This is a genomic window from Duganella hordei, assembly GCF_040369125.1.
GTDB lineage: Bacteria > Pseudomonadota > Gammaproteobacteria > Burkholderiales > Burkholderiaceae_D > Rugamonas > Rugamonas hordei.
Genome location: NZ_BPWI01000020.1, coordinates 1 through 54,347, shown reverse-complemented (window position 1 = coordinate 54,347; position 54,347 = coordinate 1). Strand labels below are relative to the sequence as shown.

The window sequence follows — 54,347 nt, the reverse complement described above, 5'->3', positions numbered from 1 at the left end:
CATTCGTGCGCGCATTCCGGGCAAACCAGCTGGGCTCCGTCTTCGTAGGTGAATTCGGAATTACATTTCGGGCATGGTGGCAAGGCGCTCATCGTTTTGATCCAGGTATTAAAAAGAAGGCGAAAGTATACTCTATACGAGCTTGCGCGCCACCCGGAAGCCGACGATGTCGTTGGCCAGCACTGCGGAAAAGCCGTTGCGCACCGCGGAGCGCAGGTAACGCGGGTTGTACAGCCACGAGCCGCCGCGCAGGATGCGCCGCACCGGATCGCCGCCCTCTTCCCATGCGCTGCCGTCCGCAGGCGCACCGGCGTAGTTATCGTGCACCACGTCCTGCGTCCATTCCCACACGTTGCCGTGCATGTCGAACAAGCCCCATGGATTGGGCTGGAAGATGCCGGCCTTGTTGGTGCCTTGCAGATAAGTGCCGCGACGGCTGCCGTTGTAGGTGTAGTTGCCGTCGTAGTTGGCCTGCTCGGTGGAGATGGTGTCGCCGAAGCTGAATGCCGTCTTGGTGCCGGCGCGGCAGGCGTATTCCCATTCCGATTCGGACGGCAGGCGATACAGCTGGCCGGTCATTTCCGACAACCAGCGCAGGTACTGCTGCGCGTCCATCCAGCTGACGCCGACCACGGGATGCTCGTCGTTCTGCGCAAAGCCCGGAGCGCGCCAGTCGGTATCGGACTGCGATTCCCAGCCGGTCGCGCGCACGAACTGGCGCCACTGTCCGACCGTGACCGGGAAACGGCCCATGGCAAATGGATGTTCGATGCCCACCCAGTGCTGCGGCATTTCGCGGTCCAGCCAGTTTTTCTGCGCGCCGGCCTTGATCGCCAGCGCCTGTTCGTGTTCGTGGGAGCCCATCTGGAAACGGCCGGTCGGGATCAGCACCAGGTCGGGACCGACACCGGTGCCGTCGACGAAGCGGTCGCGCAGTATGCCTTTCGGATCGGCCACCGGGCTGCCCGGCGTCGGCATCAGCGCCGCCAGTTCGGCCGCGTTGCGCTCCGCCTGCTGCTTGCGATGGCGCTCCTGCTCGGCGCGATACGCCGCTTCGGCCTTCAGCTGCGCGGCCTTGCGCTGCTGCTCTTCCTGTTCGTCGCGGGCTTTCTTGGCATCGGCATCGCGCCGCGCCTGCAGTTGCTCGCGCAAGGCCTGCTTGCGCGCCAGCGCGGCGGCTTCGGCTTCGGCGCGCTGCTTGGCTTCCATCGCGCGGCGCTGCTGATCGAGCCTGGCCTTTTCCGCCGCCGCTTCCGCCTGGCGGCGCGCCGCCAGTTCGGCGGCCATCGCCTGCCGCTTCAGTTCCGCGACGCGCGCCTGCTCGGCCTGGGCGGCCTTGGCGGCGGCCTGCGACGCCTGTTCCTTCAGCTGCTGCTCCTGCTGCGCCTTTTTCTGCTGCTCACGTTCCTGCGCCTGCCTTGTCTGCGCGGCCAGTTCCTCCTCACTTGGTCCGGCGGCCCGATGCAACTCGGCCAGCAGTTCGTTCACCGAGACGGGACGGCGCTCCTGCGCGTAGGCGAAGCCGTTTTGCAGCACCTTCCATTGGGCCGGATTCAAACCCTGCGGAGGCGATGGATGGAAGTCGGCCGGACGCATGTCGTCGAACGGCATGCGCCCTTCAAGCAGCTGATAGATCATCACCGCGACAGCGTAGACGTCGAGCTTGGGCGACGGCTGGCGCTGATGCGTGCCCGCCTCCGGCGCCCGGTAACCGACGGTGCCCGCATTCGGCGTCTGCAAACCGAGACTGCTGCCGGCGCTGCGCGCGCGCGAAGCGATGCCGAAATCGAGCAGCTTGATTTCGCCGCGCTGGGTCAGGAACACGTTGCCGGGCTTGAGGTCTCGGTGAACCAGCTTGTGCTTGTCCCACGCATATTGCAGCGCATCGCCCACCGGCGACAGCAAGCGGTAGACCGCCTCCAGCGGCAGCGGGCCTTGCGCGGCCAGGTAGGCGTCGAGGTCCTGGCCTTCCAGATATTCCATGATGATGAAATAGCTGGACGTGGCCGGGTCCTGCGCCCATTCATAAACGCGGACGATGTTTTCATGCGCCAGCTTGCGCGCCTGCGTCGCTTCCTCGATCAGCAGCTTGGCGTGGGTGGCGCTTTGGGTCAGTTGCGGCGGCAGGATCTTCAGCGCCACCATTTCGCTGTGGCCCAGTTCCGCGTGCGTGGCGAGGTCGGTCGCCTGCCACACCTGGCCCATGCCGCCCATGCCGATCAGGCGCTCCAGCCGGTAGCGGCGGTTCTGCGGGCCGATCTCCTGGCCGGACATCAATCCCAGTTCGGTGCCCTGCCGCACCTGCAACGGCGAGGCCGTGACGCTGCCTCCCGGCGGCGCGTACTCCGCATCCAGGATGGCGTTCTTGCGGCGGTCGAACTCCTGCAGGCTAAGCAGACCGTCATCATGTAAGGCCCGCAATTCGCGGATCTTGTCTCTTGCTGTTTGCATCATTAAACGAAGTGTAACCGTTCCTGCCAAAAGCTGTTTAACCTAAAGGTACGCCGCATTCGGCGCAGAATTTGTCGTACGGATGGCCGGGCCGCGTCGGATGGCCGTTGGCGCAGTAGCGGACCGGCACCGGTGCGGGCGGCGGTACGGAGCCTGCCTGGGCCACGCCCACGCCCAACTGGCTCTGCGTGGTCAGCGCACTGGCGCTGGCCGCGTTCTGCAGATTGAGCAGATCGAGCTGGTGGCGGCGGTCCTTGTCCATTTCCACGTCGCGATGGCCGCGCTCCTCCAGCACCCGCTCGTGCGCAAGGCGTGCCGCTTCGGCCGGCGTCACGCCATGTTCGGCAGCCACCACCTGCGCCAGCGCCTGGATCTGCTCCGGCGTCATACCGCCCTGGATCTGCAACTTCATGATCTGCGTCAGCGCTTCGGCATTCGGTGCGGCGGCGGTGGCTACTTTGGCGCTGTCGCTCAAGCGGCCGATGGTTTCAATGCGCGTGATTTCATGCGACTGCTGCGCCAGCAGCACGTCGTACTCGCCTCTCCAGCGGGCGGCCTTCTCCTCGCGCTCGTGCTCCAGTTTTTTCAGCTCATGCTGCCAGGCGGCCTCCTGCTCTTTTTGCTTGAGGATCTGGCGCTGTTCCTCGACTTCGAGCTGGTCCAGCATGGCCTGTTTGTTCTGCGCCTGGTTCTGGCGCGCGTGGATGCCATCCGCTTCGATGGTGCGCAACAGCTTTTCGTACTGGGCGACTGCATCCGCCTGGGCGCCGGAGCGCTTCAAGTCCTCGATCTTCTGGCTGATCTCGGCCACTTGCACGGCGTTGGCCGCGTCCTTGACGGCATCGCCGCGCAGCAGTTCGCGCTGGCGCGCCAGTTGCAGCTGGTCTTCCCATTCCTGCACCCGTTCCGCCTCGCGGCGGCGGGCGGCGCTGGCCAAGGTCAGCCCCTGGATGCGCGTGTTGTGCGCCTCGGCCTCGATCTGCAGCTCGCGCTCTTTCTCGGCCTTTTCGCGCTCGCGCAAGGCCAGCAGCTCGTTGCGGCGGTGCGATTCATCTTCGATCAGCAGCGCCTGCGCGATCTGGTTTTCAATCGCCTGCTGGCGCAACTGGTGCGACAACCGCTGTTGGGCCAACTGGCGCTGCTCGGCGGCGGTCTGCTGCAGCACTTCCAGTTCGGTGCGCATCTTGATCTGGGCCAGGTGGCGCACATGCTCCCAGTCGGCTTGCTCGCCCGCGCGGTGGGACTTGTTCTTCGCCAGTTCATGTTCCAGATCGGCCAGCACGGTGCCAGCGCCCTTGTCCAGCGCGACCTTGCGGGTCTTCGACTCCATCACACGGCTGTAGAGGTCCACCTCGCGCGCGCGCAGCGCCTGTATGCGCTCGGATTCCTTCAACGTCAGCTCGGCCTTGTTGACGCTGGCGTCCTGGCGCAGTTCGGCGCGACGCAGCTCGGAACGCATCTTCTGCTCTTCGCGCCAGATGGCCTGCCATTCCTCTTCGTCGTAGATCTGATCCAGCTGCTTGACGTGTTCCAGCTGCACGTGACGCTCGTCCGCCACCAGCCACAGGGTGCCGATGCGTTCGCGATTGTGGTCGAACTTATCGTGGCGCAGCGCCGCGGTTTCCACGCGGTCGACGGCCAGGCCGTAGCTGGCCAGGCGCAGTTTAAGCGCGGCCTGCAGGCGTTCGTCCAGTTGCAAGCGCAGGTCCGCGTTGTGCGCCATGTCGCGCATCGAACGGCCGCCGACGAATTCGGCCGCCAGCTGGCGCACCGACGGTTCCAGCAGATCGTGCAGATGCAGCGTGCTGACCGTACCCGGCACGGTCATGAAATGCTGGGCGAACGCGGGGACGTTCTCTATGCGGATGGACACCGTGAAGCGCGCCGACACCTTCAGGTGCTCGGACGTATGCAGGTCGCTGAACGAGAACTCCACCGGCAGCGCCGCGCTGCGGGTGATCAGGATCTCGGCGCTCTGGCTGCGCAGCAGATGGTTAAGGCGGGTGAAGAAGCCTTCGATTTCATATTCGCCCTGAGGCACTTCGGTGGCCTTGTCGGCTTGCAGGATGTAAGCGCGCGCGGTGGCGGGCACCCGCAGCGTCTTGGTGAAGATGCCGGACAAGGCGCTGACGCCGAAGTAGACGGCCAGTTCGTCGTCGCCCGGGATCCAGCGGTTGTCGCGCAGGACGGGTTCGTTGCGCGGGGCGCCCAAGGTCAAACCGCAGTGCTTGCAGTAGCCCGACTGGTCGTCGTTTTTGTGCTCGCACCGCGGGCATTTAACGCCGCCAAAACCAAACATTTGGAACATGTCAGACTCCTTCTTCGATTCATCTTCCGGGCTGCCCTCGCTTGTGCCGATTTTAGCAGGGCGGGCCCGATTTCATTCTTGCGCACGATTCAACCCATCATCAGATCATGCCGATACGGTCTATGCAGGCGAGGCTCGCGCCTTTCTGCCGCAACGCGGCGCTGAACCCGGCTGGCAGTTGGTCCTGCCAGTCCCTGGGCAGCAGCACCCGGTCGCCTGCATTCACTTGCTTCAATATCAAGTCCAGCTTGGGTTCGCGCCCCTCGACCGTCTCGACGCGGCCCGCATGCCAGGCATTCGAGCAGCCGGTGGCGATGATGCGGCCGCGCGGCACGAACTCGCGCCCTCTGGCAAGGCGGTCCGCCATCACCAGCGCCAACTGGTACGAGCCGCCCTGGAAGCGCGGCTGGCCGAAGCGCACCACGCTGCGCCAGCGGCCCAGTCCCTTGCCGTCGAAGTGGCGGGCGGCCGCCAGCGTCTGGCGCACTTCCAGCTGGGCGCTCGGGTCCAGGCCGGGCGCGGCGATGGTGTCTTCTTCAGCAGCAACGGCGGCATCGGCGTCGATCGGGAACACGCTGACCTCCACCCATGCCAGGCTGTCGTTGACGCCGCCGCTGTGCAGGGGGAACCAGGCGCGCACGGTGGACACGCTGGCCGACGGGTCTGCATGGCCGCTCAGCGCGCCAAGATGGGATATCTGCACGCTGCGGCTGGCGCTGTCGCCGGGCGCCGTGCCGCCCGCGATAAGGCTGTCTTCGGCCGCCAGGTGCGCCGAGGCGCGGGCAACGGCCAGCACCGGATCGCCCTGCACGCGGCCGGTCTGCCAGTGGTCGGACCAGCCATGCGCGTGGATTCTTGCTGCCGGATCGGGCTCGAACAGGCCGCGCACCATGCGGTCTGCCAGTACGGCCGCCAGTTCCCAATCACGATCGGTGGCGGCCGGGGCGATGTCCATGCTGAGCACGACCTGGTCGCGGCTGTCGAGACGTGCCTCCGTATGGCGCGCCAGGCGGACGACTTCCTGCATCCGTTGTGCGGCGGCGGACGCGCCGGGCGCCGTGCATTTGACGTCGGCGCGGTTGGCACGCGGGCGGCGGCTGGCGGTAATCGTCAGGACGCGGTCGTCGGCCAGCACGCAGCGGCACTCGGCGTTGGTGGGCACCACGCTGGCGGAGAATGTGTTCATAGCGATGGTTCCTTGCGCCCGATGCCAGTGCCAGGTTCGGGAGCCTGCGTGGCGCGGCGCAGCGCGAGGCCGGTTTCCAGGTTGGCGCAAATGCGGTCCGCTTCGTCCAGCAATGCCGGCCATTGCGCGTGGCTGGCCAGCTGAAGGCGGGCCAGCAGGGACCAGGCTTCGTCCATCGCCGCCACTGCGATCATGGTTTGGTTGGTGCGCCGGACTTGTATCTCAGGCTCCAGCGGCTGGTCGGGGGCGGCCCAGGCCAGGACCGGCATCGTGTTCACGTTCAGGACTGCCATACCGAGGCGCAGCAGCAGGGATTGGTGCTGCTGGAAGACCGGCAAACCGCCTGGCAGGGTCAGAAGCCGCAGTTCGCTGCTCAGGATGGGCAGTTCGATGAACAGGCGGCGCAGGCCACGGGCATCCTGCTGCGGGGCCTGCGGCGTGGTGCCCGCAGGGCCGGCAGGGGCAGCGACCGGCAGGTCTGGCAGCGAGTGATCGGTGGTGGGCGCTGCGAAGTCGGTCGGCGCGGCTGGGATTGTGGCGGCGGCCGACATTGCGGTAGCCGCGCCGGCGGCAACTGCTTGCGCGGCCGTGTGGGCGACGGCTTCGGCGGCCTTGTGGGCGATGGCTTCGGCGGCGGCGCGGGCTTTCAGTACGTCGGCGAAGTCGATTTGCTCGCCCAGGTCAACCGGCACGCAATCGTCCACCGTGATGCCGTAGCGCGTGTACATCAGTCGATTCAGTCCGGCGCGAAACGCGTGCCATTCCTCCACCGATGTGCATGGCGGCAGATCGAGTGCGCCCTGTGCCAGCTCGGTTTGCAACGCCGTCTGTGCAGCGGCGGCGAAATCGTCCAGCAGCAGGCGCCCCGCCGCTTCGCTGTACAAATACAGGTCGAAGCGCTGTTGGGTCACGCGCGGATTGGCCGAATCGACCACGAAGCGCAGGCGCAAGCCCCATTCCGGCGCGGCGGCGAACGGGATCAAGTCCACCGTGTACGGTCCCGGATGAAAACAGAACACCGTCTCGCCCTGCTCGCACGACACCTTGCCGGCGCCTGCGCGGCGCGCATGACCGCCGGCGTTGAAGATCACCACCGTACTCTGGGCCGGCGCAACGTCGCCCTGATCGAGCCGCAGCGCGATCAGGTTGACTCCCAGGCCATCGGTATCGATGGCCGGTTTGCGGCGCCGGGAAAATAAGCCCATGGTCTACGGCGCTACCGGTTCGACGGCGAATCCCGCACCGTACAGCTGGAAGTGCTGCGCCGGCGCGATGGCGAAAGGCCAGCTGCGTTCGCACTCGCCGTCGGCATCCAGCCGTCCTTGCAGCACGATGGCGCCGCCGCCGTCTATCACCCGCAGCAAACCCTGCTCGCGCAGCAGGCGCGCCGCGAACGGCGCTTCCGGCGACAGGCTCAATATCACCTGCCAGCCTGCCCCCTGCGGCAGGAAGTGCAGCGTCCAGCAGTTATCGTCGGTCACCAGCGATTCCAGCGCCACCGCGCTGGAGGCCGCGCGCAGCATGCCGCTGCTGCCGCTCCATACCGGATCGTTGGCGGCCTGCGGCTGCGACTGAGACTGTGCCCCTGCGGCGCGACGCTCCAGCGACAGTTGACGGAACCGGCGCAGCGTCAACGGCGACGCCGCCAGCGCCTGCCGCTCGTTCGGTGTCAGCACCCGGCTGCCGTCCAGCGCCGCCAGCAGCGTGGCGTCGGCCAGCATCAGGCGGTCGCCCGGGGCGGCGCGCGCCAGCAGCATACGCTCCCGCAGCCGTGCGTCTTGCTCATCTTGTGCTGATTTCAATTCGTTCTCCTTCATTTCGCCGCCAACGCCGTGTTGGTGTTGGCCGCGTACAGCTTGTCGATCGCTTCATTGCGGCGCTTGCGCAGCGTCGGCATCGAAATCTGGTCCAAGGCCGCCAGCTGCTGCAATGTGGGCAGCTCGCCGGTGGCCGGGTCCAGCCAGGCGTCCGGGTAGGTGTCGTCGGCCGCGCCCAGCAGTTTCTGGTACACGGCCAGCCGGATCGGCAGCGTTTCGTCGCGCAGGATGCGCAATGTCCAGCTGCCGGCCTCCTGCGCGGCCCGCGCCAATTCCAGATAGCGGGGGGGCAAGGAAAGCGTGCCGGCAACCGACTGCTCCGCCACCAGCTGTTCCGCGCTTGCCGGCGGCGCATCCGCCAGCGCGCCGTCGTCGAGGCTCTCAGCATCGGCGTCGACGTCGAATTCGTCGGTGGCGGGTGCATCGAGCAGACGGTCCTCGTCCTGCAAGCCGCCCTGCACTTCCTGCTGTTCGGACTCGCCGATCACGCGCCAGTAGTCTTCCAGCCACAAGGCAGCTTCGCCGGCCTCGCCCTGCCAGTCGTCGGCACGGTCCATATTGGCCGACAATTCCTCATAATCGCCGATTTCGGTCAACATCGCCGCGATCTTGTCCGGACTGTTTTTCAGACTGGCGAAGCGCTTGGATTTGGTATGCAGCGGGCCCGGCGAGCCGCCGAACCGCTCCAACGTCTCGCTCCAGCGAATGATCCACTCGGCCTTGCAGCCGCCGATGGCCTTCATCTGCCGCACCTCGATCGGGTTGCCGTCCAGCGGACGCCCCAGTATCGCGCCGACCTGCGCCGCGTGCTGCCGCCAGTCAGCGAACAAGCCGGCGATCTCGCGGTAGGCCGTGTCCAGCATCCGGTAGGTGTAGATTTTATTGGGCGAGCAGTCGCGGCCCGTAGCGACGATGTAGTTGTCGGCGTCGACCTTGTCGCGCAGGCTGGCGTACATGTCGTTGATCTTCTTGCGCATCACACCCTCGGCGGCGGCATCGTGCCAGAAGGTGCCGCTGCGCGCATGCTCGCTAGCCACGGCCGCCATGAACGCCAGCCAGAACGCCGGCTGCGCCTGCAATTCAAACATCAGGCTGAGCGACAGCTCGTAGACGCTGTCGCCGTAGCTATTGCCTTCCGCCTCGGCGCGCGCCGAACGGGCGCCCGCGCGCAAGGCTGCGGCTACCGCATCGGTGTAGGCATCGAGCAGCGGAGCATGCTGCCCGGGGTCGGACACGTGGTGCATCTCAAGCTGCCGGAATGCCTGTAACGAGCAATATCCCAGCAGCTTGCGCACTTGTTCCCAGCCGTGCTCCTGATACCGGGTTCCTGGCAAGCGCATACAGTCCTGTCAATAATAGAAAAACGAAAATAAGCGCGCTATGGCGGACGCCTCAAAATCATGCCACAAACGGAGCGATTTCATTGTCCCGTTTACAAGGCTATTTCCCCTTCTGTTCGCGGTTCTGCGCCGCCAGCGTCGACAACACCGCCGCCAGCACCGGCGCCGCATGCTCGCCGCCGGTCGCTTCCGAGTGGCTGACGAAGGCCGCCATCGCCAGCCTGTGCGTCTGGCCGGGCAGGCTGCCGGGTTCCAGCCAGCCGGTGAACCAGACGGTGGCCGTGTCCTCGCCGCTCGGTGCGGTGCCGGTCTTGCCGTACAGGCCGGGCCGCACGCCGGCAAGCGCGGCGCCGCCGAACGCGCCGGCGCCGGTACCGACATCGACCACGCCCTTCATGCCGGCCTTGATGCGGTCCAGCCGGATGCCGATCGGCTTCATCTCCGGCACCGTGCTGGCAGAGCGGCCCAGCGTCAGCAGCATGCGCGGCTGCACCACCTTGCCCTGCCCGACCGCGGCGGCGGCCAGCGCCATCTGCAGCGGCGTGGTCTGCATGCGCAGGCCGATCGACATTTGCCGCAGCTCATGGCGGGTGTGGATGGGATCGAGATGGGATGGCGTGGCTTGCAGCGCATCCCAGCTGCGCCAGGTGAAATCGGCCGGCAGCAGCCCCCCGTCGAGACGCAGCGCCTGCTCGAAGCCGAGACGGTGCGCGGCGGCGACGATGGGGCGTACCGAATCGAGGGCGTCGGCGTCGAGCGCCTGCAGGTCGGGTGCGCCGCCGTCGGCGCGGCCGAACAGGCTATGGTCGCTCAACTCGCCGGACCAGGCAAACCAGGTGTTGATGCTGTAGGTAAGGGCCTGCGCCAGGCCGAGGCGGCCATCCTGCGCGCGCCGGTCCACGCTCTGCTCGTGGTAGTTGGTGATGTGGGCCAGACGCGGATTGAGCGGATAGCTGGCGGCGTCCGTCTGGAAACCGAAGCCGCGCTGCTGCGCCAGGCGGTTGATGGCGGGCAGCGGCATGCCGCCCAACAGCGCATCGATTTGCGGATCGCTTTTCGCCGCCATTTCCAGTCCCAGCGCGCTGACCACCTTGAACGTGGAGCCGGGGCTTTGATGCGCGCCGCCGTCATGCTGCAGCGCCGGCAGGCGCAGCGGGCTGCGTGCGGGACTGGTGCGGTCGAAGTCGCGCACCTCGCTCCAGTTGGCGGTGTTGACTTCGCCCGCACCGGCGCCGGCGGCGGCCAGGATGTCGCCGGTCTCCGTGTCGAGGATGACCAGGCCGGCGTGGCGGCCTTCCGGCGCGGCATGGCCGCCACTGCAGTCCTTGCCGTTCCAGCGGCCGCGCCGCATGCCGATGCAGTCCAGTACCTGCTGGCTGAGCGCCTGCAACGGCAAGTCCAGCGTCAGGCGGGCGCCGACCGCGCTGGCGGATGCCTGCGAGGTTGTCGCGACCGAGACAGGCAGGCGCGCCAGCATGCCCGAGATGCTGTTGACATGATCGCTGCCGATGCCGAGCAGCGGCGCCAGCCCGGCATCGATCGCCGACAGTGTGGGTGCGCCGTCGGTCCACAACAGGTTGCCGTTGCGGTCCTCCAGCTGGACCGGCGATACGGCGGCCGGGCGTGGCAGGCCGGATGCGGCATCGCCGTTGGCCGGAGCCAGCGCCTGCCAGGCCAGCCGGCCGTTGACCACGCGCAGGTGGCGGTATTTCTGGTCTTCTGGCGTGGTGAAGTCCAGCGGCTGGACGTCGAGCTGCACGTTGCGGGCACCGGCTTGCAGTGTCAGTGCGATTTGCTGGACGTCGGCCGGCGTGGCGCAGGCGCGGCCGGTACAGGCCGGCGCCAATTGGGCGCTCGCGCCCTTGATGCCGCCGGTCAGGCGACCAGCCAGCATCAGCTGCAGCACTTCGCCGCCCGCAGCGGCACGCGGCAGCGCGAGACTCAGATGGACCAGCGGACGCGCGCCCTGCACTTCGCCGGCTTGCGGCCAGCGCGCAACGCGTGTCCACGGCTGCCAGCCTTGCGGCAGCGCGGCGAACAGGCGCGAGGCGGCGACCGGCATCTGGCTGGTGGTGGCGACCATGGCCGGCGCGCTGCCGGCGCTGCTGCCGCCCGTGCTGGCGCTCCAGTCCAGCGCCAGGCCCGCCGGGGCTTTCACGCGCCAGGCCAGCAGACGGCGTTCGCTGTTGTAGATATCGATTTGCTGGCGGACGTAGGCGCCGTCGGCTTGATAGTACAGGCGCTTGAAGAGTTTTTGCGTGGCGGCGCCGGGTTTGACCTGCTTCCAGTCGTCCAATTCGCCGACGCGGTCGGCGCTGCCGGCTGCCTGCCATTGCGGCAGATCGCGCGGCGCCACTTCGATGGCGCCGACAGCGGTCAGGCGCAGCAAGCCCTGGTCCTGCAGGTCGCCGAACAGCGACTGGTCTTCCAGCGCGGCTGGCGCGGCGGCAGGCACCTGGTAGGCGCCGGGGGCCAGGTAGGCACTCACCGCCCGGCCGCGCGCAGGAAAGGCGATCACCAGCGCGGGCAAGGGTTGCGAGTCGGCGGTGGCTGGCGCCTGGCGATACATCTGCACCAGCAACTCGCCGGCTTGCGGGCACATGACGTTGGCGCGGCGCTCGATGCGCAGCGCGGACGCGGTGCCCCATACCAGCCATCCCTGCTGGCGCAACGCCACCTGGCCGCTGGCGCCCTGCTCGACCTGACCGAAGCCCGCGTCGCTGATCCAGCGCACAGCCTGCGTGCCGTGCCAGCTCAGTTGCAGCGGCTCGCTGAGCGGATCGCTGAAGTCGGCGCGGGCGGTTCCTTCGATCTGCACTTCGGGCATGGCATCCGCGCCGGTGCCGCGATCGGCCACCAGCAGCACGTTGCGCAGCGATATCTGCACATTCGATTCCTGGTTGCGCTTGACCCAGCGCTGCACGTCGTCGAAGCGGTAGCCCAGCCGCAGCGGCAGCAACCGGGTGTCGGTCGGGCTGCGCATCTGGCTGCACAGGTCGACGCGCACCGGCGGCGCAGCCTGCATGCCGGCCGCCACCAGCAAGGCGCCGCCGGCGTGCGTGCTGGTGCTGACGCCGGGTTGCGACGGCACCGAGAACGCAATGCCCGGCAGGACGGACTGATAGGCGTTGGCCGCGCGCACGCTGTTGGCCGCTTGCGGCGTGTTGGCCGTTGCGGCGGCCAGGTGGCGGGCATGACCGGCGATCAGCGCGCCCCCGCCCGCCACCAGGCCGACGCCGGCGATGGCGATCCAGACGGCGCGATGACCGCTGCGCTCCGCGGCGCCTGCCGGGCCTCGCGACACGAGGCGCAACGCGGGGCGGCTGCGAGGATCGCTGGCGCCCCGGGCGCCGGCACGCAAATTGGCCTGGCGGCGGCGTGCGCGGCGGCGCTCGGCCCAGGCTTGCAGGATGGTTGTGATGAATCGCGGCATACGCCCCTCGCGCTGGTGGTCGGTGTCTGCCCATGCATAGCGGAGGGCCATGGAAAGCCGCGCTGTCCGGCCATTCCGTGGTCGAAAAACCATCCCTTTATCGCGCCAATTTGCATTTCGCGCCGCCAAAAGCGCGGCTCGTCGCAATCCCGTGGCGGCTAGACGGGCCTTTGCATAAAGTGAGCACATCGAAACACCACTCACCACCGAAAGGAAGCAAAATGAACGTCCTGAAAAACTTCGAAGCCCTGTTTGTCGTGACCCTGGGCCTGGCCTGCGCCGCCACCTACTCGCTGGACGACGCGGAAACGACGCAAGCGCCCGCGCAAGCCAGCTACACCGCGCCTGCCGCCGCACGCAACATGCAAGTAGTGGTCATCAGCGCCAAGCGCTTGACCGCCGAACAGAAAAAACAATCGTTGATCGAAGAAAGCAAAACCGCGCTGGCGGCAGACTCCACCGCAGCGAGCAAAATTTGAACGCCCGTAAGCACTTCGCCTGTACGCACAGCAGCCCTGCCGCGTAACAGGCGAAGCCGCTCATCTTCCGCCCCCCCGCACTCCCCCTCCTCGCCACCGGCTGTCCAGCCGCGCTACAATCCCAACTTGTCCGACTTTGTGCGCCAGCGCACACTGCATCCGCATGTTTGTGTCATATGTAAAAAGTTGCATCAGTCAGCGCAACGCCTTACGCCGCTTGCTATAGTTTATTCAAGCGTTGCAGGAAGACGCACACAAGGAGATAAATCATGATCAAGCGCTCGCACACTCTTTACGCCGCCGCCATGCTCGCCCTGAGCGCGGCAGCATTCGCTCCGGCCATCGCGTCAGCACAAGTCGGCGTCAGCGTGGTGATCGGAAATGCCCCGCCGCCTCCACGTTTTGAAAGCGTGCCGCCGCCACGGCGCGGCTATGTCTGGGCGCCGGGTTACTGGGACTGGCGCGACCACCGCCATGTATGGATAGGCGGCACCTGGGTCGTCGAACGTCCCGGCTACGTCTACACGGAACCGCGCTGGGTGCAGCGTGAGGGCCGCTGGTGGCATGAGGAAGCGCGCTGGGAGCGCGGCCCGAACGGCGACCGCGATCACGACGGCATTCCCAACAAATACGACCGCCACGACAACCGTGGCTACGGACGCGGTGACCGCGACCACGACGGTGTGCCGAACCGCTACGACCGTGACCGCGACGGCGACGGGGTGCCCAACAGATACGACCGCCGCCCCGACAATCCGCGCCGCGATTGAGCGGCCGCTCGATGAACGACGGCGATATCGGATTTGAAGTACTGGCCACGGCCGCCTACAAGGGCGAGCGCGTGGCCGCTCGCCGTTTGGCGGGCCGTTCGCAATTGCCGGAATCGGATGCGCTGCTGCAGGTGCTGACGCAGGCGGCCGGCGCGCAGGGACTGCCGCATTTGCTGGCCGAGCGTTCGGCCTTGCGTCAGCGCGACGAGCAGCGGCGCGTGGCGAGAATCGAAGAGAAGGCGCAACAACTAGCGTTGCGCAAGCAGCGCATGCAACCCGCCGCCGAATCCTGGCGGGGCTGGTTCGACGGCTCCGCGCATCCGAATCCGGGACAGATCGGCATCGGCGCACTGCTGTGCGGACCGGCCGGCGAACGCATCGAGATCAGCCGCCGCTCGGGCCATGGCAACAGCGGCGAAGCGGAATACATGGCGTTGACGGCTTTGCTGGAAGCGGCCGCGCAGGCAGGCGCGCAAGGATTGGTCGTCTATGGCGACAGCCAGGTGGTGGTCAACGACGTCAACCTGGGCACGCAGGCGATTGCCGCTGGTCGCGGCGCCAAGGGACTGGAAGCCCATCGCGCGCGGGTGGTGGAACTGATGGAGTCGATGGGCACCGTCAGCCTGCGCTGGGTGCCGCGCCACCGCAACGGTGACGCGGACCGCCTGTCGCAGCAGGCGATAGATCGGTCGGTGTGCGCCGACCGCTTAGGCGCGGCGAGCGATTTTTAGCGCCGGACGGGATGGCGCGACGCGCGCCGGGGCGTGAGTCCGGAACGGCATCGCCGCATTGCCGACCTTGAATACGCTGACCGCCTGCGCCAGCGCCGCGGCCTGCTGCTGCATCGACTCCGCGGCGGCGGCGGCCTGCTCGACCAATGCCGCGTTCTGCTGGGTCACAGCATCCATGGCGCCGATGGCTTGATACACCTCGTTGATGCCCGCGCTCTGCTCGTTGCTGGCGGCGGTGATCTCGGTAATCATGTCGCTGACGCGATGCACGCTGCTGACGATTTCGCCCATCGTCGTACCGGCGTCGGCCACCAGCTTGCTGCCCTGGTTGACCTTCTCCACCGAATCGCCGATCAGTTCCTTGATCTCTTTCGCCGCCGATGCCGAGCGCTGCGCCAGGTTGCGCACTTCCGATGCCACGACCGCGAAACCGCGCCCCTGTTCGCCGGCGCGTGCCGCTTCCACCGCCGCGTTCAGCGCCAGGATATTGGTCTGGAACGCGATACCGTCGATGACAGCGATGATGTCGACGATCTTGCGCGACGACTGGTTGATCGAATCCATGGTGTCGACCACCTGCGCCACCACTTCGCCACCCTTGACCGCGACCTGCGCTGCGGACGACGCCAGCTGGTTGGCCTGGCGCGCGTTGTCGGCGTTGTGCTTCACGGTCGACGTCAGTTCCTCCATCGACGACGCGGTTTCCTCCAGCGCGCCGGCCTGCTGCTCGGTGCGGCGCGACAGGTCCTGGTTGCCGGCGGCGATTTCGCTCGACGACGTGGTGATATGGTCGGTGCCGCTGCGCACCTCGTTGACGATGCCCAGCAGGCTGGCGTTCATGTCCTTCAACGCCGACAGCAGCTGGCCGGTTTCGTCGCGCGCGCTGTCGTCGATATGGCCGGTCAGGTCGCCGCCGGCGACGCGGCGCGCGGCCGTTACCGCCTGCCGCAGCGGACCGGTGATCCCGGTGGTCAGCAGCCACGAACTGACGGCGCCGAACGCCAGCACCAGCGCGGCCAGCACATACAGCAGCTTGCGGCTGCTGGCGGCGATGTCGTCGATATGGGCAGCGGTGGCGTCGATCTTTGCGCGCTGCATCTTGAGCAGGTCCATCATCAGCGCCTGGTAGCTGGCGGCGCCCGGACGGAACACGGTCTCGAAGATCTTGTCGGCCTGTTCCAGATCGCCGGCCGCCTTCAGCTTGGCCACCTGGTCGCGCGACGACAGGTACACCTTGCGCTGCTCGCCGATGCGCACGAACAGCGCCTTCTCGTCGGCGTCGACGATCAGTTCCTCGACTTTTTTCTGCAGCTCGGAAGAGATGGCGGAGGAAGCCTTGGATTCGTCGGCGAAAAATGCGCCCAGCGCAGGATCGCTGCTGCGGGCGATGGCCGTGGTGCGGCGGATGCCGCTATCGACCTTGCCATACCAGTCGGAGATCATGCGCTCCTTGGCCAGCGGCACCTGCATCATGTCGCGCGTGGCCGCGGCCACGCCCTGCAGCCGCCACACGCTGATACCGGTGATCAGCATGGCGAAGGCCAGGATAATGGTAAAGCCCAACGTCAGGCGCTTGCCGATACTGATATTCTCCAGCATCGTCATCGGTCAGGCCGCCAGCGCGGTGTTTTCGATCAGGCCCATGTCGGCGCTGGACATCAGCTTGTCGATATCGACCAGGATCAGCATGCGTTCGTCCAGGGTGCCCAGGCCGACGATATGGTCGGTGTTCAGCGCCGAACCGATTTCCGGCGCAGGCTTGATTTGCTCGGGCATCAGCGTGGTGACGTCGGAGACGCGGTCAACCACCATGCCGACCACGCGGTGGCCGATATTGAGGATGATGACCACGGTGAACTGGTCGTACGACGGCGTGCCGAGGTTGAACTTGATGCGCATGTCGACGATCGGCACGATGATGCCGCGCAGGTTGACCACGCCCTTGACGAAGGCCGGCGCATTGGCGATGCGGGTCGGTGTTTCGTAGCTGCGGATTTCGCTGACTTTCTGGATATCGATGCCGTATTCTTCCTGGCCCAGGGTGAAGGCCAGATACTCGCTGGCCGGGGAATTTGCGTGCAGTTCGCTGACGTTGCTGGACATGGGTTTTCCTTCATTGCTAAAGTGACTATGAGCAATGTTACCGCAAGTCAAGATCAAACGCACCAAATAAATACGTACAAGCAACAAATAGAGTTATTGCAATTTCCAGATTGGCTTTTCGACAATGATGGAGGAGGACACGGCGACCGGACGCGAAGGAACCGGAGTGGGAGCCGGACCGGCCACGGCCGCGCGCGGCGTGGCGATGGGCCGGACATCGCGTTTGCCGGCGGCTATGGCGACGATCGCACCGGCGCCGATGCCCGCACCGGCGGGACGGATGGCGGCCCGGCCGTCCTCCCCTTTGGCCTGCAGGTACGGCGCGTGGGTCGGCGTATCGTCGAGCGCGAGCGCGCCGGAGCAGGATAAGCCGAACAGCATCGTTGCGAGCACCGGGGCAATTCGCATGGCAGGCCTTTATTGTTAAAAGTCATTGTATTTTGCACAATCCCACTATACTTGTCCAGCAAACAATTTTTACCCCTCATTAAGTTCGGCTGCACAAGGGAGTCGACAGGCTGTATCATCTGGACAGACAGTCGAAACACGACGGGAGACCGATGAATAGCTTGCTGAACAGCTGGCACCCGCGCCTGGTTGCCTTGGCCAGCGCAGCCTCCGGACTTGACGGGGCGCACGACACCAACCACCTGCACCGCGTCTGGCGCAACGCCACCTTGCTGCTGGACGACTATCCCGAGGCGGACGCGCTGATCGTGCTGGCCGGCTGCTACCTGCACGACCTGGTCAACCTGCCGAAGAACGATCCCGAGCGCCACCTGGCCTCGCGCAAGGCGGCGCTGCTGGCCAGCCGCCAGCTGGCCGGACTCGATTTCCCGCCGAACAAGCTGGCCGCCGTCGCCCACGCGATCGAAAGCCACAGTTTTTCCGCCGGCATCCGTCCCGAAACCATCGAAGCGAAGATCGTGCAGGACGCCGACCGCCTCGACGCACTGGGCGCGGTCGGCCTGGCGCGGCTGTTTTACACGGCCGGCCGCATGGGCACCGCGCTGGCGCACGCCGACGATCCGATGGCGCTGCACCGCGATCTCGACGAGAAGGCCTATGCGCTCGACCACATCGACACCAAGCTGGCCACCCTGCCCGGCAAGATGCAAACGGCGGCCGGACGCCGCCTGGCGCAGAACCGCCTCAATGAATTGACCGCCTTCCGCGACAGCTTCATCGCCGAATGGGCCGCCAGCCCGGCGGCGCCCTGACACTTTACAAATCCCTCATGACCACACCAGATTCCGCTGCTCCGGCCGCGCCGGAGGCCGCCACCGCCGCCGCCGCTCCCGGCAACCTCAATTTCATCCTGATCTGCGTTTTCATCGACATGCTCGGCATCGGCCTGATCGTGCCGGTGCTACCGGTGCTGGTCGGCGAATTCACCGGCTCGCGCGACAACCAGGCCTACTGGTTCGGCATCATGAGCGCCGTGTTCGGCCTGATGCAGTTCATCTTCATGCCGATGCTGGGCGCGATCAGCGACCGCATCGGCCGCCGCCCGGTGCTGCTGTATTCGATGGCCGGCATGTGCATCAACTTCCTGTCGACCGCGTGGGCGCCCAACCTGGCCTGCCTGTTCATCGGCCGCGTGGTCGGCGGCATGTCGTCGGCCAGCATGTCGGTGGCGTCGGCCTACGCGTCCGACATCTCGACGCCGGACAACCGCGCCAAGAGCTTCGGCAAGGTCGGCGCGGCCTTCGGCCTGGGCTTCATCTGCGGCCCGATGCTGGGCGGCCTGCTGGGCAGCGTCAACCTTCACCTGCCGTTCTACGTGGCGGGCGCGCTGTCGGCGGCCAATTTCGTCTACGGCTATTTCGTGGTGCCGGAATCGCTGCCGCAATCGCGCCGCTCGCCGTTCAGCCTGGGCAAGATCAATCCGCTGGCCGCGCTGTTCCGGCTGGCGCGCCGCACCGACATCCGCGGCCTGGTGGTCACCTTCGCGCTGGTCACCTGCGCGCAGATGATGCTGCAAACCACCTGGGTGCTGTACACCACCTTCCGCTTCGAATGGACGCCGGGCCAGAACGGCGCCGCGCTGTTCTGCGTCGGCCTGACGGCGGCCGTGGTGCAGGCGGGCCTGCTTGGCTTGCTGATCAAGCGCTTCGGCGAAGTGCGCCTGTCGCTGCTGGGGCTGTGCTCCGGCGGCCTGACCTATCTGTTCTACGGCCTGGCCACGCACGGCTGGATAATGTATGTGCTGATCCTGTGTAACGTGCTGTCGTTCGCGGTCGGCCCGGCGCTGCAGGGCATCATCTCCAAGGCGACGCCGCCCAACGAACAGGGCGAGTTGATGGGATCGCTGCAATCGATCAGCAGCCTGGGCGTGATCTTCATGCCGCTGATCGGCACCGCCATCCTCGGCAAGGTCAGCCACCTGCCGGCCGGCGACTGGCGCATCGGCAGCACCTTCTTCGTCTGCGCGGCGATGCAGGCGCTGGCGATCCTGGTGGCGCGGCGCTACTTCGGCGCCCATCACATGCGGGCGTCCAAGCCATGAACGGCCGCGGTAGCGAATTGGCGGCGGCGATCGCGCTGACGCTGGCTGCCTGCGTCCTGCCGCGCGCCGCCAGCGCCGGCGGCCACCACTGCACCCGCGAGATCGCGGTGCCGGTGTCGGCCAGCGGCGCCAGCGTCATCACCGACGGGCCGCAAGTCGGCGGCATCTACCCGGACCTGCTGCGTGCCCTGAGCGCGAAAAACGGCTGCTCCTTCAACTTCAGCGTGGTGCCGCGCGCGCGCCAGGTGGCGATGTACAAGGCGGGCCAGGCCGATATCCTGGTGCCCGCCTCGCGCACGGCATCGCGCGACCAATACGGCACCTTTATTCCGATGATCAACCACCGCGCGATGCTGATCTCGATGGCCGGCAACCGCGCGCCCATCACCAGCGCGCAGAACCTGCTGGAGCGGCGCGAGTTGCGGGTGGCGGTGGTGCGCGGTTTCGACTACGGCGAGGCCTACTCTGCGCTGATGGCCGAACTGACGCGGCAAAACCGGCTGTTCGTCGAAGTCGACGTGGTGGCGGTGGCGCGCCTGCTGAACGCCGGCTCGGCCGACGTCACCATCATGGGGCCGACGCTGATGGCCGCCGCGATCCGCCGCGATCCGCGCGTCCACGGCATGCAGGAGAAGTTGCGCTTCGAGGCGATCCCCGAACTGCCCTGGAGCGCGAGCGGCGCCTACGTGTCGCACGCGCTCAAGCCGGAGGACCAGCAAACGCTGACCGAAATGCTGGAGAAGGTCGGCAAGTCCAACCAGGTGATGGAAGGCTATCTGCGTTACTTCCGCGCGGACATGCTCAGCGACAGCGTGCGTCCGCGCCCAGCGAACTGACCAAACGGTTTATTTCGTTTCCACCACCGGAAGTTCCAGCGCGCTGCTCTCCGCTCCGGCGTGGTACACGCGCAGCGTGGCCTTCTGGTAGTCCGACGGCTTGGCGTAGAAGATGTTCTGCACGTAGGTCTGCGGATTGCGGTCGTACAGCGGGAACCAGCTGGACTGGATCTGCACCATCACCCGGTGGCCGGGCAGGAACACGTGATTGGCGTTCGGCAGCGCGAAACGGTACTTCTCGACCGCGTTCGGCGTGATTGGCGCCGGATGCTCGAAGCTGTTGCGGTAGCGGCCACGGAAGATGTCCATCGCGATGCCCAGCTGGTAGCCGCCCAGTTCCGGCTGCGACGGCACCTCGTCCGGATAGACGTCGATCAGCTTGACCACCCAGTCGGTGTCGGTGCCGGTGGTCGAGGCATACAGGTTGACCATCGCCGCGCCGGCTATCTGCAGCCTGGCCTTCAGCGGCTCGGTCACGTAACTGAGCACGTCGGGGCGGTCCGACACGCCGCGCTGGTCGCTGACCAGCCACGGGCGCCAGACATTGGCGTCGTTCATATGGATGGGACGCGGCACGAACGGCACCGGCTTGGCCGGGTCGGACACGTATTCGTCGTAGGCGGCGCCGGCCTTGGGCGCCTCGAAGTCCAATTTGAAATCAGGCTTCAGGTAGATCGGCTTGAGCGGCGCCGGGCAGCCTTCGGCGCAGGCCAGCGGCCAGCGCTGCAGGCGCTGCCAGCGATTGACGCCGGTCTGGTAGAACAGCACGGGCGGCGTGTCGGCCACCGGCGCGCCGTCCTTCAGGTATTGATCGAGGAAAGGCTGCATCACGTCGCGGCGGAATTCCAGCGCGGTGTCGCCGGTGAACTTGAACACGCCCAGGCCGGAGCCTTCGGCATTGACGCCGCTGTGGCGCCACGGGCCGACCACCAGGAAGTTCTTGTTGTTGGCGGTGTCCTGCGGTTCGACGGCGGCGTAGGTGGCGTAGGCGCCGTAGATGTCTTCCTGGTCCCAGTAGCCGACCACGGTCATGGTCGGCACCTTCAGCTGGCGCTTGGCGAGGATCTTGTCCAGCGCCTGGTGCTGCCAGTAGCTGTCGTAGGCCGGGTGCTCGAATATCTTGCGCGTGAAGTTCAGCTGATCGAGGCCGAACTGCCTGGCGTAGTCGGCGGTGGAACCGCCGCGCAGCACGCCGTCGTAGTCGTCGTAGACGCCGGTCGACATCGGCTTGCCGCTGCCCTTGGCCGTGGTCTGGCCGGAGATATATGACAGGTTGGGCAGGCGGAAGGCGCCGTTGTGGAACCAGTCGTCGCCGCGCCAGCCGTCGACCATGGGGCTCATCGGCACCGCGACCTTCAGCGCCGGGTGCGGATCGACCAGCGCCATCAGCACGGTGAAGCCGTCGTAGGACGAACCGATCATGCCGACCTTGCCGTTGCTCTCGGGCGTGTTCTTGACCAGCCAGTCGATGGTGTCCCAGGCGTCTGTGGAGTGGTCGGTGCGGGTGTCGTTGAGCGGCCCCTTGAGGGGACGGGTCATCACGTAGTCGCCTTCGGAGCCGTATTTTCCGCGCACGTCCTGGATGACGCGGATGTAGCCCGCCTCCGCCATCACGTCGTCGCCCTGGCCGACGGTGGCCAGCATGCTCGGGCTGTTGTTGCGCGTGACGCGGCCGCTGGCGTTGTAGGGTGTGCGGCTCAGGACCATGGGGGCGTGCTGGGCGCCCTTGGGGATGACGAGGACGGTGTGCAGCTTGACGCCGTCGCGCATCGGTATCATGACTTCGCGCTTGATGTAGTCGGCGTTGGGGATCTGGGGCTCGAACTTGGCGGGGATGTCGGGCGCCATCGGAGGCGTTTGCGCCGAGGCGGCGGTGGCTATCAATGTGGCCAACAAGGCAACTGCAGGTACGCGCATAACCGCTCCAGAAAGGGATCACCCAGAAAGGAGCATACTAACCGAATGTTGGGTTTAATGCATGAGCTTGAAAAGGACAGCCGTGACGCCGGTCTGCACGAGCATCACACCGACCACCCACTGTATCAATTCTGACTTGAGTTGCGCCAGGCGCATGTCGAGATAGTTTTTTGTCACCAGATGGCTTTCGATGAGCTGGAACATCGCCGACGCCAGCGCCTTGGCCTGTTTCTCGGGCATGCCGCCTTCAATCAGCGTATCCATAAACGTCACCGCGTCGAAAACATCGCTCATTTTAGCCCACGTTTGCTTAGACCGCCGAATCACCAATCCAGTTCCGAAACCGCCGCGCCGCCTTGCGGGCGCTCAGCACCTTGACAGACCGTCCCTGAACTGCAACCATACGTTTTTCGCTGCTTTTGCACCACCTACGCCGCCCTCGTCTGGTGGCGTTTTTATATTCGTCGCGCCGGACCGGGGCAACGTAAAGGAACCCTGATGAGCATGACCGAACAGTCCGAAGTAATCTCCACCGCCCCCGCCTCGCCGAAGGGACCGACCGTCATCCTGACCGGCGACCGCCCCACCGGCCCGCTGCACCTTGGCCACTTCGTCGGCAGCCTGCGCAACCGCGTCGCCTACCAGCACGAATACAAGCAGTTCATCATGCTGGCCGACGCCCAGGCGCTGACCGACAATATGGACGATACCGACAAGGTGCGCCGCAACGTGGTCGAAGTGGCGCTGGACTACCTGGCCGTCGGCATCGACCCGGCCAAGTCGACCATCCTGATCCAGTCGCAGATCCCGGAGCTGGCGGAGCTGACCTTCTATTACCTGAACCTGGTCACCGTGGCCCGCCTCGAGCGCAACCCGACCGTCAAGACCGAGATCGCGCTGCGCGGCTTCGAGCGCGACATCCCGGCGGGCTTCCTGACCTACCCTGCCTCGCAGGCGGCCGACATCTCGGCATTCAAGGCGTCCATCGTGCCGGTCGGCGACGACCAGATCCCGATGATCGAGCAGACCAACGAAATCGTGCGCCGCTTCAACCGCATCGCCAACAAGGAAGTGCTGGTCGAGTGCAAGGCGCTGGTGCCGGAAATCGGCCGCCTGCCAGGCACCGACGGCAAGGCCAAGATGAGCAAATCGCTGGGCAACACGATCAACCTGGGCGCCACCGCGGCCGAAATCACCGCCGCCGTCAAAAAGGTGTATACCGATCCGCTGCACCTGCGCGTGGAAGACCCGGGCCACCTGGAAGGCAACGTCGCCTTCATCTACCTGGACGCCTTCGATCCTGAACAAGACAAGCTGGCGGAAATGAAGGCGCATTACGTGCGCGGCGGCCTGGGCGACTCCATCGTCAAGAAGCGCCTGGAACTGGTGCTGCAGGAGATGCTGGCGCCGATCCGCGCGCGCCGCGAGGAACTGGCGCAGGACAAGGGCTACATCATGCAGATGCTGAAAGAAGGCACGATGCACGCGCGCGAAGTGGCTGCGCGGACGGCCGACGAAGTCAAGGCCGCCCTCGGCCTGAGCTACTTCTGAACCCGGTGACGCCGGACGCCCTGCCGCAGCTGGCGCCGTGGCTTGCGGCGGTCTACGGCGTCGCCAGCATCATCTGCTTTATCGCCTACGCGGTCGACAAGTCAGCCGCCATCCACAAGCGCCAGCGCACGCCCGAGCGCACCTTGCTGCTGCTTGGCCTGGCCTGCGGCTGGCCCGGCGGCTGGCTGGCGCAACGGTGGCTGCGGCACAAGACCGTCAAGCCGTCGTTCCGGATCGCCTACTGGGCCAGCGTAGTGGTGAACATCGCCGCCGTCGCCGGCCTGCTGTGGCTACGCACTCTCGACTAAGGATTTCCATCATGTGGCATGGCGTGTTATGCGGTTTGCTGGCGGGCGCCATGTGGGGCATGGTGTTCATCGTGCCCGAGCTGCTGACGGCGTTCACGCCGCTGGAGATGGCCTGCGGCCGCTACATCGCCTACGGCCTGATCGCCGGCGGCCTGATGGCGCCGCGCCTGCCCGCGCTGCTGCGCCGCCTCGACCGGGGCGACGTGATCGCGATGATCAAGCATGCGCTGGCCGGGAACATCGTCTATTACATGCTGCTCGCGCTGGGCGTGAAGTTTGCCGGCGTGGCGGCGACCTCGCTGATCATCGGCGTGCTGCCGATCTCCGTCACGCTGATGGGCCAGAAGGACCACGGCTCGGTGCCGCTCAAGCAGCTGATGCTGCCGCTGCTGCTGGTGGCGGCGGGCATCGCCTGCATCAACATCGACGTGTTCACCCACGACACCGGCAACGCCGCGCCGCTGTTCGACAAGATCGTCGGCGTGCTGTGCGCCGTCGGCGCGCTGCTGTGCTGGACCTGGTATTCGGTCGACAACGCGCGCTACCTGAAGCGCAATCCCCATTTCAGCAGCGGCGAGTGGTCGGCCTTGTACGGCGTGTCGAGCGGCTTGATCGCGCTGGCCATCGCGCTGGCCGCGCTGGCGCTGTTCCATGCCGACGTGACCGGCGTCGGCGCCGTGGCCAGCGGGCGTGACTGGACGCTGTTCTGGAGCGTCAACGCACTGCTGGCACTGGGCGCCTCGGTGATCGGCAATCACCTGTGGAACGTCGCCAGCCGCAAGGTGCCGCTGACCTTGTCCGGCCAGCTGATCCTGTTCGAGACGCTGTTCGCGCTGTTGTACGGCTTTATCTACAAGCAGCAGCTGCCGCGCGGGCTGGAGGTGGCGGCCATGGTGCTGCTGGCCGCGGGCGTGATGTGGTCATTGCGCGTGCATGCGCTGGACGAAAACAGCGAGCCCCACGCCGGCTAGTCCGGCTTGATGCGCTCGGCCACCAATGCGGCCATGGCGCCGTCCTTCAAGCCTTCGACAACGCCGCGCTGGTCTTCCGCGCCGCGGTTCTGGCTGACCTTCCATTTGCCCACCAGGCTATCGATCGGGATTTCGATGCCGACGATGCCCTTCATGGTCGCGGCCAGGAAGTCGGCCGGCGCGTCGGCCGGCGCCCAGGGCTGCGGCATGCGGCCTTCCTGTGAGGCGGTCAGGTCGTCCAGCTGGCGGCGCAGCCACAGCGGATCGTCGACAGTGCGGCCGACGCCGCGCGCCTGCACCATCGCGTAGTTCCAGGTCGGGACCACTTTGTGCGTGGTGCGCTTGGTTTCGTACCAGGTCGGGCTGATGTAGGCCTCCGGCCCCTGGAACACGACCAGGCATTGCGGGGAAGCTTCCAGCTTGCGCCACAAGGGATTGGCGCGGGCCACGTGGGCGCGCAACAAACCCAGGCCATTCGGTCCTTCATCGGCGTACAGCATGAACGGAATCAGGTCGGCGGTGACGCCGTCGGCGCCGGCCAGGATCAAGGTGGCCAGCGGCCGGGCGCGCATCAGGCCATGGCGGACTTCAAGGCGGTCTTCGGCAAAGGCGGCGGGCAAGTACATGGCGGTTCAATCCAGCAGGCCGTTTTCGCTCAGCACGTCCTGGATCAGCTCCAGCCGCAGCACGGGATTCTCCTGCAGCAGCAGGCGCTGTTTCTCTTCCAGGTCCAGCCGCAGCAGCTCGCACCAGCGGTTCGCCACCCAGCCGGCTTCGTCCAGCCGGTACGGCGGCGCCAGCGGCATGTTGGCGGTGGAGATCTGCTTCTTCTGCAGCGACCGTATCAGCGCGCCCAGCGCGTTGGCGACATCCTGCTGCTCGCTCGGCACGGGCACCACCATGTCTTCGGCCACCTCGTCGACTTCCGCCATCCACAGGCCGTGCTTGAGCTGCTCGGCCGATTTGATCTGGAAGCGCGTGGTGCCGACGCAGGAGATTTGCAGCAGGCCGGGTAGCGGCGCGGTCCAGTCCAGGATGCGCGCCATGGTGCCGGCGCCCGACAGGGTTTCCTGCTTGTCCGGCACGCGGGTTTCGCTGCCTTCGAGCAGCGGCACCACGCCGAATTCCTCGCCGCGCGCGATGCAGCGCTTGATCAGGTCGAGGTAGCGTACTTCGAACACTTGCAATGGCAAATGCCCGTCCGGGAACAGGATGGTATTGAGCGGAAAGAGCGGAATCGATGACATTCCGCTATCATCGCATGAAATTGCCGAGATCGGATTAGACGGCGGCCACTATCCTTGCCGCAAACCTAGGGACGGCGATAAATCACGCCTGCTTTCATCACAAAAGCAACGCTGCGCAGCGCCGCGATATCCTGCGTGGGATCGCCCTGCACCGCCACCATGTCGGCCAGGTAGCCGTCGCGGATCTGGCCCAGCGATGCGGCCTTGTCGAGCACGGCCGCGTTGACCACTGTGGCGGCCTTCAGCGCCTCCACCGGCGTCATGCCCAGCCTGACCATCCACTCCAGTTCGCGCTCGTTGCTTCCATGCGCAAACACGCCGACGTCGCTGCCGTTACCGATCGTCACGCCCAGCTTGCGCGCCAGCTGGAAGGCGCGCGCCGCAGCCTGCATCGACGGCGTCGGCGGACCGCCGCGCTGGTACTTCTGGAAGTATTCGCTGGTCGCTTCCGGCGCCGTCAGCGTCGGGAAATACGCGACGTGGCGCTCGGCCATCAGGCGGAAGGTGGCCTCGCTGCCACCGTAGCCATGCTCGATGCTGTCGACCCCGGCCAAGGTGGCGCGACGCATGCCCTCGTCGGTGCTCGCATGCGCGGAAACCTTGCGGCCCGATTCGTGGGCAGCGGCCACCAGCGCATTCAATTCGGCCTGCGAGAAGGTCGCGTGGGCGCTGCCGTCGGCGCCGCTGCGGTAGTCGGCGTAGACCTTGATCCAGTCGGCGCCGCGGGCGCCCTGCTCGCGCACCGCGCGGGTCACCTCGTCGACGCCGCTGGCTTCCTGCGCTCCTTTCGGCAAATCGACATCGGCGCGGTAGCCGCGCGGCGACGGGCCGTAGCTGCCGGTGGCGACGATGGCGCGCGTGGCGATGAATAAACGCGGACCGGGAATAATGCCGTCTTCAATCGCCTTTTTAATCGCGACATCCGCATACAGCGCGCCTTCCGTGCCCAAATCGCGCAGCGTGGTAAATCCGGCCTGTAATGTGGCGGCCGCATGGCGCCCGGCCAGCAAGGTCCGGTATTCCACCGATTCCTTTAACACCTGGTCGTCCCACGAGGTCTCGTTATACGGATGCAGCAGCACGTGGGAGTGCAAATCCATTAATCCGGGGATCAGCGTGGTGCCCGGCAGGCCGATACGCTCGGCGCCGGCCGGGATATTCATTTTATCGGCGGGCCCGACCGCCGCGATCTTGCCGCCCGCGATAAGCACGGCCCAATTCGCATGCGGCTGGCCGTCGCCGGTCCATACGCGGTCCGGACTTAATAATATGTCAGCAGCGCGCGCGGCAGGCGCAAACGCGGAGAATACGGAGACGAAAGCGGAGAATAAGACTGCGGCGCGGCTACTCATCATGGATGGCGTCCGAAAAAAGAAAAGCCGGGGCCGGGTTTAATCGATATAAACCCTGGCGCCCCGGCTTTGCGGAGAAATTACTTAATCAGATACTGCGCTTTGTCCTTGCCTTCCAGCCATTTTGGCGCGCGGCCACGGCCGGTCCAGGTCTGGCCGGTGGCATCGTCACGGTACTTGGTCGGCACCGGCGCACGGGTCTTAACGGGCTTGACCTTGGCCACGCCGCCCAGGTCCGCCACGGTCAGGCCGTATTCACGCATGATGGCGGTAACCTTTTCCTTGGCCTGTGCGATTTCATTTTTTCGCGCGCTCTCGGCCAGATTTTCCAGCTCGGCGATCTTGGCTTTGTATTCCTGGTAAGTCGTCATCTTATTTCCTTCGTATCGGCGGGTTAGATTAAATAAAAACCACTTGTGACAATGTGTGAGAATTTATATCCGCAATTTACCATAACTTTACGAAAATTCTCCAGAGATAGTCGTGATAAATACCAATATAGCTAGAAAAATGAATATTTTCCACAACTGTCGTTCAATCGGAACGCAGTTCAGGCGGTTTTACGACGGCGCCGCATTATCCAGGTCGATAGTCCGGTAATAAAGAATAACGCCGGCAGCAAACCGGCGCCAACCATTACCGCGCGGCCGGTCGCGGCGCCGAATTGGCCCGAATGCAGCGGGAATAAGGCGGCTAGGAAGCGGTCGCCGGCCGGGCCGGCCAAAGGATTAACTGTTTCAATTACCGCGCCGCTGCGGATATCAATCAGCAGGCGCAGCGTGCCGGTGCGCTGCCAGTCGTCGGCGCGGCGCAAACGCACCTGGTACAGGCCGCGGTCGGGCAAGCGATTCAGCGCCAGCAGGATCGCGCCATCGCTCAGGTGCTGCTCGGCGATGGCCTTGGCGTCGTTCCACGAAATGCCTGCTTCGCCTTTGGCCAGCGCCGGCAAGGCGATGGCGCGGTGCTCGGCGCTGACCGGCGCCACCTGGCCGACCAGCGCGCGCGCCAGTTCCGGCAGGCCGTTGTAGAAACCGGTCACCGCCATCACCAGCATCAGCACGATCGCCAGCAGCCCGGCCGAGCGGTGCAGGTCGAAATTGGCGCGGTAGGCGTTCTGACGCCAGCGTACGTTCAGCGCCCGCTTCCAGCCCTGGGCCGGCGTCGGCCATGCCAGCAGCAGGCCGGCCGCCAGCAGCGCGACCCAGGCCAGTGCCAGCCAGCCGAGCGCGGCGCGGCCGGGCTTGCCCTGCAGCAGATTGGCGTGCCAGCGCTGCAGGCTGGGCATCAGGCGCGGCGCGTCGAGGCCGAACTCCTCGCGGCTGCGGCTGCCCAGCACGGCGCCGCTGCAGGAATCGAGCATCGCCTCGGCATCGCCGACGCCGGGCGCCTTGAAATACAGGCCGTAGCTGGCGCCGGGGTGGGATGGCAGGTAGACCGAGCCGACCTTGGCTTGGGGCCATTGCCGCTGCAGGCTGGCGACCGCGCCGGCCACATCCAGCGGCGCCGCGCATGGCGCGCGGTTGTGGAACAGCTGCGGATTGAGGCGCTCGTCGAGTTCATGGTTGAACACCAGCAGGCTGCCGCTCAGGCCGGCCAGCACCAGCAGCAATCCCAGGGTCAGGCCCAGCCAGCGGTGCAACCATTGCACGGTCGGGCGGATGACACGGCGCAGGCTGCGGCGTGGGCGATGAGTGAAGGTGCGCGTAATTCTCACCGCAGATCAACCGCAGAGCGCCTGCGGCTGCGGGCCTTCGTGCACCACCTTGCGGATCAGGTTGGCCAGGCGGCAGGTCGCCGGGCCGGCCACCTCGGGATTGGCCACCACCAGCGACAGCGACAGCTTGCGGCGCTGGCCGACCCGCAGCGGCAGCGGCTTCAGCAAGCCCTGCTCCAGCTGGCTGCGGATCTTGTGCTCGGCCAGCCAGCCGAAGCCGATGCCGTTGCAGATCATTTCCATCCGCGTGTGCGGACTGGTGACGCTCCAGCGCTGGTTGCTGTTGAGCCAGCCGTGGTCGCGCGGATTCAGGGTGCCGGAGTCGCGCACGACGATGTGCAGGTTGCGGCTCAGGTCGTCCACCTCCAGCTCGCGCCCCAGCGCATGCAGCGGGTGGCAAGGATGGGCCACGGCGATGAATTCGATATCCATCAGCGCATCGCCGAGGAAGCCCGATGGAATGCGGCTGGCGATGGCGATGTCGACGCGTTTTTCAATCAGCGCGTCCTCGGAGCCGGACAGCACCGTCTCCTCCAGGTTGACGCGCGTATGCTTGGCCCACGGCTCGAACTCGCGCAGCACCTGCACCAGCAGCTCGACCGGGAACAGGCTGTCGACGGCGATGCTGACCTGGGGCTCCCAGCCCTCGGCCAGGCTGCCGGCCAGTTGCTCCAATTGGAAGGCGTCGCCCAGCAGCTCACGCGCCTTGTTCAGCAAGGCTTCGCCGTTCCTGGTCAGGCGCGCGCGGCGGCCGTCGATTTCCAGCAGCTCGACGCCCAGCTGCTCCTGCAGCTTGGCCACCATGTAGCTGACCGACGACTGGCTGCGGTGCAGCGCCTCGGCCGCCTGCGCGTAGCCGCCGCATTCCACGATCGCCTGCAACACCTGCCACTGCTCCAGCGTACTGCGCGGTATCTTCACTTGGATTCCATGACGAAGGTGCCGTCCCAGTCGTCCGGCGGCGGGTTGTCGGCCATGTGGGCGCAACGGTCGATGTAGAGAATGGCGACCTGGTCGTTCGGATTCAGCGCCAGCACTTCCTCGAACAGCTTGCTGGCGGCCGCCCAGTTGCGCCTGCGGTAGCTCTGCAGGCCGTTGCGGAACAAGCCCATGGCGTCGATCAGCTGCGGATAGCTTTCCTCGCTGTGGTAATCCATCACCTCGTAGATCGACACCGGCTGCGTCTTGCCCTTGACCACCACGATGTCCACCTCGCGCATGCGGTAGGTGCCGCGCAGCGCACGGTAGGTGAATTCGCTGATCAGGATGTGCGCGCCGTACTGCTTGCAGGCCGATTCCAGCCGCGCCGCCAGGTTCACGCCGTCGCCGATGATGGTGTAGTCCATGCGCTTCTTGGAGCCGATATTGCCGGACACCACCTGGTCGGAATTCAGGCCGATGCCGATCTCCACCGGCAGCTTGCCCTCGCGCACGCGCACCTGGTTCCAGGCGCGCAGCTCGGTCATCATCGCGATGGCGCTGCGCACGGCGCGGTCGGCGTCGTCGTCGTGGCCGACCGGGATGCCGAAGGCGGCCATGATGGCGTCTCCGATGAACTTGTCGAGCATGCCCTCTTCGCGCTGGATGCAATCGACCATCATCGTGAAGTATTCGTTCAGCAGGGTCACCGTGCCCTGCGCGCCGAGCTGCTCGGTGATGGTGGTGAAGCTGCGGATGTCCGAGAACAGCACCGTGGCCAGCACGTTTTTACCGCCCAGCATTTCGGCGCCGTTGGCCACCATCTGGTCGGCGATGCCGGGATCCATGTAGCGCGACATGGTCGAGCGCAGCCGCTTCTCGCTGGAGATGTCTTCGATCATCAGCATCCAGCCGATGCGTTTCTTCTCCATCGACAGCAGCGGCTGCACGCTGAAGTTGACCGACAGCGTCTCGCCCTCGACCGCCAGTTCGGCGTCCATCAGGTGCTCGGCCGACTGGTTTTCCTCGACATGGTGCAGCTTGTCCATCACCCAGGTGTTGGCCGCGCCAAAGAAATCTGCGGCGCTCTTGCCGACGATGCTGCCGCTGTCGGTGCGCAGGATGCGCAGGCCGGCGGCGTTGCAGGTGACGATTTTTTCCTGGCTGTCGAGGGTGATCACACCGTTCGACATCGACTCCAGCATCGCTTCGTTGTAGTTCTTGATCTGCTGGACGTCGGCAAACAGCTTGGCGTTTTCCAGCGCGATCGAGATTTGCGCGGTGAACGCGCGCAGCCGCGATTCGTCTTCATGGGTGAACGGCCCGCCGCGCTTGTTGAGCACCTGCGTCACGCCGATGATCTTGCCGGCCTTGTTGACGATCGGCACGCACAGGATGGAGCGCGTGAAATAGCCGGTGCGCTTGTCGAACGCCGGGTTGAAGCGCAGGTCGGCGTAGGCGTAAGGGATGTTGATGGTCTTGCCGGAGGTGAAGACGGCGCCGGCGATACCGGCCGTGTTCGGCAGGCGGATCTGCAGCGACTCCAGGCCCTGCCCCACCTCGGACCACAGCTCGCCGGTTTTCTCGTCGTTCAGGAACAGGGTCGAACGCTCGGCGTTGAGCAGGCGCGTGGCTTCGCCCATCACCTTTTGCAGCAGCGAGCCGAGCTTGATGTCGGCCGTGACCTCGGACACCACGTCGATGAACTCCATCTCCTGGCGCCGGATCTTCTTCATGCTCTCCAGGAAGCGCGCGCTTTGCAGCGCCAGCGTGCCCTGGGTGGTCAGCGCCTCCAGCAACTGCAGGTCGGCGCGGGTGAACTTGCCGCGCCGCTTGTTCAGCGTTTGCGACACGCCGATGATCTCGCCCTTGAAAGTCTTGATCGGCACGCACAGGATGTTGCGGGTGACGAAGCCGGTCTGCTCGTCGATCGAGCGGTTGAAGCGGGCGTCGGCGTAGGCGTCGGCGATCATCACCGCTTCGCCCGTGGTGAACACGTGGCCGGCGATACCGGTATGGTTGAGGAAGCGGATTTCGCGCTGGATATTGCCCTGGGCGACGCGCGAGAACAGCTCGCCGGTTTCGGCGTCGTTGAGGAACAAGGTGCCGCGCTCGGCGTCCAGCTCTTCGGTGGTGACTTCGACCAGCGCGGTCAGGATTTCGTCCAGCGTGTCGTAGGCGGCCATGCGGCGCGACACTTCAAGCAGCAGCTCGACCTGACGCAAACGCTTGCGTTGCGCGCCGGCGACGGCCTGGGCCGAGGCGGCGTCGCTGCCGTTGGCGGCGGTCTTGGCCGCGGCGCGGATGGCGACCGGCTTCGCCGCTTTTTCGCCCACGCTGCGGATGGTCGGCTTGGCACTCATACGCGAGCCTCCAGCTCGTCGCGCAGCGCGCGTATGGTCTCGTGCAACTGGGCGATCTCGGCGTGATGGGCGGTATGGGCCTGCTGTAGCGCGTCGATTTTTTCCTGCGTCAGTTTTTCCAGGCTGGTGCGCAAGGCGGAAACGGTGTCGCGCAACTGGGTGATCTCGCCCTGGGCGGCGGCGGTGGCGGCCTTGACCGCCAGTTCGCGCTCGGCCTGCGCCTGCTCCAGCGTGGTCCGCAACGAGGTCACGGTGGCCTTGACCTGCTGCGATTCGCTGTGCGCCGACGACAGCGCATCCTGCACCTCGCGCTGGCGTTCCTGGTGCGCCGCCTCCAGTTCGGAGCGCAGCACGACCACGGTGCGCTGCAAATCGCGCACCTCGGCCAGCGCCAGACGCAGACTGTCGTCGTCGACCTGGATGATCTCGGTAACTTTAGGCTTTTTCAGGATAGTCCCACGGCAAATAAGTTCACCGCCGCATCATACCATCCTCAGAATCGCTTCTCTACCGTTACCCGCAGCTGGGTTTCGCCGCTGGCGACCGACATCCGGTTCTGCGTGCCGTTGGCGTCGCTGTACAGGCTTTCGGTGGTGTAGTCCTGGGCCAGCAGGTTGGACACCGCCACGCGCAAGTTGTTTTGCGGATCGAGCTTCCACAGCGCATACACGTCCAGGTCGCGCCGCACCGACGAATAGCCGCCCTGGCTGCCGCTCAGGCGGGCCAGGCCGCCGTTGCGGAAGCTGAAATTGCTACCGGTGCTGAGCACGCCGCTCGGGCTCTTGTAGTCCACGCCCAGGGTGGCGCTGATCGGCGTTTGCTGGTCGAGGCGGTTGTCCGGACCGGGCACGCTTTCCACGCGCGACCAGTTGCGGCTGACGCTGGCGCGCAGGTCCAGCGCCGGCGCCGTGTCCAGCAGCGCGCGCATCGGGAACTTGGCTTCCAGTTCGATGCCGCGGGTTTCGGCGCGGCCGTCGTTGATCGAGGTCGAGACCCAGCGCTGGTCTTCATACAGCAAGCCCTGGTGGGTGTAGTTTTCGATGCGGCGCACCGAGGCGCTGGCGCTCAGCAGGCCGCCCTCGCCCCAGTAATGCTCGATCGACGCATCCAGGCCCAGCGCCAGCTCCGGCTTCAGGTTCGGATTGCCGCGACGGTCGGGCTCGGTCGGGCTGTTGTTGGTCGAGGTGAACTTGCGCGGTATCAGCGCGGCGGTCGACGGCGCCTTGTAGGTGCGCGTCAGGGCCAGGCGCACCTGGTCCTTCTTGTTCGGCAGCTTGATCAAGGTCTGCATCAGCGGGCTGAGCACGCTGGAGCGCTGGCTCACCGCGTCGAAGTTGTTGCCATCGCTGCGGGTGTCCAGGCCTTCCCAGCGCAGGCCGGTATAGACCGACCACAGCGGCGTGACATTCCATTCATCCTGGCCGAACAGCGCCAGCCGCGTGACCTTGGCGCCGAAGCCCTCGTCGGTGTTGACCGGCGAACTGCCCGGCAGCGGCGCTTCGCGCTGGTTGCGGACGTCGTCGCGCTGGGTGACGCCGGCATCCCAGCCCAGCGCCAGCGCGTGCTCGGTCGGCGCCTCGCCCTGCCCGTCCGCCGGCGCGGAGCCGAAGGTCAGCGGCGTCGAATATTTGCCCTGCGTGCTGAAGCCGGTCTCCTTGCTTTCCGACACGACGGTGCGCGCCAGCGTCGCCGGCAGGCCGTTGTTGCCGCCAAGCTGGAAGGAATCTGCGGTGTTGCGGTTTTCGCTGACGGCCGCCTTCAGATCCAGCTTGGCGCCCTCGGCCAGCTTGTGCACCCAGTTCAGGTCGGTGCGGCCGAAACCGTTATGGTTGCTGAAGGTGCTGTCGACGCGGTCGTAGTCCGGCGGCGCGCCGAGGTCGGTGGTGATGCGGCGGTGGCTGTTGCCGGCGAACTGGTTCAGGTTGAAGAACGATTGCGAGGTCAGCGTATCGCCGCCGTCCAGCGTCCAGTTGATGCGCGGCGACAGGTTGAAGCCGTCCGAGCGGCCCTGGTCGCGCGAGGTGGCCGAGCGGTCCAGGTTGGGGATGCCGGCGGCGTCGGTGCCGGTGTCGAACGACGGCGTCATGCGGTTGTACATATAGCGCCAGGCGTTGCCGCCGAAGGAATACGACATCCGGCCGTCCTTGTCCGACATCTGCAGGCTGACGGACGGCGAGCTGAACTTGCTGCCCTTGCCCTCGCTGAACTTGACCTCGTGCTGGGCCGCCTTGAGCGCCTTCTTCAGCACGATATTGATGGTGCCCGCGATCGACTGCGTGCTGAACTCGGCGCTGGCGGCGCGCAGGATCTCGATGCGTTCGATGACGTCCGGCGCCAGGCTGTCGATGGCGAAGCCGGCCGGCGCGCGTTCGCCGTTGATCAGGATCTGGGTGTAGCCGCTGCCGAGGCCGCGCATGCGGATCTCGCCGCCGCCGCGGCCGGCGGCGCCGCCGACGGTGATGCCGGGCAGGCGCTTGAGCACGTCGTTGACCGAGGTGTCGCCGTATTTCTGGATTTCCTCGCTGCCGACGACGGTCTTGCTAGCGGTATCATCGCGGCGCGCGTCATAGCTGGCTGCGGCGCCCTTGATCTCCACCTTTTGCATGACGGGTGGCGCGGCCTCCTTGGCTGCCTGAGCCTCGTCGGCATGCGCGGCGGCGGAGAAACAGATGGAAAAAACGGCGGCGGCGATCGGCGTCAGGCGTGGTGGCTTCATGGCTCAGTACAAAAGGGGGTAAGTTGTCAGACAAGTGGGGGAGTTTGCATTATGCCTTGGTTTATTAAAATGTTCAGAAAAAAACAAGTTCGGCGCGCTGTTTAGCCCGATTTCATAAACTGCCATGGAGGAAAAGATAAATGTGGGCGCTATAATGCGCGATCGTTAATTGCCAGGATCCCCTATCGTGTCTCGCCTTGCCGTGCTGCCGCAATACCTGCTTCCCAAGGGAGCGTTGACCAACTTCGCCGGCCGCGTTGCCGGCGCCAAGGGCGGGGCCATGACCACGCGCCTGATCCGTTGGTTTGTCGGCCGCTACGACGTCAACATGGACGAGGCGCTCGATCCCGACATCAGCCACTACGCCAGCTTCAACGAATTCTTCACCCGCGCGCTGCGCCCGGACGCCCGCCCGCTGGCCGACGCCGACTTCATCTGCCCGGTCGACGGCCGCATCAGCCAGTTCGGCGCCATCGAGGACGACCAGATCTTCCAGGCCAAGGGCCACAAGTTCAGCACCACCGCGCTGGTCGGCGGCGACGCCGCGCTGGCCGCCAAGTTCCAGCACGGCAGCTTCGCCAACCTCTACCTGAGCCCGCGCGACTACCACCGCATCCACATGCCCTGCGACGGCAAGCTGACCCGCATGATCTATATTCCGGGCGAGCTGTTCTCAGTCAACCCGACCACCGCGCGCGGCATACCCGGCTTGTTCGCCCGCAACGAACGCGTGGTCTGCGTGTTCGACACCGCCAACGGTCCGTTCGTCATGACGCTGGTGGGCGCCACCATCGTCGGCAGCATGGCCACCGTCTGGCACGGCGTGGTCAACCCGCCGCGCGCGCCGCAGATTTGCGAATGGCAGTATGGCGACCAGAACATCGTGCTGAAAAAAGGCGAGGAGCTGGGCCGCTTCCTGCTCGGCTCCACCGTCGTCATGCTGTTCCCGAAAGATACGCTGGGCTTCAACCCGGCCTGGCAACCGGCCGGCCCGGTGCGCCTCGGCGAGATGATGGCCAACCTGAAGAAGTAATTACACGCCGCCGAACTGCGTGATGCCGTCGTCAAACGCGGCCTGCAGCACATCGAGGAACACCCGGGTCTTGGCCGGCATCAGCCGGCGGCCCGGGAACACGGCCCAGCCCGTCACTGTCGGGAACGACCATTCCGGCAGCACCCGCACCAGCTCCCCCGACGCCAGGTATTCCTTGGCAAACATCTCCGTCGACGCGGCGATGCCCACGCCGGTGGTCGCCATGCGCACCAGCAACTCCGGCGAATTGGCCAGCAACCGCACCGGCAGCTCGCGCTCCCATTCGGTCTTGGCGCGCAGCAGCTTCCAGCGTATCAGGCCGTTCAGGCGCGGCGGCAGACTCAGCAAATCGTGCTTGAACAGGTCGTCCGGATGCTCGGGCAGCCCGCGCAACGAGGTGTAGGCTGGCGCGGCATACAGCGCGATCTTGCTCAGGGTGACGCGGCGAGCGGCCAAAGAGGAATCGTCCGGCAGATTGCCCATGCGGATGGCCAGGTCGAAATTTTCCGCCACCAGGTCTACCCTGCGCGGCGACAGATCCAGTTCCAGCGCGATCTGCGGATAGTCGTTGAGAAAGCGGGCCATCACCGTGCCCATCGCCATATTGGCGAAATCGGCCGGCATCGACACGCGCAGCAAGCCGCTGGGCGCGCCCTGCCGGTGCTGCGCCAGCGCGCCGGCCAGTTCGGTTTCATCGGCCACGCGGCGCGCATGTTCCAGCAGGCTGGCGCCGAACTCGGTCAACACCAGCTTGCGCGTGGTGCGCTGGAGCAGGCGCTCGCCCAGGTGCGCCTCCAGCAGCGAAATCCGGCGCGACACCGTCGATTTCGGCAGCTGCACCCGCTGCGCCGCCAGGCTGAAGCTGCCGCATTCGACGATGCGGGCAAACAGCAGCAGGTCGCCAGGATCGATTTCCACGCATTTCCTCCCTCATTGTTCCATCAGTGGATTAATGTTATCCATTTTAACGCCTTCCGCATCGAAATTGGAACTGCTAAAGTTACTCCATCGCAGCAACCAACCCGACACGAAGGAGCAACACCATGAACATCCTGCAAATCAATTCCAGCGCCCGCAGCACCGGTTCCGAATCGACCCGCCTGGCCGACGCCATCGTCGCCAAACTGCGCGCCACCCACCCGACCGCCGCCCTGACCCGCCGCGACCTGGCCGCCGATCCGCATCCGGTGATCGACGAGCCTACGCTGCAGGCCCTGTTCACCCCGGCCGACCAGCGCACCGCCGAACAAGCGGCCCGCGTGGCGCTGGACGACGCGCTGATCGCCCAGGTGCAAGCGGCAGACGTGGTGGTGATCGGTGCACCGACCTACAACTTCGGCATCACCGCCCAACTGAAAAGCTGGTTCGACGCGATTGCCCGCGCCGGCGTGACCTTCAAGTACGGTCCAACCGGCCCGGTTGGCCTGCTGACCGGCAAAAAAGTCTACGTCGCCCTGTCGCGTGGCGGCATGCACCGCGATGGTCCGACCGACACCCAGCTGGCTCACATCAAGATGTTCCTGAGCTTCGTGGGCCTGACCGACGTGCAATACATCTTTGCCGAAGGCCTGGGCATGGGTCCGGAAGCAGTGGCCAAGGCGCAAGCGCAGGCCGAAGCGGAAATCAACGCCGTTCTGGTATAACCGACGGGCGGCGCAGCAAACCACATAGGAGAGTGTCATGACTGATCAAGTAAAAAACGAACGCAGCGTAGAACGCATCATCCAGGGCCAGGCCGTCATGGACGGCGCGGGCGTCAAGATCAATCGCGTGTTGACGCAGCCCCTGCAGCGCCGTCTGGATCCATTTTTGATGCTGGATAATTTCGGCAGCGACCAGGCCAACGACTACATCGCCGGCTTCCCCAGCCATCCGCATCGCGGCTTTGAAACGGTGACCTATATGCTCGAAGGCCGCATGCGCCACAAGGACAGCGCCGGCAACGAAGGCTTGCTGACCAACGGCGGCGTGCAATGGATGACCGCCGGCCGCGGCGTGATCCATTCGGAAATGCCGGAGCAGGAAGAAGGCGTGATGGAAGGCTTCCAGCTGTGGCTGAACCTGCCCGCCAAGGACAAGATGCGGGCGCCGTGGTACCGCGATTTCAACGGCGCCGACGTGCCGGCCTACACCACGGCCGACGGCGTGGCGGTGAAAGTCATCGCCGGCAGCAGCCACGGCGTGGCCGGCGCGGTGCAGCGCGAAGTGACGGAACCGATTTATCTCGACATCCATCTGCCCGCCGGCGCCAGCTTCAGCCAGTTGGTGCCGGAAGGTCACAACGCCTTCATCTTCACCTATCGCGGTTCGGTGAAGATCGGCGACAAGGACGTGGCGTCTGGCCGCATGGCGATCCTGGCGAACACGCCGGGAGCCGATGGCGTGACCGTGCATGCTTCCGAGGCCAGCCGCTTGATCCTGATCGCCGGCCAGCCGCTGAACGAGCCGATCGCGCAGTACGGCCCGTTCGTGATGAACACGCAGGCTGAAATCTTCGCCGCCGTCGAGGACTTCCGCGCCGGCAAGCTGGGCGAGGAAGCCCACGCTTAAGCTTTACAACAGCCGCCGGGCGTGTGACGCCCGGGGCTGTCTTCCCGTATTAGCCGCCCCTGCGCTTGTCACGCGCGACAAGCAAGCAGCGCATTAAGCGCCTGAGTCCAGCTTCCCTCTCGCGCGTCTCGCGCTTGTCCCTGTCAGCGAGCAGGCCGCGTAGTTGACGTCGAAGTTGAAAATTGTCGACCGCGTAAGCGATCAGCAGGACAGACACCGTGACGCCGCTGACTAACTCTCCTGCAAAGTGCCAGGAGGCCCAGGCCAGCACAGCGCAAAAAAGCCCTGTGATCAACAAAGCAAAGCGATCGACCATCACCGGCTCCACGCAAATTTGTAATTCTTCCGCGATTTCTGGTCTTGCCGATAGATACCTGGCCACTGCAACAGCACAGAAGGTAGCCAAGGCTCATGAAGATGATTGCTCTGTGCGTTTGTCAGCACGTCGGATATGGACATGCCGCCAGCAAACGAGCGCCCAGCCGCAACCGCAATGCTGCCAATCACGGCACCTGCGTAATACGATGCACGCAACGCACCCAAATAGATCAATTTTTCCAACCCGGTCCCGGCACCGATCAATTCAGCTAACGTGACATTGCGGCCAAACTGCTTAATCCCCGCGAGAATGACCGTCGCAGTCTGAACAGCGGTTCCGTTGCTGGCGAAAAGCGTTTCAGGACAATCCAACCCCAGACCGTCCATGTTTTGCTTGAAATACTTGTAAAAATCGGATGACATGATTTCCTCCGCTGAAGGACGGCTCGGTTTGCCGCTGGTCCAAGCATATATATCCAACGCTGGGGCCGGTTGACTCACATCATGGCCCCGCAGAGTACAGCGTCTCAGGCTAAAATGTGGCCATGATGCCCACACTAATCAAATGGCTGCGCTACCTGAGCCACATCCTCGGCTTTGAGACGGCCGACTCCTTCCCCCCCGGCCATCCGTACGAACGGACGCGCTGGAACGGCGCGTATTTCGACATCGCGTCGGACGTCAAGCCGGATCAGATTGAAAGCAGGCTGTGCGAGGCGATCGGCAACACGCCGCTGGTCTTCGGCTACATCACCAACCCCACGCCACGCATGCAGCGCGCCTTGCTGGCGATGTTGGAGGAGCGCATGCGCAACAACCGCGGCCGCGCCACCGAACTGGCCGCGCTGCTGGTGGCCGCCTACGACAGCCCGCACATCACCGAAGTCGTGCCCGGCCTGCGCGCGGCCATCGCCGCCACCCGCCACGAGGAAATGCCCGAGCGGGCGCGCAGCGTGATGGCCTTCCTGGGATCGATGCAGTCGCCGTTCGACGTCATCGAACTTAATTAGGCGACAGCCCCCGCCGGCGCCGCCGGCCGGGAAAAATTGCCCGGCACGAAACGGTCGCGCAGCTTCATAAACGGCGTCTCCACCAGCAGGTGCAGCAGCCAGCCGGCCAGGATGCTGGCGGCGCTCATCAGGACGATGGCCTGCCACGAATCCGGCCCCCAGCCCGCGTCCTGCAACGGCGCGCGCAGCAGCACGCACAAGGTTTTGTGCGTCAGGTAGATCGCGTACGACCACAGCGCGATGCTGGCGGCGCCCGGCACCCGCAGCCGCTGCAGCAGCGAGCCGGGGCTGAGCGCAGCAACCAGCAGCAGCGAAAAGCTCAGGCCCAGCATCGGATAGCCGACGACCGTCATCGCATAGCCGTAATGGTCTTCGAGGAACAGCGTCCAGGTCAGCGCCAGCAGCGCCGCGCCGGCGGCCAGCGTCCAGTTGCCGAACGAGGTGATGCGCGTCCAGATGCCGGCGTGATGGTTTTTCAGCAGCGCCAGCGCCACGCCCGCCACCAGCTCATCGTAGCGGCACAGCGACGAGTAATAGATCAGCGTGTAATAGTTGAAGCCGCCCTGCTCCTCCGGGCCAACATGGTGAGTCCAAAGATAGCTGCGTATCGCCATGCCGGCCAGCAGCGCGCCGGCCACTGTCAGCCACGCCAGCAGCAGCGAGCGGCGGCAGGCGGCGATCGCCAGCGCCACGGCAGGCAGCAGGAAATAAAACTGCTCCTCGACGCACAGCGACCATGCATGCGAGAACGCGGTGCCGGGAACCAGCGCGATGTTCTGAGTAAAGGTCAGGAACTTCCACAGCGGCGGCAGCACCAGGTTGCCGCGAAAATACGGCCACAAGGCATACAGCGCCAGCACCACATAAAAATTCGGCAAGGTGCGCAGCAGCCGCCGCGCGTAAAACCGTACCAGCGAAAAGCGCTCGCCGCCCGTCCCCTGCTGGCGGCGGATGCCGCCGAGGATCTGGTTGCCGATCAGATAGCCGCTGAGCGCGAAGAACAGGTCGACGCCGGTCCAGCCGATCTCGCCGAACCAGCCGAAGGTCGGACCGCCGCTGACGAACAACATGTAGTGATTGGTAAACACCAGCACAATGGCCAGCGCGCGCAGGGTGTCGAGGCCAGCGTTGCGGCCCGTTAAAGATGGATTCATGCCGCCATCTTAACAAATCATGGCGATATCAACATGGTAACAACGCGGTTGGCAAAGCTGAGCACGGCCGTGCTCTCCGCCGCGATCGCCACGTTGTGTCCGTGGCTGGAGTAGTAATCGACGGTGCCCAGCCGGATGCTGTCGATCGCCGCGCTGATGCCGGTGCTGATGGTGTAGGCGGCCAGCAGCATGTCCGGCGCGGTGACGAATTTCAGCACCACATCCTGTCCCGTATTGTTCAGGAAAATGGTCTTGCAAGGCTTGACCGTCTTCATCGACGTCTTTTCGGTGAAATCTATCGTCATCATCAGAGCACCCTGAACAGGCCCGCCGGGTAGCCGTCGTTGGTGCGCGCCAGGTCGACACTGATGCGCTTACCGTCGTCGACAGGCAGGGTGGTGGCGGCCAGTTGCTTGAGGTTGTAGTTGGCGTAGTCGCGCGAGCCGTAGAACTCGGCCGACGGCGCCAGCCAGCTCAGCGCCGCCAGCCCGCGCTCCGTCATCGCCCGGCAGCAGGCGCCCGAGCCGTAGACGCCGATCTTGTAGCTGGCCTCGCCCGGCCCGGCCGCCTGGAACGCCTGGTTGATGCCCTCGAAATAGCTGGTCACCGCGCCGTCGATATCTTCGTCGCCCGGGTTGAAATCCACCGCGAAGTAGATCGCCGAGCCGGATGGCTGGGTGATGACCGAGTGCGCCATCAGGTAGGCGGCGGCGCCGTCGGCGCACCCCTGCGCACGGCTGAAATAGCTCAGATGATCGCCGCCGGCCTGCCACAGCGCGCCGATCTGGATGCTGGCGTCGGTCAGCGAGCGCGCCTCGGCCAGCGACAGGCTCTTGCCGGCATGGTGGCTGTAGTAACGGATGGCGAAGTCTATTCCTTGTTGCTTAATTGCAATTGCATGCTGCGTCAGTTCAAACGGCGCTTTCAGTCCAGTCAGGACAACCATGTCGACTCCTCAAAGTTGGGGGTGGCGTTTCCACGCGAAAATGTTAATATTTGCAAAAAGTGTAGTTATGAAACAACTGTAGTCATTTAGTATAGAAATGGCCTTCCGAAAACCTTCCGAAGACCAAGTCATTGATTTCTAAGTACTATTTCTTAGTAGAAGAAGGTGCGTGTGAACCACAAAAGCTTCCGTTTCGGGCAGTGGCGGGTCGATCCCGCCACCAATACACTCAGCTGCGGTGAACTCAACCGGCAGCTGGAGCCGCGGGCCATGGATGTTTTATTGTATTTATGCCACCACCCGCACGTGGTCATTTCCGCCGAAACATTGCTGGACGCCTGCTGGGGCAACGTCGCGCCGAGCGACAACGCCATCCACAAAATCATCACCCAGCTGCGCCGCGCGCTGGACGATTCGGCGGTCGAGCCGCGCTACATCGAAACCATCCGCAAGCGCGGCTACCGCCTGCTGGCCGAACTCAGCTACGACGACGACGTCAGCAACGGCAGCTGGCTGCACGCCTCGCCGTTCCGCGGGCTGGAAGCATTCGAAGAACAGCACGCGTCCATCTTCTTTGGCCGCAAGCTCAACGTCGACCAACTGGTGCAAGTGGTGGTCGCCCAGGCCCAGGCCGCCTGCGCGATGGTGCTGGTGCTCGGCCCGTCCGGCGCTGGCAAGACCTCGCTGGTGCAGGCCGGCCTGATCCCGGCGCTGAAGGCGGGCGCCGCCCCGGCCGACGCCGGCCTGGCGATCAGCGCCCACCTGCAGCTCGATTGCGCCGACATGGGCCAGGCCGGCCTGCTCGACACCCTCGCCAGCGTGCTGCTGGATGCCGAGCTCGACGGCCACCAACTGTTTGACAACACCAGCGCGGTGGCCTTGGCCCAGCGGCTGGCGCAAGACCTGCCGGGTGTGATCGAGCAATTGCAAAAGCAAATGCCGGCGATCCAGCTGATGGTCTTCATCGACCGCTTCGAAGCCGTGTTCAGGCTGCCGCACGTGGGCGAGCAGGAGCGCGCCGTGTTCATCAATGTGCTCGACCAGCTGGCCCGTTCCGGTTGCGTCCTGCTGGTGCTGGCCTGCCGCAACGATTTCTACCCTCACCTGTCCGCCTACCCGGCGCTGATGAATCTGAAACTGCGCGGTGGCCACTTCGACCTGGCGCCGCCCGGCAGCGCCGACATCGCCCAGATCATCCGCCACCCGGCGCAAGTGGCGCAGCTGCGCTACACGACCGACGAGCGGGGCGAAAGCCTGGACGAACTGCTGATCAGCGCCGCGCGGTCCGGCCCGGACACGCTGCCGCTGCTGCAATACTGCCTGCAGGAGCTGTACCGCCTGCGCTCTGCCGACGGTGAATTGACTCACGCCAGCTTCCACCAGCTGGGCGGGCTCGAAGGCGCGATCGGCGCCCGCGCCGAACAGGTGATCTCGGCCCTGGGGCCGGCGCAGATCGCCGCCCTGCCCCATGTGCTGTCGCAGCTGGTGCTGGTGGCCGAGGACGAAGCCACCGTCACGTCGCGCCGCGTGCCGTGGTCGGCGCTGCGCAGCGATGCCGAGACCAGGCTGGTGCAGGCGCTGGTCGACGCCCACCTGTTCGTCAGCGACCTGCAGGGCGGCGCTCCCGCCTTCGGCCTCGCCCACGAGGCGCTGCTGCGGCGCTGGCCGCGCGTGGTGGCGTGGATCGAAGAACACCGGCAGACCTTGCAGGTGCGCAGCCGCATCAGCGCACAGGCCAAGCGCTGGCAGGACAGCGGCCGCGCGCGCGACATGCTGCTGCCGTCCGGCACCCAGACCAATCAGGCGCGCCAGTTGCTGAAGACAAGGGGTTTCAGCTTCACGTCACAAGAAGACACTTTCATCGCAGCCTCCTTACAAAGCGAACGGCGCGGTGAACGTCTCCGGCTCGTCGTCATGTGCGTCGTAATGGGTCTGGCACTGCTTGCCGGAGGTCTCGGCCTGGTGGCCCGCAAGGCTCAAATGCTGGCAGAACAGCATCGCGCCAAAGCCGAAGATCTGATGGGCTACATGCTCGGCGAGTTCGTCGACAAGCTGCGCCCACTTGGCAAACTGGACTTGCTCGATAGCGTGAGCAACCGTGCGCTCGCCTATTTGTCGGATGCGTCGAGAGTGAACGATAGTGACGCTGCCCTGGCTCAACGCATCAAATCGCTACTGCTCATTTCCGAAGTCAAGATCGCACGCGCAGATCCGGTTGCCGCCAACACCGCATTGCTTGCCGCTCGCGAAATCCTGCATCGGCAACTGCAAACGCGTCCCACTGATATGTCCCTGATTAAAAGCGCTGGCGAAAATGCTTTCTGGCTTGGGCAAATCGACTCGGACAGAAAAGAGTGGGCCAAGGCGCAGCAATACTTTGAGGAATATAGGGCACATAGCGATGCAATGGCAGCTCTCGCTCCAAACGACGCTGATAGCTGGATGGAGCAATCCTACGCACATAACAGTTTGGGTACGGTGGCTCTTCGCCGTGGCGATGTGCTACGGGCTGCAAACGAATTTGCGCTGTCAGTTGCCTTAAAAACACGCGCCTTTTCGAAGTCGCCAAACGACCAGCGTCTGGCCGCCGACCTGGCAGACAGCCTTTCGTGGCAGGCCAGCGCACAATTACAGTTAGGGCAACTAACTCAAGCAGAATCGTTGTATGACAAGGAATTAGCACTACTGCAGACTATCCACAGAACTCATCCGAATGACACGCTTTGGCTAAATAGGCTCGCGTCAGCCTGGTCCCACCAAGCGGATGTGAAACAGGCTCGCGGCGACTTGACTGTAAGTCGGGAAAACTTGAACAGCGCACAAAGCTTGCTGAAAACCATAGTTGACCGAGATCCAAGTAATCGAACCTGGCAAAAGAATCTGTATATCGCCCAACTCAAGGCATTTGATTTGGCCGATAAAGACACAAACAAGCTTCAGGCGTTCTCCCAACTGGAAAAGCTACATGACAACCTTTCAGCGCTTAGTCTATTGGAGCCTAAAAAATTGAATTTGCAGATGTTGGTTGCAGGTGTCGCGCAACGCAGGGCCGCGTTGGAACTACAGCACGGCCAAGCCCACAAGGCGGACACCACGCTGACGCCAGCGCTCATTCAATTACAGAACATTCACGCCGCGGCACCTGCGGACCAGATGATACGCAACTACCTCGTGGATGCATTGATGCTCAATGCGGACATCAGATTGGCGTTGGGAGATATTGAAACTGCCCGCCAAGGATGTAAAGCCGCGAAGGCGATTCTCCAGCCCCTGATCCCCAACAGCAGTGATTTTCATTTGCTCGCGCCATGGGTAAAAGCCAGTGTCTGCCTGAATGAGTATGCCGAAGTAGCGCCGTCGCGAAAACTCTTGGAATCAATTAATTACCAGGAGCCGTCTTATCTGCAGTATCTTTCCAACCACCCACCAAAGAAAGCGATCCAATGACTACGCTCGTTCCTCCAGCCACATTCATCAACATCCTGGTTTCGGTCCAACCGAAAGCCGACAAACCCGGCCACTACGAAGTCAGCACTGAACCGCCAACCGTACAAGTTCTCAACGAAGATACTGTCATTAACTACCAAATTGTTGACACCGACGGCTATCCGATTGTATTCACAGGCATGACTGTCCACCCCAAGGACAACAACCAGTTTAGCAAGGAAACCATCAGCATTGACGGAAAATTAATGGCATTCATCGATGCCAATACCGAAAAAATGACCTTGAGTATCAAGCTTCATTTCCAAGACAAAGACGGCATCAAATTCTCGCACGATCCTCAGATTCAGAACGAGCCTGAAGGTTAACCAGGAATTTGAGCCAGATCCCACAGGCCAGCAACTGCCGATCGGCAGTTGCTGGCGCAGGTGTAAATCGGTATAAACTGCGGCTTTGCCACAGACCGGAATCCGCATGATCGACGCCAGCAAGCTGCAATTCAAATCCATCCAATACGGCGGCCAGCAGCCCGGCACGCGCCTGATCGTCACCGGCGCCGTGCACGGCAACGAAACCTGCGGCACCAAGGCCATCGGCCGCGTGATGCAGGAACTCGACAGCGGCCGGCTGCTGATACGCAGCGGCAGCGTCACCTTCGTGCCGGTCACCAATCCGCTGGCCTACGCCAAGGGCGAACGCTCCGGCGAACGCAACCTCAACCGCAACCTGTTCCCGAATGCGAACCCGCAGGACTTCGAAGATCGCATCGCCAACTGGCTGTGTCCGCTATTGGCGCAGCACGATGTGCTGCTGGACCTGCACTCGTTCAACGCCGCCAGCGAGCCCTTCGTCATGGTCGGTCCGCGCAACAACGACGGCCCGCTGGAACCGTTCAAGCACGAGCGGCAGGAGCGCGCGATGGCGCGCCGGCTCGGGGTCAGGAGGTTTGTCGACGGCTGGCTGCGCACCTACGGCGCCGGCGTGCAACGCCGCCTGCGCGGCGACAGCCAGCTTGAAACCGTGCTGCGCTACGGCATGGGCACCACCGAATACATGCGCAGCACCGGCGGCTACGCGCTGACGCTGGAGTGCGGCCAGCACGCCGATCCGCAGGCGCCGGAAGTGGGCTACCGCGCGATCGTCAATACGCTGGCCTTCCTCGGCCTGATCGACGCGCCGCAACCGCAGCCAATCGCCGACGACGTCATGGAAGCGCTGAGCATGGCCGCCGTCTACGACAAGCAGCACGCGGACGATGCCTTCAGCCGCCCATGGTCCAGCTTTGACCCGGTCAAGCAGGGCGAACTGATCGGCACCCGCGCGGACGGCACGCCGGTGCTGGCCGAGTTCGACGGCCGCATCCTGTTCCCCGACAGCGCGGCTGGCGCCAACAGCGAGTGGTATTACCTGACGCGCGCCAACCCGGCTTTTTAAACGGTCGACACCTTCAGGCCGACGATGCCGCCGACGATCATCGCGATGCAGGCCAGGCGCAGCACGCCGGCCGGTTCGTTCAGCACCGCGATGCCGTAGATGACGGTGCCGACGGTGCCGATGCCGGTCCAGATCGCGTAAGCCGTTCCCAGCGGCAGCGCGCGCAGCGCCAGGCCCAGCAGGCCGACGCTGCCGGCCATCGCCGACAGGGTCAACACCGTCGGCACCAGCTTGCTGAAGCCGTCGGTGTATTTGAGTCCGACCGCCCATGCCACTTCCAGCAGGCCGGCCAGGATGAGGATAATCCAGGTCATTATTAGTGTCTCCATTCCAGGGCCGAAACTATATCATCAGCAACAAATGGGTGATAATGTTCCTTCAACTACAAGAAGAGGAGCGCCCATGCAGTTACTGGCACAGATCGTCACCGGCCTGGTGGCACTGATACACGTCTACATCGTTTTACTGGAAACCGTGCTGTTCCAGACGCGCGGCCGCCGCGTGTTCGGCTTGAGCCAGGAAAAGGCCGACATCGTGCGGCCAGCCATGTCCAACCAGGGCTGCTACAACGGCTTCCTGGTCGCCGCGCTGGTGGCGGGATTCGTGCATCCGGTTCCGGCGATCGCTTCCGCGTTCACGGTGTTCGGCCTGAGCTGCGTGGCCGTGGCCGGCGTGTGGGGTGGACTAACTGTCAAGCGCTCGATCCTGCTGATCCAGACGCTGCCGGCCGTGATCGGCCTGGCCCTGCACTTCGCTGCCTAAGCCGACGGTTTGCCGCCGGACAGCGGCGGCAGTTTGATCGCTTCGATCACCACCGGGGCGGTTTCGGCCGGCGGCTTGGCGCCGGTGCCGCGCAGGGCCAGCAGCCAGCCGATGCCGTCGAACCAGAACGGCGCGCCCAGCGACGAGGCGAACGCGGTGACGATCCAGCCCATCAACGCGAACGCCAGCGCCGCCAGGAAGGCGCCCACGCTCTTGCCGCCGGCGCCTTCAAACCGCGGCGACGGCCAGCCTATCGGCAACGCCTGTACCGCCTGCACATCTTTTTTGACTTCCATGGCCTTGACCAGCGGGGCCGCGGGCGGCGCGCCGGCGGGCGCCGCGGGCGGCGGCGTCATGCGGCCGGCCGCGACGCTGTCCGCGCCCTGCTGCGCCAGCCTGGCTGACGCGCCGTCGTCGCGCCATAGCCGCTGGCTCAAGTCCAGCGCGTCGATATTCATCGCGCACGCATAAAACAGCCCGACGCAGAACAGCACGAACTGCGAGCGCCGTTTGTACCAGCCGGTGATGCGCTCCATAACCGTCTCATACCAGATACGCACGGCATTCTCCAGCGCCGCCAGGTCGTCCGGCCCCTCGCCCATAATCGCCAGCAAGGTGCGGCTCAAGCCTTCGTTGCCGACATTGGCCAGCAGGATGGCGGCCGTTTGCGCCTTGCCGTACCTGGTCGTCAACGTGGAGACAAAGGCGCGCGCGAAAATCGACGAGGGAATATACGACGGCATGCGTCCCTGTTGTGCCATGCCGGTGATCAGGGGATGCGTCATGACGGCGGCCGACAGCGAATGCGCGCCCAGCCGGGCCAGCCCGAAGCCGTCGTCGCGCCGCAGGAAACGCTTGATCGACGGCACGATGCCGCGCAGTCGCGGCTTGCCGCCCTGCTCGTGCAGCAGCGTCAGCACGCCGTCCAGCAGCACCTTGGCGCGGGTCTGGAACAGCGAGGCGATCGCCTCGCGCGTGGCGCTGCACAGCAGGCTCACCGCCAGGAAGGTGTAGGACAGCCCGATCGCCACATCCAGATAATGACTGGTCATATGAGCCTCGTTAGGATTCAAACAATGTTCCCGTAACATAAAGGATTTTTCGGCCGCCAGCACGTTTTTCTTTTATATCGTAAGATAACGATATTGAAATCGGAAAAACACGATCTATATATCGTTACATGCAGATGGACATAGACGCTATACACAAAGCCCTCGCCAACCCGATGCGGCGCCAGATCCTGGCGTGGCTGAAGGAACCCGAGGTGTATTTCGCCGACCAGCAGCATCCGCTGAGCCTGGGCGTGTGCGCCGGTCTGATCGACCGCCGCTGCGAACTGTCGCAGTCGACCGTGTCGGCGCACCTGGCCACCCTGCTCAAGGCCGGCCTGATCACCTCGCACCGCGTCGGCCAGTGGAATTACTTTAAACGCGATGAAGCCCTTATCCAGGCTTTCATCGATCAAATGTCACTATAGGAAACTTATCATGGCAAATCTCTTCGACCCGATCACCATCGGCGACATCACGCTGAAAAACCGCATCGTCATGGCCCCCCTGACCCGCGCCCGCGCCGTCGGCGGCGCCCGCGTGCCGAACGCCTTGATGGCCAGGTACTACGAGCAGCGCGCCAGCGCCGGCCTGATCCTGAGCGAAGCAACCGCCGTCACGCCGCAGGGCGTGGGCTACGCCGACACCCCGGGCCTGTGGTCCGACGAGCAGGTCGAAGGCTGGAAGCAAGTGACGGCGGCCGTGCACAAAGCCGGCGGCGTGATCTTCGCCCAGTTGTGGCATGTGGGCCGCATCTCCGATCCAAGCTTCCTGAACGGCGAAGCGCCGGTGTCGGCCAGCGCGATCCCGGCCAAGGGCCACGTCAGCCTGCTGCGTCCGGAACGCCCCTACCCTGTGCCGCGCGCGCTCGATACCGAAGAGCTGGCCGGCATCGTGGCCGCCTACAAGCAAGGCGCGGAAAACGCCAAGAAAGCCGGCTTCGACGGCGTGGAAATCCACGGCGCCAACGGCTATCTGCTGGACCAATTCCTGCAGGACAAAACCAACCAGCGCAGCGACAACTACGGCGGCCCGATTGAAAACCGCGCCCGCCTGATGCTGGAAGTCACCGATGCCTGCATCGAAGTATGGGGCGCCAACCGCGTCGGCATGCACCTGGCGCCGCGCCGCGACTCGCACGACATGGGCGACTCCAATCCGGCGGAAACATTCGGCTATGTGGCGCGCGAACTGGGCAAGCGCAAGATCGCTTTCATCTGCGCCCGCGAAGCCGTCGGCGAAGACAGCCTGGGTCCGTTGCTGAAGAAGGAATTCGGCGGCGTCTACATCGCCAATGAAAAGATGGACAAGCAGACCGCGCAGCAGGTGCTGGAAGCCGGCACCGCCGACGCCATCGCCTTCGGCAAGGATTTCATTTCCAATCCCGACCTGCCGCGCCGCCTGCAGACCGGCGCGCCGCTGAACCCATGGAACGCCGCAACGTTCTACGCGCCAGCGGAAGAGGGTTACACGGACTACCCTGCCCTGGCGTAATGAAAAAAGGGAGCCTCGGCTCCCTTGTTCATTAACGCGGTTGCGTGTAATTGACCGGCACGAACACGTAACCGCCCTTGCCGTTGGCGCGCACATGGCCCAGCGCCGGGAACGACAGGTGCGGCGCGCCGATCAGGTAGCCGCCCGTGGCCGCCGCGGCGAACGCTTTCTTGCGCTCGGCAATGGCCACCTTGCTGTCGGTGTCGAACTCGATGCCGACGCCCGGATCGTCAAACTGCACCGCCTGCACGTGCAGCAGATCCCCCAGCAGCACCAGCTTCTGCCCCTTGCTCTCGATCACGTAGGTGATGTGGCCCGGCGTATGGCCGCCGTTGAAATACGACTTGATGCCAGGCACCAGCTCGCTGTTGGCGACGATGGGCTGGAACTTGCCCGCCTTGACGTAGGGATTGATGGACACCATCGGCCCCTGGAAATTATCCTTGGCCTCGGCCGGCGCCTTGTCCAGGTTGGCCTGGTTCAGATAGTAGTCCGCGTCAAGCTTGCCTGCGCGCACGATGGCGTTCGGAAACACCCGCTGCTCGTTGGCCGCCAGGCCGCCGACGTGGTCGCCGTGCATGTGGCTGATGTAGATCTCGTCGACCTGCTCCGGCTTGTAGCCGGACGCCTTCAGATTGCCCAGCAACTGACCCAGCGTCGGACCGAACAGGCTGGCCGCGCCGGTGTCGATCAGCACCAGCTTGCTGCCGGTATTGATCAGGAAGCCGTTGACCGAGGTCTGTATCGGGCTTTTCTCGAACGCCTTGGCCAGCGCCGCGTCGGTCTTTGCCGGCGGCTGCTTCAGCAGCTTGTTGACCGGCAAATCCAGGGTACCGTCGTTCAGCACGGTGACTTCGAAATCGCCCAGCGTGGTGCGGTAAAATCCCGGCGCCTGGAACTTGGCCATCGGCGCGGCGGCCTGCGCCAGCGAGCACGCAGCGGCCACGGCCGCGAAGAGCGCGGCCGAGCGGGTCAATTTGGTCGTGATCATAGCTTCCCTTATTGTTGTGAATTATGAGAATCGCTACGATACCGCAAAATTAACTTTTTGGCCGGCGCTCGCTAGAAAGTCATCGGCAGGCGCACCGACAGCTGCACGTCGGGCGTGTCGCGCGTCAGCCCCGCCCCCACGGCGACGTTGAGCGTGCGCTTGTCGTTGATGCGGTAGGAGAACCCCACCAGCAAGGTACCCAGTTGCGTGCGCACCGAGCCGGGCACCGGCAAGCCGTTCTGGCGCGTGCGCGCGACCGAGCTGTGGTCGTAGCCAAAGCTCATCAGCGCCTTGTCGTTCAGCGCCAGGCCGACGCCGAAGTTGAAGCCGACCACGTCGCCCGGCTCGACCGTGCCCAGCGGCTCCCACTCGCCGTTCAGCACCTTGCGGTTGACGTTGCTGCGCTTGAAGTTGTGCAGATAGCTGACGCTGCCGAACAGGATGGCCGGGTCGCTGGAATACAGCCAGGTCAGGCTCGGCTGGATCGCATAGAAGCCCGAGCCGGTCGGCAATTCCAGCGGCAGGCCGGTGCCGGTGGCGTTCGGCCCGACGCAGCGCTTGCTGCAATCGGTGATGACGCTGAACGGATCGGTGCCGGTGCGCGACTTGACGCGCAAGCCCGCCACATAATACGGCTTGTCGGCCGCCCCCTGGTTGAGCTGGTAGCGCAGCGCCACTTCGGCGTCGCCGACGCCCTTGCCGCTGGTTTCAAACACATTGTCGACGCCGGTGCCGGTAAAGATTTCACGGCTGACGGTCGAATCGCTGCGGTACACATACGGCACCTTCAGCTCCAGCTCGGCGCGGTTGCTCAGGCCGTAGCGCACGCTGGCCGTGCCGGTCAGCGTGTTGCGCTTGACCTCGCGCACATCGACCAGCCCGATCAGCAGGGCTGGAATGATGGTGTAGCCGACCAGCACCACGCGGTTGCTCGACGAATAGCCGAACTGCGCCGACGGCTCGAAGACGAACTTGCCGCGCGGCGTCAGCACGCCCGGCTGCTCGAACAGCGGCGCCACCGCCGGCGGCCGCGCGTCACTTCCCTGTTGTTGTTGGGCCTGCGCCATCACGCAGGCAAGACCGGCCATCGCGCCGGCCATCGCGTTCATCCTCCATCGAGCACTTCGCATTACCACCCTCCGCAGCAGGTTTCATTTCGGGCCCACCGCACCACTCAAGGAATCGCGCAACATGCTTTCAAAATTGACGGCCTTGAGCATCGCCAGGTTAGTGACGGTGGTGCTGATCGTGGTCTGGCTGCGGATGGCCTGGTCGTTGACGCTGTTCTGTATCAACAGCGCGCCCAATCCCTGCATGGCGGGCACCGGATCGATCGCATTGCCGGCGCCGTTTTGCACCACCACGGCGGCCAGCGCATCGCTGGCCATCTGTGCTTCCGCAGCGCTCAACTTTGTCACATCGGCGATCGCAAAACTACTGTTTGCTACAACAGTTCCATTGATCGAAACCAAACGTTCGACACCTAGCGAGACCAGCAGCCCATTGCCGAGGTCGTAGCCGCCGCGCGCTTGTTCCAGCTGGGCATCATCGACCGCGGTCCAGCCGTCGGTCGGGTCCGCATGCACGGCACCAAAGCCCAGCAGCAGTATCATTAAAGCGATGCGCATGGCGCCTCCGTTCAGTAATTGCCGTTGCCGTTTTTCGGCAGCGTGATGTCGGTCAGGCTGGCGCGGCTGATCGCCTCGCCCAGCGGCACGCGCGGCGCGACGCTCCAGTCGGCCGCCTGGTTGAAATGCGGCTGGCCGCGCCAGTTGTGAATGACGAACAGCAGCCGGTCCTGCCAGATGGCTTCGAAGGCCGAGCGCGTCATCGCGCGCGTGCCGCCGGCCGGATCGCCCAGCAGGATGCGGCCGTCGTCCATGCCCTTGATGACGACGAAGTGCCGGTAGCCGTTTTCCTCGACCCGCACGATGGCGGGGAAGCCGGCCTCGGCCAGCTTCTGCAGCGGCTGCTGATAGCCGTCGGCGATAAAGCCCTGCTGCGCCAGGTAGCGCTTCATGTCCAGCAGCGAAAAGCCTTCGCGGCGGATTTTCTGCTGGTCGCCAAGCGCGTACATGGCGTCGAACACCTGGCGCTCGCTGACCGGCGTGTCGTAGTGGTAGCTCAGCAGCGTTGCCACCGCCGCCGAGCCGCAACTGAAATCGAATTGCTGGCGCACGGTGGAACGGAAGCGCGCTTCCTTCATGCTGGTGACATGCAGCGCATAGCTGCCGCCTGTCACGCCGGGCAAGTCCACCGCGCCAGCCTGGCCGCACACGGCGGCCAGTGAGGTAGCCAATAAGGCGCTGACGAGTTTTTTCATTGCATCTGGATGTTGATGATGGTGGCGTTCTGGATCAGCACATTGGCGCCGGAGTTCTGTATCGCCACCGGCAGGCCGGAAGCGTTGCTGAACGAGCCGGTACTGATCGAATTGGCGCCGGTGAAAACATTAACCGCCGTATTGCCGCTGACTGCGCCGTTCAACTGCATGTCGCTGGTCACCGTGTCGGTGCCGGCGCGTTTGCCTGCCAGCCTGTCGGCCGACACGGCCGTGCCGTCAAACCCGGCGGGATCGGCCGCCGTGATGACGATGTCCCGCACCAGCGGCGGCAAAGGCCGCGCGGACGGCTCCTCGATCGGAGCGATCGCCGGCGCCGCCAGCAGCGCCGCACACAAGCTCATACTGAATAGTTGCATACCGTACCCCCTGTCGATGACGGGATGCGCCACGCCCCAGGCGCGCGCATCCCGCTTGCAGCTTTTTATCTGCCGACCGACAGATTGGCCTGCACGTTGACGCTCTGCTGCACCAGCGAGGCGATGCCGCTGTTCTGCGCCGTGACCATGATGCCCGCGGCCGACTGGCCGACATTGCTCATGGTGTTGGACATATTGAACGTGCCCGCATTCACGGTCACATCGCCGCCCGCGCCGCCGGTACCGCCCGCGCCAGCACCGCCGGTGGCTGCGCCGACCGAGTTGGTACCGCCGCCGCCGCCTGCACCGGCGGTGTTGCTGCCGCCGCCCGCGCCGCCCGCGCCGCCGGCGCCGCCGGTGGCGCTGCCGCTGGTCGTGTCGCCGTTGCTGGCCGTGCCGCCGGTAGCCGCGCCGCCTGCCGCGCCATTGCCTGCGGTATTGC

Annotated in this window: 54 protein-coding genes and 1 pseudogene (1 of these 55 running past the window's edge); 19 read left to right on the top strand and 36 right to left on the bottom strand. The window is 65.0% G+C overall.

The features are described 5' to 3' along the window. The 8 genes from ABWW33_RS28900 to ABWW33_RS28865 all read right to left on the bottom strand — a co-directional run. Window positions 1-92, bottom strand: partial view of a zinc ribbon domain-containing protein YjdM gene (locus ABWW33_RS28900; protein WP_176650194.1) — the 5' end (the start) only. Its footprint begins 253 nt before the window's first position; the window shows 92 of its 345 coding nt (coding positions 1-92); its start codon is at window positions 90-92; its stop codon lies beyond the left edge, outside the window. Window positions 93-132: 40 nt separating this feature from the next. Then, window positions 133-2,454, bottom strand: a complete 2,322-nt coding sequence (locus tag ABWW33_RS28895) for an SUMF1/EgtB/PvdO family nonheme iron enzyme (protein ID WP_176650193.1) — start codon at window positions 2,452-2,454, stop codon at window positions 133-135. A 34-nt stretch (window positions 2,455-2,488) separates the two neighbouring features. After that, window positions 2,489-4,759 (bottom strand): hypothetical protein, encoded by a 2,271-nt coding sequence (locus tag ABWW33_RS28890; protein WP_353404860.1) that lies wholly within the window; start codon window positions 4,757-4,759, stop codon window positions 2,489-2,491. Between the two features lie 100 nt (window positions 4,760-4,859). Then, entirely contained in the window at window positions 4,860-5,945 is a 1,086-nt protein-coding gene (locus ABWW33_RS28885; RefSeq protein WP_353404859.1) for a hypothetical protein, read from the bottom strand. Then, window positions 5,942-7,150, bottom strand: a complete 1,209-nt coding sequence (locus tag ABWW33_RS28880) for a hypothetical protein (protein WP_353404858.1) — start codon at window positions 7,148-7,150, stop codon at window positions 5,942-5,944. Before ABWW33_RS28880 ends, ABWW33_RS28885 begins: the two co-directional genes overlap by 4 nt. A gap of 3 nt (window positions 7,151-7,153) precedes the next feature. After that, a complete protein-coding gene (locus ABWW33_RS28875; RefSeq protein ID WP_353404857.1) occupies window positions 7,154-7,747 on the bottom strand; it encodes a hypothetical protein in 594 nt (197 codons plus the stop codon). An 11-nt stretch (window positions 7,748-7,758) separates the two neighbouring features. Beyond that, window positions 7,759-9,102, bottom strand: a complete 1,344-nt coding sequence (locus tag ABWW33_RS28870; RefSeq protein WP_353404856.1) for a hypothetical protein — start codon at window positions 9,100-9,102, stop codon at window positions 7,759-7,761. A 100-nt stretch (window positions 9,103-9,202) separates the two neighbouring features. Further along, a complete protein-coding gene (locus ABWW33_RS28865; RefSeq protein WP_353404855.1) occupies window positions 9,203-12,535 on the bottom strand; it encodes a penicillin-binding transpeptidase domain-containing protein in 3,333 nt (1,110 codons plus the stop codon). Window positions 12,536-12,756: 221 nt separating this feature from the next. Between ABWW33_RS28865 and ABWW33_RS28860 the strand changes: the two genes are divergently transcribed. The 3 genes from ABWW33_RS28860 (at window position 12,757) to ABWW33_RS28850 (ending at window position 14,515) form a co-directional block, all read left to right on the top strand. Further along, entirely contained in the window at window positions 12,757-13,014 is a 258-nt protein-coding gene (locus ABWW33_RS28860) for a hypothetical protein (RefSeq protein WP_353404854.1), read from the top strand. A gap of 269 nt (window positions 13,015-13,283) precedes the next feature. After that, window positions 13,284-13,784 (top strand): YXWGXW repeat-containing protein, encoded by a 501-nt coding sequence (locus ABWW33_RS28855; protein WP_176650185.1) that lies wholly within the window; start codon window positions 13,284-13,286, stop codon window positions 13,782-13,784. 11 nt (window positions 13,785-13,795) lie between these two features. Continuing rightward, entirely contained in the window at window positions 13,796-14,515 is a 720-nt protein-coding gene (locus tag ABWW33_RS28850; RefSeq protein ID WP_353404852.1) for a ribonuclease HI family protein, read from the top strand. On the opposite strand, the gene ABWW33_RS28845 is transcribed toward ABWW33_RS28850, so the two are convergent. The 3 genes from ABWW33_RS28845 to ABWW33_RS28835 all read right to left on the bottom strand — a co-directional run bounded on the left by ABWW33_RS28845 (window position 14,492) and on the right by ABWW33_RS28835 (window position 17,026). Continuing rightward, window positions 14,492-16,120, bottom strand: a complete 1,629-nt coding sequence (locus tag ABWW33_RS28845; RefSeq protein ID WP_353404850.1) for a methyl-accepting chemotaxis protein — start codon at window positions 16,118-16,120, stop codon at window positions 14,492-14,494. The genes ABWW33_RS28850 and ABWW33_RS28845 overlap by 24 nt on opposite strands. Window positions 16,121-16,123: 3 nt before the next feature. After that, window positions 16,124-16,618 carry a chemotaxis protein CheW gene (locus ABWW33_RS28840; protein ID WP_176650182.1) on the bottom strand — a complete coding sequence of 165 codons (495 nt, stop codon included), beginning with the start codon at window positions 16,616-16,618 and terminating at the stop codon, window positions 16,124-16,126. Between the two features lie 93 nt (window positions 16,619-16,711). Further along, window positions 16,712-17,026 carry a hypothetical protein gene (locus ABWW33_RS28835; protein ID WP_353404849.1) on the bottom strand — a complete coding sequence of 105 codons (315 nt, stop codon included), beginning with the start codon at window positions 17,024-17,026 and terminating at the stop codon, window positions 16,712-16,714. Between the two features lie 152 nt (window positions 17,027-17,178). On the opposite strand from ABWW33_RS28835, the gene ABWW33_RS28830 reads away from it, so the two are divergent. The 3 genes from ABWW33_RS28830 to ABWW33_RS28820 are packed head-to-tail and all read left to right on the top strand — an operon-like array spanning window position 17,179 to window position 19,963. Beyond that, on the top strand, window positions 17,179-17,838 hold the full coding sequence (locus ABWW33_RS28830; protein WP_176650180.1) for an HD domain-containing protein: 660 nt from the start codon (window positions 17,179-17,181) through the stop codon (window positions 17,836-17,838). A 17-nt stretch (window positions 17,839-17,855) separates the two neighbouring features. Beyond that, window positions 17,856-19,127: a TCR/Tet family MFS transporter gene (locus ABWW33_RS28825; protein WP_353404848.1), complete on the top strand. Its 1,272-nt coding sequence runs from the start codon at window positions 17,856-17,858 to the stop codon at window positions 19,125-19,127. Further along, window positions 19,124-19,963: a substrate-binding periplasmic protein gene (locus ABWW33_RS28820; protein WP_176650178.1), complete on the top strand. Its 840-nt coding sequence runs from the start codon at window positions 19,124-19,126 to the stop codon at window positions 19,961-19,963. The genes ABWW33_RS28825 and ABWW33_RS28820 overlap by 4 nt, the downstream gene beginning before the upstream one ends. Window positions 19,964-19,972: 9 nt before the next feature. Here ABWW33_RS28820 and ABWW33_RS28815 read toward each other — a convergent pair whose 3' ends face one another. Together ABWW33_RS28815 and ABWW33_RS28810 are read right to left on the bottom strand one after the other, a co-directional pair. Beyond that, window positions 19,973-21,880, bottom strand: coding sequence for a CocE/NonD family hydrolase (locus ABWW33_RS28815; RefSeq protein ID WP_353404847.1), 1,908 nt, complete (start codon window positions 21,878-21,880; stop codon window positions 19,973-19,975). A 54-nt stretch (window positions 21,881-21,934) separates the two neighbouring features. Beyond that, window positions 21,935-22,174, bottom strand: coding sequence for a hypothetical protein (locus ABWW33_RS28810; RefSeq protein WP_353404846.1), 240 nt, complete (start codon window positions 22,172-22,174; stop codon window positions 21,935-21,937). Between the two features lie 204 nt (window positions 22,175-22,378). Here ABWW33_RS28810 and trpS point away from each other — a divergent pair, with 204 nt between their 5' ends. The 3 genes from trpS to ABWW33_RS28795 are packed head-to-tail and all read left to right on the top strand — an operon-like array spanning window position 22,379 to window position 24,710. Beyond that, complete coding sequence (gene trpS / locus ABWW33_RS28805) at window positions 22,379-23,431, top strand: tryptophan--tRNA ligase (protein ID WP_176650175.1); 1,053 nt, start codon at window positions 22,379-22,381, stop codon at window positions 23,429-23,431. A 5-nt stretch (window positions 23,432-23,436) separates the two neighbouring features. Further along, on the top strand, window positions 23,437-23,739 hold the full coding sequence (locus tag ABWW33_RS28800) for a DUF1294 domain-containing protein (RefSeq protein WP_353404845.1): 303 nt from the start codon (window positions 23,437-23,439) through the stop codon (window positions 23,737-23,739). 11 nt (window positions 23,740-23,750) lie between these two features. After that, entirely contained in the window at window positions 23,751-24,710 is a 960-nt protein-coding gene (locus ABWW33_RS28795; protein WP_353404844.1) for a DMT family transporter, read from the top strand. Here the strand turns inward: ABWW33_RS28795 and ABWW33_RS28790 are convergent. From ABWW33_RS28790 to ABWW33_RS28750, 9 genes are all read right to left on the bottom strand, one after another. After that, window positions 24,707-25,336, bottom strand: coding sequence for an FMN-binding negative transcriptional regulator (locus ABWW33_RS28790; protein ID WP_353404843.1), 630 nt, complete (start codon window positions 25,334-25,336; stop codon window positions 24,707-24,709). The genes ABWW33_RS28795 and ABWW33_RS28790 overlap by 4 nt on opposite strands. Before the next feature lie 6 nt (window positions 25,337-25,342). Beyond that, entirely contained in the window at window positions 25,343-25,957 is a 615-nt protein-coding gene (locus tag ABWW33_RS28785) for an LON peptidase substrate-binding domain-containing protein (protein WP_176650171.1), read from the bottom strand. Window positions 25,958-26,022: 65 nt separating this feature from the next. Continuing rightward, window positions 26,023-27,168: a metal-dependent hydrolase family protein gene (locus ABWW33_RS28780; RefSeq protein ID WP_353404842.1), complete on the bottom strand. Its 1,146-nt coding sequence runs from the start codon at window positions 27,166-27,168 to the stop codon at window positions 26,023-26,025. Window positions 27,169-27,389: 221 nt separating this feature from the next. After that, the gene (locus tag ABWW33_RS28775; protein WP_176650170.1) at window positions 27,390-27,680 is read right to left on the bottom strand and encodes an H-NS histone family protein; all 291 of its coding nucleotides are present in this window, start codon (window positions 27,678-27,680) and stop codon (window positions 27,390-27,392) included. A 179-nt stretch (window positions 27,681-27,859) separates the two neighbouring features. Then, the gene (locus tag ABWW33_RS28770; RefSeq protein ID WP_353404841.1) at window positions 27,860-29,023 is read right to left on the bottom strand and encodes a PepSY-associated TM helix domain-containing protein; all 1,164 of its coding nucleotides are present in this window, start codon (window positions 29,021-29,023) and stop codon (window positions 27,860-27,862) included. Between the two features lie 6 nt (window positions 29,024-29,029). After that, a complete protein-coding gene (locus ABWW33_RS28765; RefSeq protein ID WP_176650168.1) occupies window positions 29,030-29,944 on the bottom strand; it encodes a LysR family transcriptional regulator in 915 nt (304 codons plus the stop codon). Further along, window positions 29,941-32,304 (bottom strand): GAF domain-containing protein, encoded by a 2,364-nt coding sequence (locus ABWW33_RS28760; protein ID WP_353404840.1) that lies wholly within the window; start codon window positions 32,302-32,304, stop codon window positions 29,941-29,943. Before ABWW33_RS28760 ends, ABWW33_RS28765 begins: the two co-directional genes overlap by 4 nt. Continuing rightward, complete coding sequence (locus ABWW33_RS28755; protein WP_353404839.1) at window positions 32,301-32,684, bottom strand: hypothetical protein; 384 nt, start codon at window positions 32,682-32,684, stop codon at window positions 32,301-32,303. The genes ABWW33_RS28760 and ABWW33_RS28755 overlap by 4 nt, the downstream gene beginning before the upstream one ends. 113 nt (window positions 32,685-32,797) lie before the next feature. After that, on the bottom strand, window positions 32,798-35,020 hold the full coding sequence (locus ABWW33_RS28750; RefSeq protein ID WP_353404838.1) for a TonB-dependent receptor plug domain-containing protein: 2,223 nt from the start codon (window positions 35,018-35,020) through the stop codon (window positions 32,798-32,800). 184 nt (window positions 35,021-35,204) lie between these two features. Here ABWW33_RS28750 and asd point away from each other — a divergent pair, with 184 nt between their 5' ends. After that, window positions 35,205-36,053, top strand: a complete 849-nt coding sequence (gene asd, locus ABWW33_RS28745) for an archaetidylserine decarboxylase (protein ID WP_176651203.1) — start codon at window positions 35,205-35,207, stop codon at window positions 36,051-36,053. Here asd and ABWW33_RS28740 read toward each other — a convergent pair whose 3' ends face one another. Beyond that, window positions 36,054-36,971, bottom strand: coding sequence for a LysR family transcriptional regulator (locus ABWW33_RS28740; protein ID WP_353404837.1), 918 nt, complete (start codon window positions 36,969-36,971; stop codon window positions 36,054-36,056). Window positions 36,972-37,096: 125 nt separating this feature from the next. On the opposite strand from ABWW33_RS28740, the gene ABWW33_RS28735 reads away from it, so the two are divergent. Together ABWW33_RS28735 and ABWW33_RS28730 are read left to right on the top strand one after the other, a co-directional pair. After that, entirely contained in the window at window positions 37,097-37,696 is a 600-nt protein-coding gene (locus ABWW33_RS28735; RefSeq protein WP_353404836.1) for an FMN-dependent NADH-azoreductase, read from the top strand. Between the two features lie 37 nt (window positions 37,697-37,733). After that, a complete protein-coding gene (locus ABWW33_RS28730) occupies window positions 37,734-38,603 on the top strand; it encodes a pirin family protein (protein WP_353404835.1) in 870 nt (289 codons plus the stop codon). 49 nt (window positions 38,604-38,652) lie between these two features. Here the strand turns inward: ABWW33_RS28730 and ABWW33_RS28725 are convergent, their stop codons facing one another. Together ABWW33_RS28725 and ABWW33_RS28720 are read right to left on the bottom strand one after the other, a co-directional pair. Further along, window positions 38,653-38,919 carry a hypothetical protein gene (locus tag ABWW33_RS28725; RefSeq protein WP_353404834.1) on the bottom strand — a complete coding sequence of 89 codons (267 nt, stop codon included), beginning with the start codon at window positions 38,917-38,919 and terminating at the stop codon, window positions 38,653-38,655. Then, window positions 38,919-39,344, bottom strand: coding sequence for a hypothetical protein (locus tag ABWW33_RS28720; RefSeq protein WP_353404833.1), 426 nt, complete (start codon window positions 39,342-39,344; stop codon window positions 38,919-38,921). The genes ABWW33_RS28725 and ABWW33_RS28720 overlap by 1 nt, the downstream gene beginning before the upstream one ends. A gap of 122 nt (window positions 39,345-39,466) precedes the next feature. On the opposite strand from ABWW33_RS28720, the gene ABWW33_RS28715 reads away from it, so the two are divergent. Next, window positions 39,467-39,931: a hypothetical protein gene (locus ABWW33_RS28715; protein WP_353404832.1), complete on the top strand. Its 465-nt coding sequence runs from the start codon at window positions 39,467-39,469 to the stop codon at window positions 39,929-39,931. Here ABWW33_RS28715 and ABWW33_RS28710 read toward each other — a convergent pair. The 3 genes from ABWW33_RS28710 to ABWW33_RS28700 are packed head-to-tail and all read right to left on the bottom strand — an operon-like array spanning window position 39,928 to window position 42,031. Beyond that, window positions 39,928-41,085 (bottom strand): acyltransferase family protein, encoded by a 1,158-nt coding sequence (locus tag ABWW33_RS28710; RefSeq protein WP_353404831.1) that lies wholly within the window; start codon window positions 41,083-41,085, stop codon window positions 39,928-39,930. The two genes, ABWW33_RS28715 and ABWW33_RS28710, sit on opposite strands and share 4 nt — an antisense overlap. A 17-nt stretch (window positions 41,086-41,102) precedes the next feature. After that, entirely contained in the window at window positions 41,103-41,393 is a 291-nt protein-coding gene (locus ABWW33_RS28705) for a hypothetical protein (RefSeq protein WP_176650158.1), read from the bottom strand. Next, window positions 41,393-42,031, bottom strand: a complete 639-nt coding sequence (locus ABWW33_RS28700) for a DUF1906 domain-containing protein (protein WP_176650157.1) — start codon at window positions 42,029-42,031, stop codon at window positions 41,393-41,395. Before ABWW33_RS28700 ends, ABWW33_RS28705 begins: the two co-directional genes overlap by 1 nt. 171 nt (window positions 42,032-42,202) lie before the next feature. On the opposite strand from ABWW33_RS28700, the gene ABWW33_RS28695 reads away from it, so the two are divergent. The 3 genes from ABWW33_RS28695 (at window position 42,203) to ABWW33_RS28685 (ending at window position 46,909) form a co-directional block, all read left to right on the top strand. Then, on the top strand, window positions 42,203-45,478 hold the full coding sequence (locus tag ABWW33_RS28695) for an nSTAND1 domain-containing NTPase (protein ID WP_353404830.1): 3,276 nt from the start codon (window positions 42,203-42,205) through the stop codon (window positions 45,476-45,478). Continuing rightward, window positions 45,475-45,843, top strand: coding sequence for a DP-EP family protein (locus tag ABWW33_RS28690; RefSeq protein WP_353404829.1), 369 nt, complete (start codon window positions 45,475-45,477; stop codon window positions 45,841-45,843). Before ABWW33_RS28695 ends, ABWW33_RS28690 begins: the two co-directional genes overlap by 4 nt. A 106-nt stretch (window positions 45,844-45,949) precedes the next feature. After that, entirely contained in the window at window positions 45,950-46,909 is a 960-nt protein-coding gene (locus ABWW33_RS28685; protein ID WP_353404828.1) for a M14 family metallopeptidase, read from the top strand. Here ABWW33_RS28685 and sugE read toward each other — a convergent pair. After that, on the bottom strand, window positions 46,906-47,223 hold the full coding sequence (gene sugE / locus ABWW33_RS28680) for a quaternary ammonium compound efflux SMR transporter SugE (RefSeq protein ID WP_353404827.1): 318 nt from the start codon (window positions 47,221-47,223) through the stop codon (window positions 46,906-46,908). The genes ABWW33_RS28685 and sugE overlap by 4 nt on opposite strands. An 88-nt stretch (window positions 47,224-47,311) precedes the next feature. Between sugE and ABWW33_RS28675 the strand changes: the two genes are divergently transcribed. Continuing rightward, the gene (locus ABWW33_RS28675; protein ID WP_353404826.1) at window positions 47,312-47,671 is read left to right on the top strand and encodes a DUF1304 domain-containing protein; all 360 of its coding nucleotides are present in this window, start codon (window positions 47,312-47,314) and stop codon (window positions 47,669-47,671) included. On the opposite strand, the gene ABWW33_RS28670 is transcribed toward ABWW33_RS28675, so the two are convergent. Beyond that, entirely contained in the window at window positions 47,668-48,723 is a 1,056-nt protein-coding gene (locus tag ABWW33_RS28670; RefSeq protein ID WP_353404824.1) for a hypothetical protein, read from the bottom strand. The two genes, ABWW33_RS28675 and ABWW33_RS28670, sit on opposite strands and share 4 nt — an antisense overlap. Window positions 48,724-48,851: 128 nt before the next feature. Between ABWW33_RS28670 and ABWW33_RS28665 the strand changes: the two genes are divergently transcribed. Both ABWW33_RS28665 and ABWW33_RS28660 read left to right on the top strand, forming a co-directional pair. Continuing rightward, window positions 48,852-49,148: an ArsR/SmtB family transcription factor gene (locus ABWW33_RS28665; protein WP_353404823.1), complete on the top strand. Its 297-nt coding sequence runs from the start codon at window positions 48,852-48,854 to the stop codon at window positions 49,146-49,148. 10 nt (window positions 49,149-49,158) lie between these two features. After that, entirely contained in the window at window positions 49,159-50,214 is a 1,056-nt protein-coding gene (locus ABWW33_RS28660) for an alkene reductase (protein ID WP_353404822.1), read from the top strand. 31 nt (window positions 50,215-50,245) lie between these two features. Here the strand turns inward: ABWW33_RS28660 and ABWW33_RS28655 are convergent, their stop codons facing one another. From ABWW33_RS28655 to ABWW33_RS28630, 6 genes and pseudogenes are all read right to left on the bottom strand, one after another. Beyond that, window positions 50,246-51,205 (bottom strand): MBL fold metallo-hydrolase, encoded by a 960-nt coding sequence (locus ABWW33_RS28655; protein ID WP_353404820.1) that lies wholly within the window; start codon window positions 51,203-51,205, stop codon window positions 50,246-50,248. A 71-nt stretch (window positions 51,206-51,276) separates the two neighbouring features. After that, a complete protein-coding gene (locus ABWW33_RS28650) occupies window positions 51,277-52,314 on the bottom strand; it encodes an acetate kinase (RefSeq protein ID WP_353404819.1) in 1,038 nt (345 codons plus the stop codon). Window positions 52,315-52,356: 42 nt separating this feature from the next. Then, window positions 52,357-52,833: a hypothetical protein gene (locus tag ABWW33_RS28645; RefSeq protein WP_176650146.1), complete on the bottom strand. Its 477-nt coding sequence runs from the start codon at window positions 52,831-52,833 to the stop codon at window positions 52,357-52,359. 11 nt (window positions 52,834-52,844) lie between these two features. Beyond that, window positions 52,845-53,528, bottom strand: a complete 684-nt coding sequence (locus tag ABWW33_RS28640; protein WP_176650145.1) for a C39 family peptidase — start codon at window positions 53,526-53,528, stop codon at window positions 52,845-52,847. Next, window positions 53,525-53,905 (bottom strand): hypothetical protein, encoded by a 381-nt coding sequence (locus ABWW33_RS28635; protein ID WP_176650144.1) that lies wholly within the window; start codon window positions 53,903-53,905, stop codon window positions 53,525-53,527. The genes ABWW33_RS28640 and ABWW33_RS28635 overlap by 4 nt, the downstream gene beginning before the upstream one ends. 65 nt (window positions 53,906-53,970) lie before the next feature. Beyond that, window positions 53,971-54,347: pseudogene (locus ABWW33_RS28630) on the bottom strand (hypothetical protein); the annotation flags it as partial.

What these genes read in the sequence shown, in the direction of transcription:
- ABWW33_RS28895 (WP_176650193.1), bottom strand. Translation starts at nt 2,454, where the DNA reads ATGATGCAAACAGCAAGAGACAAGATCCGCGAATTGCGGGCCTTACAT.
- ABWW33_RS28890 (WP_353404860.1), bottom strand. Translation starts at nt 4,759, where the DNA reads ATGTTCCAAATGTTTGGTTTTGGCGGCGTTAAATGCCCGCGGTGCGAG.
- ABWW33_RS28885 (WP_353404859.1), bottom strand. Translation starts at nt 5,945, where the DNA reads ATGAACACATTCTCCGCCAGCGTGGTGCCCACCAACGCCGAGTGCCGC.
- ABWW33_RS28880 (WP_353404858.1), bottom strand. Translation starts at nt 7,150, where the DNA reads ATGGGCTTATTTTCCCGGCGCCGCAAACCGGCCATCGATACCGATGGC.
- ABWW33_RS28870 (WP_353404856.1), bottom strand. Translation starts at nt 9,102, where the DNA reads ATGCGCTTGCCAGGAACCCGGTATCAGGAGCACGGCTGGGAACAAGTG.
- ABWW33_RS28865 (WP_353404855.1), bottom strand. Translation starts at nt 12,535, where the DNA reads ATGCCGCGATTCATCACAACCATCCTGCAAGCCTGGGCCGAGCGCCGC.
- ABWW33_RS28860 (WP_353404854.1), top strand. Translation starts at nt 12,757, where the DNA reads ATGAACGTCCTGAAAAACTTCGAAGCCCTGTTTGTCGTGACCCTGGGC.
- ABWW33_RS28855 (WP_176650185.1), top strand. Translation starts at nt 13,284, where the DNA reads ATGATCAAGCGCTCGCACACTCTTTACGCCGCCGCCATGCTCGCCCTG.
- ABWW33_RS28850 (WP_353404852.1), top strand. Translation starts at nt 13,796, where the DNA reads ATGAACGACGGCGATATCGGATTTGAAGTACTGGCCACGGCCGCCTAC.
- ABWW33_RS28845 (WP_353404850.1), bottom strand. Translation starts at nt 16,120, where the DNA reads ATGACGATGCTGGAGAATATCAGTATCGGCAAGCGCCTGACGTTGGGC.
- ABWW33_RS28840 (WP_176650182.1), bottom strand. Translation starts at nt 16,618, where the DNA reads ATGTCCAGCAACGTCAGCGAACTGCACGCAAATTCCCCGGCCAGCGAG.
- ABWW33_RS28835 (WP_353404849.1), bottom strand. Translation starts at nt 17,026, where the DNA reads ATGCGAATTGCCCCGGTGCTCGCAACGATGCTGTTCGGCTTATCCTGC.
- ABWW33_RS28830 (WP_176650180.1), top strand. Translation starts at nt 17,179, where the DNA reads ATGAATAGCTTGCTGAACAGCTGGCACCCGCGCCTGGTTGCCTTGGCC.
- ABWW33_RS28825 (WP_353404848.1), top strand. Translation starts at nt 17,856, where the DNA reads ATGACCACACCAGATTCCGCTGCTCCGGCCGCGCCGGAGGCCGCCACC.
- ABWW33_RS28820 (WP_176650178.1), top strand. Translation starts at nt 19,124, where the DNA reads ATGAACGGCCGCGGTAGCGAATTGGCGGCGGCGATCGCGCTGACGCTG.
- ABWW33_RS28815 (WP_353404847.1), bottom strand. Translation starts at nt 21,880, where the DNA reads ATGCGCGTACCTGCAGTTGCCTTGTTGGCCACATTGATAGCCACCGCC.
- ABWW33_RS28810 (WP_353404846.1), bottom strand. Translation starts at nt 22,174, where the DNA reads ATGAGCGATGTTTTCGACGCGGTGACGTTTATGGATACGCTGATTGAA.
- trpS (WP_176650175.1), top strand. Translation starts at nt 22,379, where the DNA reads ATGAGCATGACCGAACAGTCCGAAGTAATCTCCACCGCCCCCGCCTCG.
- ABWW33_RS28795 (WP_353404844.1), top strand. Translation starts at nt 23,751, where the DNA reads ATGTGGCATGGCGTGTTATGCGGTTTGCTGGCGGGCGCCATGTGGGGC.
- ABWW33_RS28790 (WP_353404843.1), bottom strand. Translation starts at nt 25,336, where the DNA reads ATGTACTTGCCCGCCGCCTTTGCCGAAGACCGCCTTGAAGTCCGCCAT.
- ABWW33_RS28785 (WP_176650171.1), bottom strand. Translation starts at nt 25,957, where the DNA reads ATGTCATCGATTCCGCTCTTTCCGCTCAATACCATCCTGTTCCCGGAC.
- ABWW33_RS28775 (WP_176650170.1), bottom strand. Translation starts at nt 27,680, where the DNA reads ATGACGACTTACCAGGAATACAAAGCCAAGATCGCCGAGCTGGAAAAT.
- ABWW33_RS28760 (WP_353404840.1), bottom strand. Translation starts at nt 32,304, where the DNA reads ATGAGTGCCAAGCCGACCATCCGCAGCGTGGGCGAAAAAGCGGCGAAG.
- ABWW33_RS28750 (WP_353404838.1), bottom strand. Translation starts at nt 35,020, where the DNA reads ATGAAGCCACCACGCCTGACGCCGATCGCCGCCGCCGTTTTTTCCATC.
- ABWW33_RS28735 (WP_353404836.1), top strand. Translation starts at nt 37,097, where the DNA reads ATGAACATCCTGCAAATCAATTCCAGCGCCCGCAGCACCGGTTCCGAA.
- ABWW33_RS28730 (WP_353404835.1), top strand. Translation starts at nt 37,734, where the DNA reads ATGACTGATCAAGTAAAAAACGAACGCAGCGTAGAACGCATCATCCAG.
- ABWW33_RS28725 (WP_353404834.1), bottom strand. Translation starts at nt 38,919, where the DNA reads ATGGTCGATCGCTTTGCTTTGTTGATCACAGGGCTTTTTTGCGCTGTG.
- ABWW33_RS28720 (WP_353404833.1), bottom strand. Translation starts at nt 39,344, where the DNA reads ATGTCATCCGATTTTTACAAGTATTTCAAGCAAAACATGGACGGTCTG.
- ABWW33_RS28715 (WP_353404832.1), top strand. Translation starts at nt 39,467, where the DNA reads ATGATGCCCACACTAATCAAATGGCTGCGCTACCTGAGCCACATCCTC.
- ABWW33_RS28710 (WP_353404831.1), bottom strand. Translation starts at nt 41,085, where the DNA reads ATGAATCCATCTTTAACGGGCCGCAACGCTGGCCTCGACACCCTGCGC.
- ABWW33_RS28705 (WP_176650158.1), bottom strand. Translation starts at nt 41,393, where the DNA reads ATGATGACGATAGATTTCACCGAAAAGACGTCGATGAAGACGGTCAAG.
- ABWW33_RS28700 (WP_176650157.1), bottom strand. Translation starts at nt 42,031, where the DNA reads ATGGTTGTCCTGACTGGACTGAAAGCGCCGTTTGAACTGACGCAGCAT.
- ABWW33_RS28690 (WP_353404829.1), top strand. Translation starts at nt 45,475, where the DNA reads ATGACTACGCTCGTTCCTCCAGCCACATTCATCAACATCCTGGTTTCG.
- ABWW33_RS28685 (WP_353404828.1), top strand. Translation starts at nt 45,950, where the DNA reads ATGATCGACGCCAGCAAGCTGCAATTCAAATCCATCCAATACGGCGGC.
- sugE (WP_353404827.1), bottom strand. Translation starts at nt 47,223, where the DNA reads ATGACCTGGATTATCCTCATCCTGGCCGGCCTGCTGGAAGTGGCATGG.
- ABWW33_RS28675 (WP_353404826.1), top strand. Translation starts at nt 47,312, where the DNA reads ATGCAGTTACTGGCACAGATCGTCACCGGCCTGGTGGCACTGATACAC.
- ABWW33_RS28670 (WP_353404824.1), bottom strand. Translation starts at nt 48,723, where the DNA reads ATGACCAGTCATTATCTGGATGTGGCGATCGGGCTGTCCTACACCTTC.
- ABWW33_RS28665 (WP_353404823.1), top strand. Translation starts at nt 48,852, where the DNA reads ATGCAGATGGACATAGACGCTATACACAAAGCCCTCGCCAACCCGATG.
- ABWW33_RS28660 (WP_353404822.1), top strand. Translation starts at nt 49,159, where the DNA reads ATGGCAAATCTCTTCGACCCGATCACCATCGGCGACATCACGCTGAAA.
- ABWW33_RS28655 (WP_353404820.1), bottom strand. Translation starts at nt 51,205, where the DNA reads ATGATCACGACCAAATTGACCCGCTCGGCCGCGCTCTTCGCGGCCGTG.
- ABWW33_RS28650 (WP_353404819.1), bottom strand. Translation starts at nt 52,314, where the DNA reads ATGAACGCGATGGCCGGCGCGATGGCCGGTCTTGCCTGCGTGATGGCG.
- ABWW33_RS28645 (WP_176650146.1), bottom strand. Translation starts at nt 52,833, where the DNA reads ATGCGCATCGCTTTAATGATACTGCTGCTGGGCTTTGGTGCCGTGCAT.
- ABWW33_RS28640 (WP_176650145.1), bottom strand. Translation starts at nt 53,528, where the DNA reads ATGAAAAAACTCGTCAGCGCCTTATTGGCTACCTCACTGGCCGCCGTG.
- ABWW33_RS28635 (WP_176650144.1), bottom strand. Translation starts at nt 53,905, where the DNA reads ATGCAACTATTCAGTATGAGCTTGTGTGCGGCGCTGCTGGCGGCGCCG.